50 protein-coding genes (1 of these 50 running past the window's edge) are annotated in these 57,671 nt (G+C 35.1%); 30 read left to right on the top strand and 20 right to left on the bottom strand.

The window, feature by feature from the left end; all coding sequences use genetic code 11:
• Both FHP04_RS09110 and purT read left to right on the top strand, forming a co-directional pair.
• Positions 1-2,380, top strand: the 3' portion of a protein-coding gene (locus FHP04_RS09110) for a GEVED domain-containing protein (RefSeq protein ID WP_139855792.1). The gene continues 542 nt to the left of window position 1, outside the view; the window shows 2,380 of its 2,922 coding nt (coding positions 543-2,922); the start codon falls outside the window, past its left edge; it ends in the stop codon at positions 2,378-2,380.
• 95 nt (positions 2,381-2,475) lie between these two features.
• Complete coding sequence (gene purT, locus FHP04_RS09105; protein ID WP_139855791.1) at positions 2,476-3,636, top strand: formate-dependent phosphoribosylglycinamide formyltransferase; 1,161 nt, start codon at positions 2,476-2,478, stop codon at positions 3,634-3,636.
• Positions 3,637-3,827: 191 nt separating this feature from the next.
• Here purT and FHP04_RS09100 read toward each other — a convergent pair whose 3' ends face one another.
• Positions 3,828-5,333, bottom strand: a complete 1,506-nt coding sequence (locus FHP04_RS09100) for a TrkH family potassium uptake protein (protein ID WP_139855790.1) — start codon at positions 5,331-5,333, stop codon at positions 3,828-3,830.
• Positions 5,333-6,682 carry a Trk system potassium transporter TrkA gene (gene trkA, locus FHP04_RS09095; RefSeq protein WP_139855789.1) on the bottom strand — a complete coding sequence of 450 codons (1,350 nt, stop codon included), beginning with the start codon at positions 6,680-6,682 and terminating at the stop codon, positions 5,333-5,335. Before trkA ends, FHP04_RS09100 begins: the two co-directional genes overlap by 1 nt.
• A gap of 163 nt (positions 6,683-6,845) precedes the next feature.
• Here trkA and ubiE point away from each other — a divergent pair, with 163 nt between their 5' ends.
• Together ubiE and porT are read left to right on the top strand one after the other, a co-directional pair.
• Entirely contained in the window at positions 6,846-7,577 is a 732-nt protein-coding gene (gene ubiE, locus FHP04_RS09090) for a bifunctional demethylmenaquinone methyltransferase/2-methoxy-6-polyprenyl-1,4-benzoquinol methylase UbiE (protein ID WP_139855788.1), read from the top strand.
• Positions 7,578-7,579: 2 nt separating this feature from the next.
• Complete coding sequence (porT, locus tag FHP04_RS09085) at positions 7,580-8,290, top strand: type IX secretion/gliding motility protein PorT/SprT (RefSeq protein ID WP_139855787.1); 711 nt, start codon at positions 7,580-7,582, stop codon at positions 8,288-8,290.
• Here porT and FHP04_RS09080 read toward each other — a convergent pair.
• Complete coding sequence (locus FHP04_RS09080) at positions 8,277-9,005, bottom strand: RNA methyltransferase (protein ID WP_139855786.1); 729 nt, start codon at positions 9,003-9,005, stop codon at positions 8,277-8,279. The two genes, porT and FHP04_RS09080, sit on opposite strands and share 14 nt — an antisense overlap.
• 36 nt (positions 9,006-9,041) lie before the next feature.
• Between FHP04_RS09080 and tamL the strand changes: the two genes are divergently transcribed.
• The 8 genes from tamL (at position 9,042) to FHP04_RS09040 (ending at position 19,711) form a co-directional block, all read left to right on the top strand.
• Positions 9,042-11,639 carry a translocation and assembly module lipoprotein TamL gene (gene tamL / locus FHP04_RS09075; RefSeq protein ID WP_139855785.1) on the top strand — a complete coding sequence of 866 codons (2,598 nt, stop codon included), beginning with the start codon at positions 9,042-9,044 and terminating at the stop codon, positions 11,637-11,639.
• Between the two features lie 94 nt (positions 11,640-11,733).
• Positions 11,734-12,801 (top strand): class II fructose-bisphosphate aldolase, encoded by a 1,068-nt coding sequence (gene fbaA / locus FHP04_RS09070; protein WP_139855784.1) that lies wholly within the window; start codon positions 11,734-11,736, stop codon positions 12,799-12,801.
• Positions 12,802-12,914: 113 nt separating this feature from the next.
• Complete coding sequence (accD, locus tag FHP04_RS09065) at positions 12,915-13,781, top strand: acetyl-CoA carboxylase, carboxyltransferase subunit beta (protein ID WP_139855783.1); 867 nt, start codon at positions 12,915-12,917, stop codon at positions 13,779-13,781.
• A 121-nt stretch (positions 13,782-13,902) separates the two neighbouring features.
• Positions 13,903-14,172, top strand: a complete 270-nt coding sequence (gene rpsO, locus FHP04_RS09060) for a 30S ribosomal protein S15 (RefSeq protein ID WP_139855782.1) — start codon at positions 13,903-13,905, stop codon at positions 14,170-14,172.
• Positions 14,173-14,378: 206 nt separating this feature from the next.
• Positions 14,379-16,622, top strand: coding sequence for a polyribonucleotide nucleotidyltransferase (locus FHP04_RS09055; RefSeq protein WP_139855781.1), 2,244 nt, complete (start codon positions 14,379-14,381; stop codon positions 16,620-16,622).
• A 282-nt stretch (positions 16,623-16,904) separates the two neighbouring features.
• Positions 16,905-17,705: a pyrroline-5-carboxylate reductase gene (gene proC, locus FHP04_RS09050; protein WP_139855780.1), complete on the top strand. Its 801-nt coding sequence runs from the start codon at positions 16,905-16,907 to the stop codon at positions 17,703-17,705.
• A gap of 15 nt (positions 17,706-17,720) precedes the next feature.
• Positions 17,721-18,491, top strand: a complete 771-nt coding sequence (proB, locus tag FHP04_RS09045) for a glutamate 5-kinase (protein WP_139855779.1) — start codon at positions 17,721-17,723, stop codon at positions 18,489-18,491.
• A 20-nt stretch (positions 18,492-18,511) separates the two neighbouring features.
• Complete coding sequence (locus FHP04_RS09040; protein ID WP_139855778.1) at positions 18,512-19,711, top strand: glutamate-5-semialdehyde dehydrogenase; 1,200 nt, start codon at positions 18,512-18,514, stop codon at positions 19,709-19,711.
• A gap of 66 nt (positions 19,712-19,777) precedes the next feature.
• Here FHP04_RS09040 and FHP04_RS09035 read toward each other — a convergent pair whose 3' ends face one another.
• A complete protein-coding gene (locus FHP04_RS09035; RefSeq protein ID WP_139855777.1) occupies positions 19,778-20,332 on the bottom strand; it encodes a hypothetical protein in 555 nt (184 codons plus the stop codon).
• Positions 20,333-20,410: 78 nt separating this feature from the next.
• Entirely contained in the window at positions 20,411-20,971 is a 561-nt protein-coding gene (locus tag FHP04_RS09030; protein ID WP_139855776.1) for a DUF3575 domain-containing protein, read from the bottom strand.
• 131 nt (positions 20,972-21,102) lie between these two features.
• Here FHP04_RS09030 and FHP04_RS09025 point away from each other — a divergent pair, with 131 nt between their 5' ends.
• The 7 genes from FHP04_RS09025 (at position 21,103) to FHP04_RS08995 (ending at position 26,605) form a co-directional block, all read left to right on the top strand.
• Entirely contained in the window at positions 21,103-22,140 is a 1,038-nt protein-coding gene (locus tag FHP04_RS09025) for a hypothetical protein (RefSeq protein WP_139855775.1), read from the top strand.
• 14 nt (positions 22,141-22,154) lie between these two features.
• Positions 22,155-22,706 (top strand): RNA polymerase sigma factor, encoded by a 552-nt coding sequence (locus FHP04_RS09020; protein WP_139855774.1) that lies wholly within the window; start codon positions 22,155-22,157, stop codon positions 22,704-22,706.
• A 1-nt stretch (position 22,707) separates the two neighbouring features.
• Entirely contained in the window at positions 22,708-23,340 is a 633-nt protein-coding gene (locus FHP04_RS09015; protein ID WP_139855773.1) for a hypothetical protein, read from the top strand.
• A gap of 127 nt (positions 23,341-23,467) precedes the next feature.
• The gene (locus tag FHP04_RS09010; protein ID WP_139855772.1) at positions 23,468-24,331 is read left to right on the top strand and encodes a sigma-70 family RNA polymerase sigma factor; all 864 of its coding nucleotides are present in this window, start codon (positions 23,468-23,470) and stop codon (positions 24,329-24,331) included.
• Positions 24,332-24,550: 219 nt separating this feature from the next.
• Positions 24,551-24,949 carry a BLUF domain-containing protein gene (locus FHP04_RS09005; protein ID WP_139855771.1) on the top strand — a complete coding sequence of 133 codons (399 nt, stop codon included), beginning with the start codon at positions 24,551-24,553 and terminating at the stop codon, positions 24,947-24,949.
• A 6-nt stretch (positions 24,950-24,955) separates the two neighbouring features.
• Positions 24,956-25,615: a ribulose-phosphate 3-epimerase gene (rpe, locus tag FHP04_RS09000; RefSeq protein WP_139855770.1), complete on the top strand. Its 660-nt coding sequence runs from the start codon at positions 24,956-24,958 to the stop codon at positions 25,613-25,615.
• Positions 25,616-25,624: 9 nt separating this feature from the next.
• Positions 25,625-26,605, top strand: coding sequence for a YpdA family putative bacillithiol disulfide reductase (locus FHP04_RS08995; RefSeq protein ID WP_139855769.1), 981 nt, complete (start codon positions 25,625-25,627; stop codon positions 26,603-26,605).
• Between the two features lie 415 nt (positions 26,606-27,020).
• Here FHP04_RS08995 and FHP04_RS08990 read toward each other — a convergent pair whose 3' ends face one another.
• From FHP04_RS08990 to xrtF, 11 genes are all read right to left on the bottom strand, one after another.
• Positions 27,021-28,478 (bottom strand): SusD/RagB family nutrient-binding outer membrane lipoprotein, encoded by a 1,458-nt coding sequence (locus tag FHP04_RS08990; protein ID WP_139855768.1) that lies wholly within the window; start codon positions 28,476-28,478, stop codon positions 27,021-27,023.
• An 11-nt stretch (positions 28,479-28,489) separates the two neighbouring features.
• Positions 28,490-31,699: a SusC/RagA family TonB-linked outer membrane protein gene (locus tag FHP04_RS08985; RefSeq protein WP_139855767.1), complete on the bottom strand. Its 3,210-nt coding sequence runs from the start codon at positions 31,697-31,699 to the stop codon at positions 28,490-28,492.
• Positions 31,700-32,092: 393 nt separating this feature from the next.
• On the bottom strand, positions 32,093-32,626 hold the full coding sequence (locus FHP04_RS08980) for a hypothetical protein (RefSeq protein ID WP_139855766.1): 534 nt from the start codon (positions 32,624-32,626) through the stop codon (positions 32,093-32,095).
• Positions 32,627-32,974: 348 nt separating this feature from the next.
• Positions 32,975-33,301 carry a four-helix bundle copper-binding protein gene (locus FHP04_RS08975; protein WP_139855878.1) on the bottom strand — a complete coding sequence of 109 codons (327 nt, stop codon included), beginning with the start codon at positions 33,299-33,301 and terminating at the stop codon, positions 32,975-32,977.
• 93 nt (positions 33,302-33,394) lie between these two features.
• Positions 33,395-33,748, bottom strand: a complete 354-nt coding sequence (locus FHP04_RS08970) for a heavy-metal-associated domain-containing protein (protein ID WP_139855765.1) — start codon at positions 33,746-33,748, stop codon at positions 33,395-33,397.
• Positions 33,749-33,844: 96 nt separating this feature from the next.
• Positions 33,845-36,085, bottom strand: coding sequence for a TonB-dependent receptor (locus FHP04_RS08965; protein WP_139855764.1), 2,241 nt, complete (start codon positions 36,083-36,085; stop codon positions 33,845-33,847).
• Positions 36,086-36,176: 91 nt separating this feature from the next.
• Positions 36,177-38,987 carry a heavy metal translocating P-type ATPase gene (locus FHP04_RS08960; RefSeq protein WP_139855763.1) on the bottom strand — a complete coding sequence of 937 codons (2,811 nt, stop codon included), beginning with the start codon at positions 38,985-38,987 and terminating at the stop codon, positions 36,177-36,179.
• Positions 38,988-39,097: 110 nt separating this feature from the next.
• On the bottom strand, positions 39,098-39,517 hold the full coding sequence (locus FHP04_RS08955; protein ID WP_158319131.1) for an HYC_CC_PP family protein: 420 nt from the start codon (positions 39,515-39,517) through the stop codon (positions 39,098-39,100).
• A gap of 56 nt (positions 39,518-39,573) precedes the next feature.
• Positions 39,574-40,125, bottom strand: a complete 552-nt coding sequence (locus FHP04_RS08950; protein WP_139855761.1) for a DUF3347 domain-containing protein — start codon at positions 40,123-40,125, stop codon at positions 39,574-39,576.
• Between the two features lie 36 nt (positions 40,126-40,161).
• The gene (locus FHP04_RS08945) at positions 40,162-40,596 is read right to left on the bottom strand and encodes an exosortase F system-associated membrane protein (RefSeq protein ID WP_246051409.1); all 435 of its coding nucleotides are present in this window, start codon (positions 40,594-40,596) and stop codon (positions 40,162-40,164) included.
• A complete protein-coding gene (gene xrtF, locus FHP04_RS08940; protein ID WP_139855759.1) occupies positions 40,593-41,150 on the bottom strand; it encodes an exosortase family protein XrtF in 558 nt (185 codons plus the stop codon). The genes FHP04_RS08945 and xrtF overlap by 4 nt, the downstream gene beginning before the upstream one ends.
• 135 nt (positions 41,151-41,285) lie before the next feature.
• Between xrtF and FHP04_RS08935 the strand changes: the two genes are divergently transcribed.
• On the top strand, positions 41,286-41,741 hold the full coding sequence (locus tag FHP04_RS08935; protein ID WP_139855758.1) for a GAF domain-containing protein: 456 nt from the start codon (positions 41,286-41,288) through the stop codon (positions 41,739-41,741).
• A 119-nt stretch (positions 41,742-41,860) separates the two neighbouring features.
• Here the strand turns inward: FHP04_RS08935 and FHP04_RS08930 are convergent, their stop codons facing one another.
• Positions 41,861-43,117 (bottom strand): ABC transporter permease, encoded by a 1,257-nt coding sequence (locus tag FHP04_RS08930; protein ID WP_139855757.1) that lies wholly within the window; start codon positions 43,115-43,117, stop codon positions 41,861-41,863.
• A gap of 135 nt (positions 43,118-43,252) precedes the next feature.
• On the opposite strand from FHP04_RS08930, the gene purH reads away from it, so the two are divergent.
• The 6 genes from purH to rodA all read left to right on the top strand — a co-directional run bounded on the left by purH (position 43,253) and on the right by rodA (position 50,416).
• The gene (purH, locus tag FHP04_RS08925) at positions 43,253-44,785 is read left to right on the top strand and encodes a bifunctional phosphoribosylaminoimidazolecarboxamide formyltransferase/IMP cyclohydrolase (protein ID WP_139855756.1); all 1,533 of its coding nucleotides are present in this window, start codon (positions 43,253-43,255) and stop codon (positions 44,783-44,785) included.
• 65 nt (positions 44,786-44,850) lie between these two features.
• Positions 44,851-45,879, top strand: coding sequence for a rod shape-determining protein (locus FHP04_RS08920; protein WP_139855755.1), 1,029 nt, complete (start codon positions 44,851-44,853; stop codon positions 45,877-45,879).
• 89 nt (positions 45,880-45,968) lie between these two features.
• A complete protein-coding gene (gene mreC / locus FHP04_RS08915) occupies positions 45,969-46,796 on the top strand; it encodes a rod shape-determining protein MreC (RefSeq protein WP_139855754.1) in 828 nt (275 codons plus the stop codon).
• Positions 46,786-47,295: a rod shape-determining protein MreD gene (gene mreD, locus FHP04_RS08910; RefSeq protein WP_139855753.1), complete on the top strand. Its 510-nt coding sequence runs from the start codon at positions 46,786-46,788 to the stop codon at positions 47,293-47,295. Before mreC ends, mreD begins: the two co-directional genes overlap by 11 nt.
• Positions 47,292-49,160 (top strand): penicillin-binding protein 2, encoded by a 1,869-nt coding sequence (gene mrdA / locus FHP04_RS08905; protein WP_139855752.1) that lies wholly within the window; start codon positions 47,292-47,294, stop codon positions 49,158-49,160. Before mreD ends, mrdA begins: the two co-directional genes overlap by 4 nt.
• Positions 49,160-50,416, top strand: a complete 1,257-nt coding sequence (rodA, locus tag FHP04_RS08900) for a rod shape-determining protein RodA (RefSeq protein ID WP_139855751.1) — start codon at positions 49,160-49,162, stop codon at positions 50,414-50,416. The genes mrdA and rodA overlap by 1 nt, the downstream gene beginning before the upstream one ends.
• Before the next feature lie 47 nt (positions 50,417-50,463).
• Here rodA and FHP04_RS08895 read toward each other — a convergent pair whose 3' ends face one another.
• The 3 genes from FHP04_RS08895 to FHP04_RS08885 form a co-directional block, all read right to left on the bottom strand.
• Complete coding sequence (locus FHP04_RS08895) at positions 50,464-51,279, bottom strand: DNA/RNA non-specific endonuclease (protein ID WP_139855750.1); 816 nt, start codon at positions 51,277-51,279, stop codon at positions 50,464-50,466.
• A gap of 80 nt (positions 51,280-51,359) precedes the next feature.
• Positions 51,360-52,463: an ABC transporter permease gene (locus FHP04_RS08890; protein ID WP_139855749.1), complete on the bottom strand. Its 1,104-nt coding sequence runs from the start codon at positions 52,461-52,463 to the stop codon at positions 51,360-51,362.
• A gap of 105 nt (positions 52,464-52,568) precedes the next feature.
• Entirely contained in the window at positions 52,569-54,779 is a 2,211-nt protein-coding gene (locus FHP04_RS08885; protein WP_139855748.1) for a carboxy terminal-processing peptidase, read from the bottom strand.
• A gap of 170 nt (positions 54,780-54,949) precedes the next feature.
• Between FHP04_RS08885 and surE the strand changes: the two genes are divergently transcribed.
• The 4 genes from surE to FHP04_RS08865 all read left to right on the top strand — a co-directional run bounded on the left by surE (position 54,950) and on the right by FHP04_RS08865 (position 57,586).
• The gene (surE, locus tag FHP04_RS08880) at positions 54,950-55,729 is read left to right on the top strand and encodes a 5'/3'-nucleotidase SurE (protein ID WP_139855747.1); all 780 of its coding nucleotides are present in this window, start codon (positions 54,950-54,952) and stop codon (positions 55,727-55,729) included.
• 68 nt (positions 55,730-55,797) lie between these two features.
• Complete coding sequence (locus FHP04_RS08875) at positions 55,798-56,085, top strand: hypothetical protein (RefSeq protein WP_139855746.1); 288 nt, start codon at positions 55,798-55,800, stop codon at positions 56,083-56,085.
• A 69-nt stretch (positions 56,086-56,154) separates the two neighbouring features.
• Entirely contained in the window at positions 56,155-56,610 is a 456-nt protein-coding gene (coaD, locus tag FHP04_RS08870) for a pantetheine-phosphate adenylyltransferase (protein ID WP_139855745.1), read from the top strand.
• 82 nt (positions 56,611-56,692) lie between these two features.
• Positions 56,693-57,586, top strand: coding sequence for a hypothetical protein (locus FHP04_RS08865; protein WP_139855744.1), 894 nt, complete (start codon positions 56,693-56,695; stop codon positions 57,584-57,586).
• The last annotated feature ends 85 nt before the right edge of the window (positions 57,587-57,671 follow it).

The following is a 57,671-nucleotide window of genomic DNA, read 5'->3' as shown; positions in this document are numbered from 1 at the left end:
TCAAATAGCAGTATCGGATGGGCCAGACCCAGTAAATGACGGATGGTATGTTTATAATATTGCTCAAATTAACGACTATCAAAAACTTTCAATCTGGAGTGACGGATATTATATGACGGATAACACTAGTGCAACCAATAAGGTATATGCTATGGAGCGTTCAAAAATGCTTAATGGAGATGCCTCAGCTAAAATTATTGGATTTCCACTTCCTGGAATTGTAAGAAATGGCTTTTACAGTCCGCAAGCCTTAAATGTTACTAACAATAACCTTCCTGCTCCTGGGGCGGCTCCTATTGTTTATCTTCAAGACGATGCTTGGTCTGGTGTTTCACAAGATCATGTAAAATTATGGACTATTGATGTTGATTGGGCAACTCCTGCCAATTCCACAATTACATCGCCAATTGAACTAATCACGACTCCATTTATATCAGTTTTTGACGGCGGAAGTTTTTCTAATCTATCTCAACCTGGTGGTGGCGCTGCAATTGATGCACTTCAGGCAACTATTATGAATCAGGCCCAATTCAGGAAATTTAACACTCACAACTCTGCGGTATTTAATTTTGTTGTTGATACGGATGCAACTGGTGGTGAACTTGCGGGAATCCGTTGGTTCGAACTGCGTCAAGATGGCGATGGACAACCATGGAGTATTTACCAAGAGGGCACACATACTTCCCCTGATGGAAAACACGCTTGGCATGGAAGTATGATGATGGATTTACAAGGTAATATTGCTATGGGATATACTGCAATGGCTGGTCCGAATACGCCAGACCCTACTTCGAAAAGAGTAAGTTCATATTATACAGGGCGTTTTGCAAATGATCCGCTAAACACCATGACTATCAGTGAAGAATTAATTGCAGCTGGAAATCAAAATATTCCTGGATTGCGATATGGAGACTACAGTAAAATTGATATCGACCCTGTAAACGATAAGGAGTTTTGGTATATAAACGAATATATGAACAACGGTAGAAAAGACGTTGTAGGTGTTTTTCAAATTGCTCCTAACTTCAATAAAGATGTTGGGGTAGTAAGCATAGACAGTCCTGAATCTGGAACACTTTCAAATAGTGAAACTGTTAAGATTACTATTTTCAACTATGGAGAAGACAGCGCTTCCAACTTCCCAGTAACTTTTCAGGTTGACGGTGGCACGGTAGTTACTGAAACATTTTCAGAAACAATTCCTTCTGCAACAACAGCTGAATACACGTTTACAGCGACTGCAAATTTAGGAACAGTTGGCACAACCTACTCTATTACAGCTGCAACAAATATGGCTGGTGATGAAAATACAGACAACGATTCGCTTACAAAATCTGTCACCTTCTTAGAGCCGAATGACATTGGGGTGAGTGACATCTCCTCGCCTACCTCTGGTACACAACTAAGTGACTCAGAAGAAATAACTGTTACAATTACAAATTTTGGAGGTGAAACACAATCAAATTTTGATGTTTCATTTAATCTAGAAGGATCAATTGTTACTGAAACTGTTGCAGGACCGTTAGAAGGGAATTCAGAGATCACATATACCTTTACCCAAACAGGCGATTTTTCATCTTTTGGAAGTTACGATTTAAGCGCATACACATCGCTACCTAATGATAGTGATACTTCTAATGATGCGATAGCCGTAGTAATTACTAATCAGAATTGTACTCCAACAATGAACTGTAATTCAGGAGATGGTTTACGATTGTTTAATTTAACTACCATTGACAACCCATCAGAATGTGAAGGATATGCTGACTTTACCGATCAAATTGCGGTTATGGATCCGGATACTACTTACGACCTTACCTTAAAAACCAACTATGGTAATCAGTATGTTCGTGTATGGGTTGATTTTAACGACGATTTTGTGTTTTCACAAGATGAAATTGTTGTAAATAATGTAATTATTGGCCAAGGCCAAACAACGGGTACTTTTACATTAACAACTCCATTTGTAGTTCCTGCAGATGCTGCTATAGGACAACATTTAATGCGTGCTAAAACGAACTGGAATGCTCCTGTTCCTAATGATGCCTGTGAAGAAACAACCTTTGGAGAAACAGAAGATTACAGCGTTCAAATAGGAGAATTAGGAGTTGGAGATTCAATATTTAATGAGAGCGGACTTACTGTTTTATCTTTAGATAACAATGTGTTCGATATTAAAGTGGAAACTCAAGATTACTCAAAAGATCTTCAATTGTCTGTTTATAATATTTTAGGGCAAAGACTACTATTTAGAAAACTTGAAAATGAAGGAGGGACCTATAGTTATACACTAGATATGGGTTATGTAGCAAAAGGAGTTTACCTAATCCGTGTTGGTAATCGAGATACCGGAAGAGTACAACGTATAATTGTGAAATAATTATTTTTTACAATTAACATTAAAGCCCAAAGCATAAAATTTGCTTTGGGTTTTTTTATGAAATGTATTGCTGTATTTTTACCAAAAATCGATAAATGGCCAAAATTTTATTATTAGGAAGCGGAGAATTAGGCAAAGAATTCACCATTGCCGCCAAGAGAATCGGACAAACAGTTATAGCTGTTGATAGTTATAAAGATGCACCTGCAGCCCAACTCGCAGATTTTGCCGAAGTTATAAATATGCTAGACGGTAAGGCCCTTGATGCTTTAGTTGAAAAATACAAACCAGATTATATAGTTCCTGAAATTGAAGCCATCCGTACGGAGCGTTTTTATGAATATGAAAAGCAAGGTTATACAGTTATTCCTTCAGCGAAGGCAGCTAATTTCACTATGAATCGCAAAGCCATTCGTGATTTAGCTGCAAAAGAATTAGGATTAAAAACCGCAGCTTATCGATACGCAACCTCAGCCGAAAGTCTTAAAAAAGCAGTTTCGGAAATTGGGATGCCATGCGTGGTAAAACCATTAATGTCTTCTAGCGGAAAAGGTCAAAGCACCATTAAAACCGAAGCAGATATTGAAAACGCTTGGACCTTTTCACAAGAGGGTTCACGTGGTGATGTGGCTGAAGTTATAGTTGAAGCTTTTATAGATTTTAATTATGAAATTACATTACTTACCGTAACACAACGCAACGGAGAAACACTTTTCTGCCCACCCATAGGCCACCGACAAGAACGTGGCGATTATATGGAAAGTTGGCAACCCGCCCCAATGAAAAGTGATGTTTTAAAGGAAGCACAACAAATGGCTGAAAAAGTTACTACTGCCCTAACCGGTTGTGGCATTTGGGGAGTAGAATTCTTTGTGGCTGATGACGGCGTTTATTTTTCTGAACTTTCTCCAAGACCACACGATACCGGCATGGTAACCCTTGCAAAAACACAAAATTTCAACGAATTTGAATTACACTTAAGAGCCGTACTTGGACTTCCAATTCCAGAAATAACTCAAGAACGCATTGGCTGTAGTGCAGTAGTTTTAGCTTCAGAAAATTCAGATAATCCAATTTACAGCGGACTTGAAAAAGTAGCTGCATCACCTAAAACAGATTTTAGAATTTTTGGAAAACCAACTTCCCGCCCGTATCGAAGAATGGGCGTTGTTTTAACCTACGAAAAGGTAGACGGAAACATATCAGAAGTAACTGAAAAAGCTAAAAATTTGGCAAAACAAGTAAAAGTGAAATAAAAATAAACCTAAAGCTTCCATAGTAAATTCCAAAATCAACTATCGATTAAAGCTTCATTTTTTATAAAAACTGAAGAGGAGAGTTAGACCTACAAGGTTATAAAAACCCTCAGAATAATGAAGTGGGTATAATTAATTATTATCCTCAAATCCTGAATCCTGGATTTGGAATTTGGAATTTCAAATTCCAATTATCGATTTCTCCAGAAAAATGGAGTTAATAAGATAAGTACTGTAAACAGCTCCAATCTTCCTATTAACATCAAGAAGCTAGACCACCATTTTGCAGCATCGGGCAAATGCCCATAGTTGTCAACTGGACCTAGACTACCAAGTGCGGGTCCTATATTTCCAAGTGTTGAAGCAGCTGCACCTATGGCTGTTTTAAAATCTAAGCCCACCCATGAGAAGACTAATGTTCCAACTATAAATGAAAGCATATAGAGTATAAAAAAACCCAATATATTAAATACAATAGGTTGCTGTACAGCTTTTTGGTTGTATCTCACAGGCAAAATTGCATGTGGATGAAGTGTTCTTTTAAATTCTAACACACCGTTTTTTATCATTATTAGATGGCGCATAATTTTTATTCCTCCTGAAGTAGAACCTGCACATCCTCCTAAAAACATCATTCCAAAGAAAAATATAGTTAAAAATGGTGTCCATGCGGTGTAGTCTGCACTTATAAAGCCTGTAGTTGTTATTACCGTAAGCACCTGGAACAATGCGTGGCGAACTGCGCTTTCAAATGGTCCCCAAACCATTGGATGAACAACACTAGAAAGTGACATATCTGCTTCAAAATAAATCAATAAAGCTGCTAGTAACGTAAACCCTAATACAATCGCGGCGTACATTTTAAACTCTTCATCTTGAAATATTTTCTGAAACTTTCTCTTGAAAGCAAAATAGCTTAGAACGAAGTTACTACCGGCCAAGAACATAAAAAATATAATAATGTATTGCACCAAAGGGTTGTCGTTCCAGTAAGCAACACTATTGTTTTTGGTAGAAAACCCACCCGTACTCAATGTCGATAACGAATGGTTTATAGCATCGAAAAAACTCATCCCAGCCAACTTAAGAAGAATTGTTTCTGCTATGGTATATCCCACATAAATAAGCCAAAGTCGTTTTGCAGTATCGGTAATTCGAGGGTGAAGTTTATCACCTCCAGGTCCCGGAGCTTCAGCCGCAAAAAGCTGCATCCCCCCTATTCCTAATAAAGGGAGAATAGCTATTGCCAAAACGATTATTCCCATACCTCCTATCCAATGTGTAATACTTCGCCAAAAAAGCACACCCTTAGGTACCGCTTCAATATCAGATAAAATAGATGCTCCCGTAGTTGTAAAACCACTCATAGTTTCAAAAAAAGCATCGGTAAAATTTGGGATTGCTGCCGTAAAAAGATAAGGTAGTGTTCCTATAAGCGCCATAAAAACCCAACCAAAGGTTACAATAATATACCCTTCTCGCTTTTGAATTTCTTTTCTATGATTTTTAGTTAAAACCATAACCACCCCTCCAAGCCCAAGCGCTACAGACCCAGAATAAATCATTTGGGCTAAAACACCATCACTATAATACCAACTAACTATTGCAGATAGAAGCATAAATCCGCCATTCACGACGAACAACAGACCCATTAAATGCGCTATAATCTTAAAGTTTAGCTTGGTGAGGGAGTTCATTACACAAATAGTTTTTCAACCTTACTTATAGATTGTGGAAGACAACATACTACCACTCTGTCTCCTTGTTTAATTTGGAAATCTCCTAAGGCAATAATCCCTACTCCGTCTCTAACTACACCCCCAATAATTGCAGAATCAGGAAAATGAAGATCTTTTATTTTTTTGTTACATACTTTAGAATGCGACGACACCATAAACTCTAACAACTCTGCATTCATATTATTCAACTTAGTCATAGCCACAACTTCTCCTTTTCTTACATAACGGAAAATATTATTGGCAGCCAATAGCTTCTTGTTAATAAGGGTATCTATTCCTATGGAATGCGATAATTGAAAATAGTCCATGTTTTCTACAAGCGCTATCGTTTTCTTAACTCCTTTCGATTTCGCTACTAAACAAGACATAATATTGGTTTCACTGTTCCCTGTTACAGCAATGAAAGCATCCATGTCTTCAAGAGATTCTTCTAAAAGCAAATCTACATTTCTACCATCTCCATTTATAACCAAACAACTAGGTATTTCATCTGCAATTTCGAAAGCTTTCTCTCTACTGCTTTCAATTAATTTCACTTTAAACTTTGCCTTGCATAAATCTTTGGCTGTTTTGTAACCAATTTTACTACCACCAAGAATCATCACATTTTTAATGTCTTGTTTACTCTTACCAGAAAGTTTAAAGATTTGTTCATTTCCTTTTTTTACAGTGGTGAAATAAACTTGATCACCTTGTTTAAACTGAGTATCACCCCTAGGTATAATTGTATATTGTGTCCCAAATCGTTGAAGCGCAATAGGCACATATTTTAAATCTGGATAAATTTTAGCGACTTCTTTAACTGTTTTCCCAACGAATGCAGAAGCTCCTGATAGGCTTAAACCAATCATGGTTAGTTCGCCTTCTTCAAATTCGTAACTTTCATTAAATGCACTTTGATTTAAAAGAAGTTCAATTTCATCGGAAGCTAGCGATTCTGGAGAAATAAGCTCATCAATTCCAAACTTAGAAAAACCTACGTCGTCCTTTTTCTCAATAAATTCGGTGTTAGAAATACGGGCAATAGTTCGTTTGGCACCTAATTCTTTAGCTAAAACACAAAGTGTAATATTGGTAGTTTCACTTGAAGTAACCCCAATAACTAAATCTGTTTCGGCTACTCTACTATCTTGTAATACTGATATTGAGGTTGCGTCTCCTCTTACTACACGTATATCCAAATGTGTATCAGCATTTGCTAATGATTCGCGATCGGTATCTATTAAGGTTATATCTTGCGATTCAAACGAAAGAAGTTTAGCAAGATGAAACCCTACCTCTCCCGCACCAGCGATAATAATTTTCATGAAAATTTTGTTTTAGCGAATGAAATAAGTGGATGCAAAGATATGTATTTATGATATTGATATTGAATATTAGCGCATTAAAGTATATATTTTTACTTCCTGAAACTTTAACAAAGGTAGTATCATCTGTCCAAAAAATATGTAGTTTTGTAGGCGTACAATTATGAAGAAAAAAATAACTCCCTACAAAGATTCGCAAGACGGTAAAAAGAAACAAGTTGAACAGATGTTCGACAACATTTCTGAGAATTATGACGGTTTAAACCGTGTAATTTCACTTGGCTCTGATATTAAGTGGCGAAAAAAGGTTATTAAAATGGTTGGTGACACAAAGCCAAACTCCATTTTAGATATTGCTACTGGAACAGGAGATCTTGCAATTCAGTTTGCTGAAAGCACAAATGCTGAAAAAATTGTCGGTTTAGACCTTTCAGAAGGAATGCTTTCAATTGCAAAGAAAAAAGTTTCTGGAAAACCAATTTCTCAAAAAATTGAATTTATTCAAGGTGATTCTGAAGCGCTACCTTTTGAAGACAACACCTTTGACGCAATTACAGTTTCTTTTGGTATTAGAAATTTTGAAAATCTTGAAGTAGGGCTTTCAGAAATACTTCGTGTGCTAAAAAGCAATGGTATTTTTGTAGTTTTAGAAACTTCTGTACCCTCAAAATTCCCTTTTAAACAAGGTTACAACTTATATTCTAAAAACATTTTACCGCTTATCGGAAAGGTGTTTTCTAAAGATAAAGTTGCCTATAAATATTTAAGTGAAAGCGCTTCCACATTTCCACATGGTGAAAAGCTCAACAATATTTTAGGAGAAATCGGGTTTAAGAATGTGGAAAACCATCCCCAAACTTTTGGTGTAGCTACCATTTATAAAGCAACAAAATAAGTATGAAAAAAATATTTTTTGTAATTGCCATTTTATTTTGTGTAACCAGCAGCTCTGCACAAGGAGGCCTTTTTAGTAAGGAACGCTTAGAAAATTTACAAAATTTTGATAAAAGATTTCTTACTTACGGTTATTTTTTAGGCTTTAATAGCTACGACTTTAAATTTGATTATAAACAACATCTTGGCAACGACACAGATGTATTGGTACAACGCTCCGCAGGTTTTAATGTTGGTCTTGTAGGGGATATGAAAATTATTGAAAATATTCACCTGCGTTTAGAACCTGGATTATATTTTACACAACGCGATTTAGAGTTTCGAAGTATAACAGGGGCTCAAGACTCTCTGCGTGAAGTTAAATCTACTTATATACACGTGCCGCTTTTAGTAAAGTTTTCTACCAATAAATTAAATAATTTTAGACCTTTTGTGGTTGGTGGAGTTTCGGCTTCCTTAAACCTTTCTAGCAATCAGGACAATCCCGAAGATAATGAACAAGGGAAATTCAGAATGATGAAAGGAACTTATTATTATGAGTTAGGCTTTGGTATAGACTTCTATTTGTATTACTTTAAATTCACGCCTTCAATTCGAGGAGTATTTGCGTTAAATGATGAATTAGTAAGAGATGACGACCCAAATAGCCCATGGACTGGAAATATTGATAAATTATCCTCAAGGGCAATATTTATTAACTTTACTTTTCAGTAGCGCTTCTAAATTCACTTAAAAAAATAGCCGTCGCTGTGGCAACATTTAAGCTTTCCGCTCTTTGGGTTTCTCCAAAACGTGGAATAGTTAACTTTTGATTCAGCATATTCATTATCTCTTCTGATATTCCATTTGCTTCATTACCCATTACAATCACAGCATCTTTGGGCAACTTTTCAGAATAAATATTGTTTCCATCCATACAAGCACCGTAAGTTTTCTGTGTTGTATTATTCAAGAATTCTGGAAGTGATGTATAATGCACAGCTACCCTAGCCAAGGACCCCATTGTAGCTTGTACTACTTTAGGATTATAACAATCTACAGTATCTTTAGAACACACCAATTGTTGAACCCCAAACCAATCGCACAAACGTATAATTGTCCCAAGATTCCCAGGGTCACGAACAGCGTCTAAGACTACCGTTAATCCTGTATTTTTGATAGATTCATTTTTTGGAATTTTAAAAACTGCAACAGAAGTATTCGCTGTTTTTAAAAAACTTAATTTCTTCAGCGCTTTTTCATCTACAAGCAAGTGATTTTTGTCAACAATTTCTGATTGGTCTACGGTAAATAACCATTGAAGCTCTACGCCTTCATTAATTAATTCTGCAATAACTTTAGGCCCTTCTGCCACAAAAAAATTAGTTTGATCTCTATACTTTTTCTGTTGAAGACTTGTTATTAATTTTGTTTGACTTTTGCTAACCAAAATATAGTATTTTTGAAGTTGACTAAACGAGCACTTTTGACGCACTATCTTGCAAAAATATCATTATTTATAGTATTTATAAGCTTATTATATTCTTGTAATGCTGTAAAACAAGTACCAGATGGAGAATTTCTACTAACAGAGAACACTATATTGGTAGATAGCACTAAAATTAAAGACGCTGGGGTTTATAGCCAATTAGCGCAAAAGCCCAATCCTACCATTCCCTTAATAGGTGTTCCTTTAGGTTTACACATCTACAACTTAGCAGATCCACAGCCAGATTCTACATATTTAAAGTGGCTTCATAAAAATCCAAAAAGAGAAGAAAGGCTTATCCGATTTTTATCAAAAAAACAAGTTGACCAGATAGACAGTAGCTATGTTAGCTTCAACAAATGGCTTCAGAAATTAGGCGATGCACCAGTAATTATTAGAGAAAATAAAACTGAAAAATCTTTAGAGCGATTAGAACGATGGTATGCAAGTCTTGGTTACTTCAACAATGAGGTAAATTTTAAAATCGAGCCTGACAAAAAAAGAGCAAAAAGAGCTTCATTAGTTTTCAATATTAATAGACAGAAACCCTATATTATTGGAGACACAATTATTGAAAAAATAAGTTCTCCAGTAGTAGATTCCCTTTTTCAAAGGACAAAAAATAATTCATTTATTAAGGCAGGAAGACAATACTCTGCTGCCGATTTTGTGAATGAAAGAGATAGACTTACAGTGCTTCTAAGGAACTCTGGTCTTTATCATTTTGAACAAGATTACGTAAGGTTTGAAGCCGACACTGTAAATACAGATCACAAAGCTAACATCACTTATTTAATTGCCGATAGAAAAATAACCGATGCCGATAGTTCCAGAACGGTTCCATTTAAAGTTCATAAAATTAATGAAGTTCACATTGTTACAGACTACAGTTATGCCAATCGGAACAAAATCTATAGTGATTCTATAAGTTATAATGGATATAAGCTATACAGTTATGGTAAAATGCGTTACAGACCGAAAGCAATCACAGATGCTGTTTCTATTACACCAGGTAAGATATTTAAAGATATAGACAGGTCGCTTACCTACAATCAGCTTAGCGATTTAAAGGTTTTCAAATACCCCAACATAAACTATACCCCTGTTCCGAATGACACTACAGGCACCTTGCTAAACACCTCTATTTTGTTAAGCCCTCGTGACAATAAAACCTTGGGAGTAGATTTTGATGCCTTTTTATCTACTATTCAACAATACGGGATTGGATTTAGTGGAAATATGACATTTAGAAATATTTTTAGAGGAGCAGAAATACTTCAAATTTCAGGTAAAGGAAGTTTAGGATCTTCGAAAGATGCTGCGGATAATTCAAGTAGCTTTTTTAATATTTCAGAATTTGGTGGGGATGCAAAACTGACTTTCCCGCGTATTATTTTACCATTTAACACCCAAAAGCTAATTCCAAAATATATGCTTCCAACTACAACTTTAAGTTTTGGTGCAAGTGCACAAAACAATATTGGTTTGGATCGACAGTCTTTTAACAGCTTTTACAATTACAGTTGGAAGCCTTCAAAAATCCTCAACTATCAAGTTGACGTACTTAATGTTCAATATGTGAAAAACCTCAATATTGGAAATTACTTCAATGTATACAAAAACAGTTTTGAACAACTCAATGACATAGCACAACAAACAGAATTTGCTTACCCAGGAATTATCAACCCCGAATATTATTCAATCAACAACAATAACGAACTAATACTTGAAATTCCAAGTGGTGCAAATGGCTTTATTAGAGATGTATTAAATGGAGACATCACTCCTGTTTCAGACCAAGGAGAAGCATATCAGTTAGTTGATAATATTGATGAAAGAAAAGCAAGGCTTACCGAGAACAACTTGATTTTCGCTTCCAATATTACCCGTACAAGAGACACACGTGAAAACATTCAAGACAATAGTTTTTCACGTACAAGATTTAAACTTGAAAGTGCTGGGAATATTCTTTCTAGTGTTGCGAGCTTAATTGGCGCAAAAAAGAACGATCGAGGAAACTACGAAGTCCTTAACGTGCAATATTCTCAATACATTAAAGGTGAAGCTGAGTATATTAAACACTGGGAGCTAGACGACAATAATATTCTAGCTGTAAGAGCATTTGGCGGAATTGCTATTCCGTATGGTAATAGTAATAGTATTCCATTTACGCGAAGCTATTTTGCAGGTGGTGCAAATGACAATCGCGGATGGCGAGCATATGACTTAGGTCCGGGAAGCAGCGGCAGTAAAGATGAGTTTAACGAGGCTAACTTTAAAATAGCTTTAAACGCTGAATATAGGTTTACAATTATCGGTGCCGTAAAAGGCGCATTATTTGTGGATTCTGGAAATATTTGGAATGTTTACGACAACATACAAGATGAAGAAGCAAAATTTAACGGGTTTAAAGATTTAAAAGAGCTTGCTGTTGCTTCAGGAATAGGGCTTAGATACGATTTTGGATTCTTCGTTATCAGATTGGATGTAGGCTTTAAAACCCATAACCCTGCACGTCCTGTAGGCGAGCGTTGGTTTAAAGATTACAACTTCTCAAAAGCTGTTTACAACATAGGTATTAACTACCCCTTCTAAACCATATAAATTTGTTATTTTTGTCTGCTAATTGAGTTATCAGTTTATAGTTTCAAATAGAAGAATTTTCGATTAACATATTATCTCAAAAATTATGAGTCACGGAATTAAGCCAGGTGTTGCCACCGGAAAAGAAGTTCAAAAAATACATAAATACGCAAAAGAAAAAGGTTTTGCTATGCCTGCGGTAAACGTTGTAGGTTCAGATAGCGTTAATGCTGTAATGGAAACCGCTGCTGGATTAAATTCTCCTGTAATTATTCAATTTTCAAACGGGGGAGCTCAATTCAATGCAGGAAAAGGGCTTTCTAATGAAAATGAAAAAGCAGCAATTGCTGGTGCTATAGCTGGAGCAAAACACGTTCACGAACTTGCAGAGCTTTATGGCGCAACAGTGATTCTTCATACAGACCACTGTGCTAAAAAATTACTTCCATGGATAGATGGACTACTAGATGCTGGTGAAAAGTTTTACAAAGAAACTGGTAAACCACTATACAGCTCACATATGATCGATCTTTCTGAAGAACCTATCGAGGAGAACATCGAGATTTGTAAGCGCTATTTAGAGCGTATGAGCAAAATAGGAATGACCTTAGAAATTGAATTAGGTATTACAGGTGGTGAAGAAGATGGGGTAGATAATACAGATGTAGATTCTTCAAAACTTTACACACAACCAGACGAAGTAGCATATGCTTACGAAGAGCTTTCAAAAATAAGCGATCAATTCACAATTGCTGCAGCTTTTGGTAATGTTCACGGTGTATACAAGCCAGGAAATGTTAAGCTAACACCTATCATCCTGAAAAATTCTCAAGAGTACGTTCAGAAAAAATTCAATACAGGTTACAACCCTATCGATTTTGTTTTTCATGGCGGAAGTGGATCTTCATTAGAAGAAATTCGCGAAGCAATAAGCTATGGAGTTGTAAAAATGAATATCGATACTGATATGCAATTCGCATTTACTGAAGGTGTGAGAGAGTATTTTGTAAAAAACCTAGATTATTTAAAAACACAAATAGGAAACCCAGAAGGTGATGACCTTCCAAATAAGAAATATTACGATCCAAGAAAATGGCTTCGCGAAGGCGAATTAACATTTAAGAAAAGATTAGAACAAGCTTTTGAAGATTTAAATAACGTAAACACGTTATAATATAATTCTCGTAATAATAGATTACAATATGCACTAAGCCATATTATCCAAATCTATTATTACTGAATTTAAAATCAACATAGTGAAACTTCAACCAATAACAACAGATGAAAATGCCTTGGTTTAAAAGAACGAAAAAAGGGATACAAACCCCAACTGAAGAGAAAAAAGACGTCCCTAAAGGGCTGTGGTACAAATCGCCTACAGGTAAAATTGTGGATAGCGAAGAGCTTGAAAGAAACTTTTATGTAAGTCCTGAAGACGGTTACCACGTACGAATAGGAAGTAAAGAGTATTTTCAAATTTTATTTGACGATAATAAGTTTAAAGAATTAGACAAAAACCTTACTTCTAAAGACCCTCTTAAGTTTGAGGATAAAAAGAAATACACAGACAGGCTAAAAGAAGCAGAAGAAAAAACAGGATTAAAAGATGCTGTTCGTTGCGCTGTTGGGAAATCGATGGGCGAAGATTTAGTTGTTGCTTGTATGGATTTTAGCTTTATTGGAGGCTCTATGGGTAGCGTTGTTGGTGAAAAAATTGCACGTGCTGCAGATTATTCTCTAAAGAAAAAAATACCACTAATGATTATTTCAAAAAGTGGTGGAGCTAGAATGATGGAAGCTGCGCTTTCGTTGATGCAACTTGCTAAAACAAGTGTAAAGCTTGCACAATTAAGTGATGCTGGTATTCCTTACATTTCTTTAGCTACAGACCCAACTACAGGAGGAACAACAGCTTCTTTTGCAATGTTGGGTGACATCAACATTAGTGAACCAGGTGCATTAATTGGTTTTGCTGGACCACGTGTTGTGAGAGATACTACAGGTAAAGAACTACCTGAAGGGTTCCAAACATCTGAATTTGTATTAGAGCACGGGTTTTTAGATTTTATCACACATCGTAAAGATTTAAAGCGAAAAGTTAACCTTTACCTAGACTTGGTTTCAAACAGACCAGTACGTAAAGAAACTGCATAAGTTTTAATAAGTAGTTATTATTCTAAAAAATAATATAGTAACTCAATAAGTTTTACTATTTTTGCAGCCTTGATTATCAAAATGGTAGTCAATACATAAAAATCATTTTAACAATATTGGCATGTATTTATCACAAGAAGCTAAAGAAAAAATTTTTGAAAAACACGGTAAATCAAAGAAAGATACTGGTTCTGCAGAGGGACAGATCGCTTTGTTTACTTACCGTATCGAGCATTTAACAAAACACCTTAAAAACAACCAAAAGGACTTCAACACTGAGCGTTCATTGGTAATGTTAGTAGGAAAAAGAAGATCTCTTTTAGATTATTTAATGAAAAAAGACATTCTTCGTTACCGTGCTATTATTAAAGAATTAGGATTACGTAAGTAATTATAAGAGGGGCGTTTTACGCCCCTTTATTTTTTATTCCAAATTTGATTTGGGGTTTTATTAGAGAAATCGATAATTTATAAAGAAGGCTACCCCCTTAGTTTTTCATTGGTCAAACCACAACAACACAACAACACTTAGCTTGAAAAACAAGCTCAGACCAAAAATTAACTGCACATATCTTTATGTGCAAAAATGAAAAACAAATGATACCTAAAGTATTTAAAGAGGTCATTGACCTTGGTGATGGAAGACAAATCACCCTTGAAACTGGAAAGTTAGCTAAACAAGCTCACGGTTCTGTAGTTGTACAATCTGGAAAATGTATGTTATTATGTACAGTAGTTTCTAACTACGACTACAAAGACTTAGATTTCCTACCACTTACAGTAGATTACCGCGAAAAGTATGCTGCTTCTGGTCGTTACCCAGGAGGTTTCTTTAAAAGAGAAGCAAGACCAAGTGATGGAGAAGTGTTAACAATGCGTCTAGTAGACCGAGTTTTACGTCCACTTTTCCCAAAAGATTACCACGCTGAAACACAAGTAATGATTCAGTTAATGAGTCACGACGACGATGTTATGCCAGATGCAATGGCAGGATTAGCAGCTTCTGCTGCAATTCAGCTATCTGATTTTCCTTTCGAATGCCCTATTTCAGAAGCACGTGTAGGAAGAATCAACGGTGAATTTATCATCAACCCAACAAGAGCACAATTACTAGAGTCTGACATCGATATGATGATTGGAGCTTCTGCTGATAGTGTAATGATGGTTGAAGGTGAAATGGACGAGATTTCTGAAGAAGAAATGACTGAAGCAATTAAGTTTGCACACGAACACATTAAAGTTCAATGTGCTGCACAAGTGAGACTTGCTGAAGCTTTTGGAAAGAAGGAAACACGTGAATACCCTGCAGAAAGAGAAGACGCAGACCTTGAAAAGAAGGTTTACGATATGGCATACGATAAAGTTTATGCTATTGCACAAGCTGGTTCTGCTAAACACGAAAGAACAACTGCTTTTGCTGAAATAAAAGAATCTATTAAAGCTACTTTTACTGAAGAAGAGTTAGAAGACTTTGGAGATCTTGTTTCAAGATATTATTATAAAGCTGAAAAAGCTGCAGTTAGAGATTTAACACTAAACGAAGGTTTACGTTTAGATGGGCGTAAAACAAACGAAATTCGCCCTATTTGGTGTGAAGTTGATTACCTGCCATCTGTACACGGTTCTTCTATTTTTACTCGTGGAGAAACTCAAGCACTGGCAACAGTGACTTTAGGAACTTCAAGAGAAGCAAACCAAATAGACATGCCTTCATTTGAAGGTGAAGAAAAATTCTACCTACATTACAACTTCCCTCCTTTTAGTACTGGAGAAGCTAGACCAATTCGTGGTACATCTCGTCGTGAGATTGGACATGGTAACCTAGCGCAACGTGCACTTAAAGGAATGGTGCCTAGCGATTGTCCTTACACTGTACGTGTAGTTTCAGAAGTATTAGAATCTAATGGTTCGTCTTCTATGGCAACTGTTTGTGCTGGAACAATGGCAATGATGGATGCAGGAATCCAAATGATAAAACCAGTATCTGGTATTGCAATGGGATTAATCTCTGATGGTGATAGTGGTAAATACGCTGTACTTTCTGATATTCTAGGCGATGAAGATCACTTAGGTGATATGGACTTTAAAGTTACTGGAACGGCAGACGGTATTACTGCTTGCCAAATGGACATTAAAGTAAAAGGGCTAAGCTATGAGATTCTTGTAAATGCTTTAAAACAAGCAAGAGAAGGAAGACTTCATATTCTTGAAAAATTGACTGAGACTATTGCAGAGCCACGTGAAGATGTTAAGTCTTACGCTCCTAAAATGGTAACTGTTAGAATTCCTAATGAGTACATTGGTGCTTTAATTGGACCTGGAGGAAAAGTTATTCAAGAACTTCAAAAAGAAACAGGTTGTACAATTGTTATTAATGAAGATCCAGAAACTGAAGAAGGAATTGTAGAAATTCTAGGAACAGGTCAGGAAGGTATTGATGCTGTTTTAGCTAAAATAAAGTCTATAACATTTAAACCTGAAATGAATAGTGTTTACGAAGTTAAAGTAATTAAAATGCTTGACTTTGGTGCTGTTGTAGAATATTTAGAAGCTCCAGGAAATGAATCTTTATTACACGTTAGTGAACTAGCTTGGGAACGCACAGAAAACGTATCCGATGTTGTAAACATGGGAGATGTATTTGATGTAAAATACTTAGGTTTCGACCCAAGAACTAAAAAAGACAAAATTTCTAGAAAAGCTTTATTACCAAAACCAGAAGGCTACAAAGAGCGTGCTCCACGTGAAGACAGCCGAAATGGTGGACGTGACAATCGCGGACGCGATAACCGCGGACGTGATAATCGCGATAACCGTGATAGAGATAGAAAGAGAGATTAAATTTTAGTTGTGAGATTATTTTAACTCATAACCATAAACTTAAAAAAACGCCTTCAGAAATGAAGGCGTTTTTTGTTTTTATGCCATAATTTCATAAAAAGCTAAAAGTGTGCAATCCTGTCACCTTAAGATATTCAGGTTTTTAAATAAGCTTAAAAGCACTTAAACCACCTTGTATAGTACGCTAACAGCGATTTTAATTTTAAACTTCAGAATTAAAAATTTTTATTGGCCCTCTCGCATAGTACTTGCAGCCTTATAGGCCTAACAATAAAACAAATTATGAAAGTACTAGTAATTGGCGCAGGAAATATGGGGTTGACATATGCCGAAGGCATGGCTGATTCTCCTTTATTAAATCGTAGAAAATTAATGATTTACGATGTTTCAGATGAAAAAATTTCATCTCTCGAAAAGGTTGATAAATTTGATGTTTATAGAAATTTAGGAGACTGCCTTCCCAAAGCAGATATCGTTTTTGTAGCTGTAAAACCATACCACAGTGATGAGTTATTCCAGAGAATGAAAAGCATGATCAACGGTGATCAGGTTTTTATATCATTAATGGCTGGAGTTACTATCGAAACCATCCAAAATAGCCTAGATATTAAAAAAGTGGTTAGAGCCATGCCAAATCTCCCAGCAAAGGTTGGAATGGGAATGACATCATTTACAGCAGCCAAAGATGTTAGTCGCGTCGAACTTTTAATGGTGCGAAACCTATTAGATACAACTGGAGAAGCTATTCACGTAGAAAACGAAAATTTTATTAATGCTTCTACCGGTATTTCAGGAAGTGGCCCAGCTTACGTTTTCTACTTTATGCAATCTATGTTGGAAGCAGCATTAAAAATGGGCTTCTCACAGAATGATTCCAAAATATTGGTCACCCAAACATTTGAGGGTGCTGTAAGACTTTTCACAGAATCTGATCTTTCACCAAATAGTTGGATGAAGATGGTAGCATCCAAAGGAGGAACGACTCAAGCAGCATTAGATTCTATGGAGGATAATAATGTAAAGGAATTGATTAAAGAGGCTGCTTATGCAGCTTTTAACAGAGCTACAGAATTAGGAAAATAAAAAAAAGGAAATTATATGAAGGAAAAACGAGTGGTTATAAAAGTAGGAACCAACGTTATGACAAATAAAGACAATCGTATTGTAGGACCAATTCTCAATGAACTGGTAAGACAAATCGCTACCTTATACGAAGATGGGTACTCACCTGTTTTGGTTTCTTCAGGATCAGCAATAGCTGGTATGGAGGTTTTAGGTGAATGCAAGGCAAAGGATGACGCTACAAGAAGGCAAATATATTCTTCTGTAGGGCAACCTCGAATGATGCGACATTACTATAGCCTATTCCATGATTACGGAATGCGATGTGCTCAAATTTTAGCAACTAAACGCGATTTCACTCCAGGAAAACATCGTGAAAATATGATTAATTGCTATGAAGGTCTTTTAGCAGAAGGAATTGTTCCCATTGCAAATGAAGATGACGCAGTTTCATTAACAATGTCTATGTTCAGTGATAATGATGAGCTCGCTAGCTTAGTGGCTGAGCTTATTGAAGCAGACGCTTTAGTGATTTTAACAGATACTGATGGCTTATATACTGGTCATCCAGATGATGAAGATTCTGAAAAACTGAGCAAAGTTCACCCAGACCAGGCTGTGGAACAATACGTTCAAGCGTCAAGTAAAGGCGAAGGTGAAGGTCGTGGCGGAATGAAGTCTAAACTTAAAATTGCCAAGCAAACGGCCAAGAAAAACATACCTACTTATATTGCTAATGGAAAACGTAAAAATGTAATTGTTGACATTTTAAACGGCCATGATTTAGGTACAAAATTTTACGCATAATTTAAAAAACAGAAGAGAATATGAAGTTGATAGAGGAAAAATTAAAAAATCAGGTTTTAAATTCGATGATAAATATTATCGATAAAAACCGTGAAGAATTATTACAAGCAAATAAAAAGGATCTACAAGCCTTTAAAAAGGATGACCAAGCACTATATGACAGACTGGTGGTAGATAACTCCAAGATTGATGGTATGATTAAAGCTATTTCTGAGGTTAAAGATCAAGAAGATCCAGTAAACCGGGAGATAAGCAGTAGGGAGCTAGAAAGTGGTCTTAAGATAATTAATAAAACTGCTCCATTTGGCACTATTATGATTATATACGAATCAAGACCAGATGTTACTATCGAAGCTGCAGTACTTGCTTTTAAAGCCAATAACAAAATTCTATTAAAAGGCGGTAAAGAAGCCTATAATAGCAATAAAATTTTGGTGAAATTCTGGCATGATGCGTTACAAGAAAACGGTCTAGAGAAAGATTGGATTACGATGCTAGAGCTAAACCGAGAAGAAACACAAGCCTTCTTAAAAAATCCTGATGAAACAATAGATTTAATCGTACCACGTGGTGGCGAACGATTAATTCAATTTGTAAAGGAAAATGCCAATTGTGCCGTTTTAGTTAGTGGTCGTGGAAACAACTTTTTGTATGTAGCTGAAGATGCCGATTGGAAAAAAACCCTTGAGGTGATCATCAATGCAAAAACCGATAAAATTTCAGGTTGCAACGCATTAGATAAAGTTTTAGTAGATAAGAACATCCCTAATTACGCAACAAAACTTCAAGAATTAAAAGAAGTACTCGAAACTTCAAAAGTGGAAATTATTGTAGATTCTGAAGTTAAACAAACACTTTCTTCTTCAAAATTAATCGACGATGAAAATACTTGGTATGAAGAGTTTTTAGCAATGAAAATTGCAATTGGCGAAGTTGAAAACATGGACCAAGCTATTTCAAAAATAAATAAATACAGTGGTGGGCATTCAAGTGCTATTCTAACCGAAGACAATAGCAAAGCAGCTAATTTTATGGAAAACATAGACAGTGCTGCTGTTTACCATAACGCCTCTACTCGCTTCACAGATGGCGGACAAATGGGCGTTGGCGCCGAACTTGCTATTAGCACAGATAAACTACATCATCGCGGACCCTTAGGTTTAAAGCAATTGGTGACTAATAAATACTACGTTTACGGAAATGGCCATATTCGAGCGTAGAATTTAACATGTTAAACTTTAAAAAGCCTTCTTCAATACTTTGAATGAAGGCTTTTTATTTAATACTTATTCTCGAAATCGATTCCATTGAAGTGATAAACCCAAAGCACCAATTGATTCAACAGAATTAATATTAGCAGCAAGTTTAAGCCCCATAGAGTATCGCGGACCTAGACTAAATTGCAATTTAGCGCCAATTGGAAAACCAATAGTATTTTCTGTTATATCTCCTCTTCTTCCAGTATTTGAATCTACTACTCCATAGGTATTGAAATGAAAATATCCAGCTCCCACAAAAATGTCGGTAAAAATTTTTTCACTTAATGGAAAACTCCGACCGTATAGAAAATTTACTTCGGTAAATTCATCATTACTACCAATAAAACTTCCTTCAGTACCAGCTCCAATTTCCAACCCAAAAATATTTTTCCCATAATTAAAGTTTACATCTCCACTTACGGCAACACCCGAATTCCCTCCTACAAAAACCCCTAATGGACTAATAGAAAAAGAACGATAGGCAAACTTATTAGAGTTGGCTTCAGTTTGCGCTATAGTAGTTAATGATATTAAAAAGTATAGGAAACTTGAAATTACAAATTTGATTTTTAGATGTTTCATAATTAATAAATTAGAGGTTAATATTTTACAATTACTATACTTTGTTTATAATGCAATTTGTTATTAATTAGAATCTTCCTATAAATCCCACTGCAATGACACTCCACTTGAATAAATGGGGAATTCGGAATTGATATTAGTTTGTAGGAGTAAACCCACCGAAAACTTTTTACCCGTCATAAATCGTAATTTCGCCATTATTGGGAACCCCATAGTAGATCGGAAATTTCGTTGGTAATACGTTTGAAAAAACGAGTTGTGTTGAGGGTCTTCTAGGTACAAGTACCCCACGCCAGCGTGAGTTTCTAAAAACCATCGGTTTGAAAGTCTAAATTCTCTTCCGTAAAGTATATTAAGTTGAACGTATTTACTACTCCCCAATACCTCAAAGCCCGCAGAAGGAGCAAACGATAATAAGTTTCTTTTATAATTAAATGTAACATCAACAATTACCGCATAACCTGCAAAATAAGAATTTGTATTTCTATCAGGACGGCTCCAAAAAATATTTGTTGGAGTGATAGAGAATGATTTAATCGGGAATTTATTAGAAAGAGATTCTTCCTGAGCACATAATTTATTACTCATTAAAAAAACCAAAAGGCCAATTACGATAATCGCATACTTTGTAGCATTCATAATTTTCCTTTTAGTAAATAAGAAAAATCTAAGTTAATAGATTAATACTAAGGTAATGAATAAATCAATCCATTTAACGCAACCTTTTTAATATTATCAGACTATAGGGAAACAACTTAATCAAGCTTCTTATGAAAATATTTAAATTAGTTGCATTTATTTTCCTGATGGTCTTTTTTGGTTCTTGCGAAAATGAACCGCTCGGTAAAATCGATCCATCACAGGTTATACAAGTAAACTCTGAACTTTACAATTTGATTGAAAAGGCTGCTAACAGTGATTTTACTAATGAAATTACTTGTATAGACTTCAATTATGGATTCACTTTGATTATTTACGATGAAGACTTTGAAATTTTCGGCTATCAGGTTATAAATAGTGATAGTGAATTTAGTGACTTTTTAGACACACTCGAAGAAGGGAAGTCAATTAGCTTAAGCTATCCTATTACAAGTACTTTAAACAGTGGTGAGCCCTACACTATTAATAATAATGACGAGTTGAAAGAGGCTATAGAGAAATGTTTAGTTTCAGACGAAATTACCACATGCAACAATATTCTAACCGAAACTTCCTGTATTTGGAAAATCAGCCACATAGTAGGACCAAATAGTGAATATGATAGTTCTTATTTTGAAGTAAGCAACACTGGTAATGTAGGATTGTATTCCGATGAAAACTCATTTGCGGGGACTTGGATTATCTATTTTATAGAAGACGAACTTCATCTCAATATTTTTTTAATAGGTAATGAAGATGTAAAAGAAGCGTGGAACTACGATTGGAAAGTAATTAGCTATGACGAATCTCAGATGACCATAGAGAATGGTACCGACCGTTTTCAGTTATTAAAAGAATGTACAGAACCTTGTAAAAAATTTCTATTTGAAGAATGTGAAATTCGCCCTGGTTCAGAAAAAGCTATTTTCAATTTAGATAGTTATTTTGAGTGTTTCTTTCCTTTTACAAGAATAGACGATCCGGAAACAATTAGAACTACTTATTACGAAAACTACGAAGATATGCTTTCGAGTGTAAACCCAATAGTAAACTTACTGTATGAAAACACTATAAATCCTCAAATAATTTATGTTAGATTTGATGACATAATCACAGGAGAACTGGTAACATCTATGCCACTAGTTTTAAAAGTAATTGAATGTTCTTAAATGGATAGTTACAATTGAAAGAAGACGAATTAATAAGGAGATGTTGTAAAAACAACCGAGCAGCTCAAAGCGAACTATTCAGGAAGTATAAGGATAGCCTTTTCTTTATTTCGCTGAAATATTGCCGAAACGAGGCAGATGCAGAGGATAACTTGCACGATGCTTTTATTACAATTTTTCAAAAAATAAGAACTTTTTCAAGGAAAGGATCTTTTGAAGGGTGGATGAAACGAATAACCATCTATAAGGCCATCGATAAATACAAAGAACAAAGACCTTTTTCTATTGAATTTAAAAACGATATTCTAAAAGATTCAGTAGAAATTGAATTGGAAAATGAAGACAGTCTATCTTTAAATCAGCTTTTAAAATTAATTCAAGATCTTCCAGATCAATACAGACTGGTGTTTAACTTATACCAATTAGACGATTTTTCACATAAGGAAATCGCTTCGCTTTTGAATATTTCAGAAGGAACATCAAAATCAAATTATTATCGTGCAAAATTAATTTTACGCGATAAAATAAAAGAGGCACAGAAAATTCTCAGTTCAAAAGCACTTTAGAATGGAAAATAAAAAAGATATAGGAAAGCTTTTTGAAGACAAGCTCCAATTCGGAAAGAAAGAACCTAACACAAAGGTTTGGGAAAGACTAAACATCTCTTTAGATGCTGAAAAACGTAAAAGAGAGAAAATTATGTATTACTGGTTTACAGCAATTGGTGTTGTTCTTTTACTTGGGGTTATCTTAATCATAAACATAGACAGTAAAGAAGAAAATAATAAGTTAACTGATCAGAAAAAAGATAATGCTTCGGAATCAACTTTAAAAAAAGAAGTGGTAAACACAGCAAACAACCTTAAAACTTCGATAATAGACACTTTAAATAACTCTAATAAAAAAGTTGAAAGTACTTCCAATTCGAATGTTTCTGTTGAAAACTCTGAAGGTGATAAAATAGAGAATGCTAAAGAAAATATATTGAAATCTAATCAAGTTAATGATAAAAATGAAAAAGCTACATCTAGATTTAATGAAAAAGAATTTAAGGTGTCAAAAAATTATCATTATTACAACAGCAACACAAATCAGCAGTATATAACGTCTAATAAGAAAGAAATTGACAGTTTAATTTCTGAAAATAACAAATCGGCAGATTCACTAATACTTGATAAAGCAAATTATATAGAAGACTAACCATCGCATTTAGAGAGTCTAAAAAATTAATTCTGATTTTTTATTAAGTTTTTGTAACCTTTACAGGAATTCTTACGTATAACCCAATACAAAAGTTTTAAAACTTAATCTACAGGACACACCTTAAATGAGACAACTTAAAATTACAAAGCAGGTTACCAACAGGGAAACCGCTTCATTGGACAAGTACCTTCAAGAAATTGGAAAAGTTGACTTAATTACCGCAGAAGATGAAGTAGAATTGGCACAGCGAATAAAAGCGGGTGACCACGTTGCATTGGAGAAATTAACCAAAGCTAATCTACGTTTCGTTGTTTCGGTAGCAAAGCAATACCAAAATCAAGGTCTTACCCTACCCGACCTTATAAACGAAGGAAATCTTGGTTTAATTAAAGCCGCGCAACGTTTTGACGAAACCCGTGGTTTTAAATTTATATCGTATGCAGTTTGGTGGATTCGTCAATCTATCTTACAAGCTTTAGCAGAACAGTCTCGTATTGTTCGTTTACCGCTTAACAAAATTGGAAGCATCAATAAAATAAATAAGATGTATGCTTCTTTAGAGCAAGCAAACGAACGTCCACCTTCGGCTGAGGAAATTGCAAAAGAGTTGGATATGACGATTAGTGATGTAAAAGAGTCGATGAAAAACTCTGGCCGTCACGTATCTATGGACGCTCCGCTTATTGAAGGAGAAGACAGTAACCTTTACGACGTTTTACGCAGTGGTGAAAGTCCAAATCCAGACCGTGCATTACTACACGAATCTTTAAGAACAGAAATTGAGCGTGCTTTAGAAACACTTACTCCTCGTGAGGCAGATGTTATCCGTTTATACTTCGGTCTTGGCGATCAACAACCAATGACATTAGAAGAAATAGGCGAAACTTTCGATCTTACTCGTGAGCGCGTACGCCAGATAAAAGAAAAAGCTATTAGAAGATTAAAGCATACCTCAAGAAGTAAGATTTTAATGACATATTTAGGATAAACTTAAAGGTTTACCTTTAGCTAAGTCTATACAAGACAAAAACTTTTAACGATAACCAACAGTATAATCCTAATCTAGTATTAGGGTAACAACTGTTCGTTTTTTGATTGATGAATAACCTCCGGCTGATTACCGGAGGTTTTTTCATTTAAACTATAATCCTATCTGCGGAGTCTAAAATCGCACAAACTGCAAACTAATTTGTAACTTTGCCAACCCATGAAACATACCATCTGTTATTTAAGCAAGGATCACCAACCGATGAAAAATTCGGAATTAGAGGACTTGTTCAGCCAGGTTTTAGAGTTTAATAATTCCTCAAATATTTCGGGGATATTGCTTCATAACAACCACTTTTTTCTTCAAGTTCTAGAAGGAAAAAAAGAAACAATTCAGGAGCTTTACGCCAATATACGAAAGGATAAAAGGCATAAAGACATATTAAATGTTTTGGATCAAAAAATTGAAAGCCGAATTTTCAATAATTATGACGCTAGGTTTAGTATCCTAAAAAACAAAGATGATATCGAAAAACTAAATATTTATCTGTCAAGATATAGTTTAAACAATAATTACTCAACAAACGTTAAAAGACTTTTAGAACCTTTCTTATTATAAGCTATCATGAAAAACACACTTATTGCTCCCTCCATACTTGCCGCAGATTTCGCCAACCTTCAAAGAGATATTGAAATGGTTAATGCTAGTGAAGCAGATTGGTTTCACCTCGATGTAATGGATGGTGTTTTTGTGCCGAACATCTCGTTTGGTATGCCAGTTATTAAAAGCATAGCCAAACACGCTAAAAAGCCTTTAGACGTGCATTTAATGATTATCGACCCAGACCGCTACATTAAAACATTCGCCGATTTAGGGACAGATGTATTAACAGTTCACTACGAAGCTTGTACACATTTACACCGAACACTTCAAGCTATCAAAGCCGAAGGAATGCAAGCAGGGGTTGCCATAAATCCACATACTAATGTAGCTTTATTGGAAGACACAATAAAGGATATTGATTTAGTGTGCATTATGAGTGTAAATCCAGGTTTTGGCGGACAGAGCTTTATTGAAAATACTTATAAAAAAGTAAAACAACTTCGTGAAATTATAGAAGCAAATGGCGCTACTACGAAAATTGAAATAGATGGTGGTGTAACCAATAGAAACGCTAAACAACTAGTAGAAGCAGGTTCTGATGTTTTGGTTGCAGGTAGCTATGTGTTTGGCGCGAGTAACCCTACTGAAACTATTGCAGACTTAAAGAAAATTGTACTCTAGTGTTTTATTATGTCTAAAACTTCTTCAATTGAAAATATATTTGATGTATTAATTATAGGCGCAGGTCCTATTGGGATAGCTTGCGCCTTAGAATCAAAAAAAAATGGCTTAAGTTATATTGTAGTTGAAAAAGGAGCACTTACCAATTCGCTTTACAACTACCCGCTAAATATGACATTCTTCTCTACTTCAGAGAAGCTAGAAATTGATGAGATTCCATTTATAAGCAATAACCCTAAGCCAACACGTAATGAGGCTTTAGAATACTATCGCCGAGTAGCTACATCAAATAATCTCAATATTAATTTATATGAAAAGATTGTTTCTGTTGAAAAGGATGACAACAGCTTTAATGTTGAATCAGATAAAAATAATTACAAGGCTAAAAACATAATCGTAAGTACTGGGTTCTACGATATCCCAAACACTCTTAATATTCCTGGGGAAAACCTTCCCAAAGTGATGCATTATTACAAAGAAGCTCATCCTTTTGTAATGCAAAATGTTATTGTTGTGGGCGCTAGTAACTCCTCTGTAGATGCGGCATTAGAAATTTGGCGTAAAGGCGGAGATGTAACTATGGTAGTTCGCGGACCAGAAATTGGCGAGCGCGTAAAATACTGGGTAAAACCAGATATCGAAAACAGAATAAAAGAAGGAAGCATTAAAGCTTATTTCAATTCTGAAATAGAAGAAATTACAGAAAGCGAAGTTTTAATTAACTCGCCACAAGGTAAAATAACCCTACCGAATGATTATGTAGTAGCGCTTACAGGTTACAAACCTGATTTTAATTTTCTACAAACATTAGGTGTAGAACTTTCAAATGATAAGAAAAGGCTTCCTCAATACAATTCCGACACTATGGAAACCAATGTGGAGGGGCTATATCTTGCAGGAGTAATTTGCGGTGGCATGGAAACTCACAAATGGTTTATCGAAAACTCGAGAATACACGCCAAGATAATTATACAGGATATTCTAAAATAGTTGGTGTTTTGTAATTAGTAGTTGGAAATAAAAATCCAAGGCTTAGCCTCAAAAAAGAATTAATTAAATATCTTTTTCACATTCACAGCATTCTAAATAGTATTTCTTTTCCTGACATCTATGTGATGTGCAGGAATATTTAAAAGTCTTTTATTTACTTAAAGATTTCACTCAAGGACTTGAAGCCTTAAATTCATTTAATTTTCACTACTAATCTTCTCATTAACCCTCTTAAAAGGCTAATACAGCCTTTCTGTATGACTATTTTATGTTGCAGCGGGAATTGATTTACATTGATGATAAATACAGCATATTGAATTAAATGAGAGTGTTTAAAAATGTATCCCATTAAATACTTCCAAAAAAAATCCCCGACATTGCTGTCGGGGATTTTAGATTTATAATTATCGATTTATTAGAAATCGAAAGTATAGAATTTATCCCAGAATAATCTAGTTTCAGCAGCATCACCACCAATAGCACTTGAAGCAGCGCTCCAGTTAGCCTCGTTCAAGGTTTGTTCTCCAACTGGGTAAAGGTAACGCGTTGGGAAACCAGATTCAGCGGCAGTAGGCTCAACTAATATAGGGTAATCCAAACGACGAATTGAGTTGTAACTAGCAAATGTTCTGTTGTAAAGACCTAGATACGCTTGCGTACCAATTACTTGTTTCCAAGCTGGGCTTGAAGAACTGTTTGCAATTGCAGTATCATAATCTACAGCAGGTGAAGCTAAGTAGTCAGATAAGCCTTCAGCACCCCAGTATTCGAAAGATGCAGTAATAGCAGCTTCGTAATGAGTTGCAGCATCGCCACCAACAGCATAACCTCTAGCAGCAGCTTCAGCTAACAAAAATCTAACTTCAGCATAAGATAAAAGTACACCTGGTTCAGCTGGATCTACCAAACGGTCAGCTACATGAGAGTGCTCTGCGTAAGCAGAAATCTCACCAATAACACCACCAATATACTCTCCATCAACAGTAGTAAAGTAAACTTCTCTTCTTGGGTCTTCCAAATCGTTCATCAAGTCGATGATTGTTTTAGCAGCAACATAGTCATTACGTCCACTAAGAACTAAATTATCGTTCATAGGGTTGTTGTTTGGAGCTGCAGGGCGATACATATAACTTCCGTTATCAGCATTACTTGTGAATACACCACTTGTGTAAGCAGACTCAACAGTAGATTGAGAAAGTGCTGGATTAACATCTGCAAGCATGATACCCATTCTTAACTTTAATGAGTTAGCAAATTTTTTCCAGTTTTCAACATTTCCTGAGTACATCATGTCTTCTGTATCACTAAAACTTCCAACACTAGTATTCATACTACCAATAGCAGCATCTAAACGAGTAAGTAAGTCTTTGTAGATAGTAGCTGCATCGTCATAAGCAGGCAAAAGATTATCAATGTCTAATGCTTCGCTATAAGGAACGTCTCCGTAAGTTTCTACTAAGTTACTGTAAGCAAAAACAGTCATTACCTCTATAATGGCAAGCTTATTAGGCTTAAGAGCATTTGTTAAATCATTATCGGTAGCTGCAATAACTCTATCAGCTTCGTCCAAATCCTTTAACACATCACGATATAATTCTCTCCAGTGGTTGTCAGGAATTGCACGCGTGATTTGATCGTATTGACTTTCGTCTAAATATGTAGTTTCCTGTAATTGTTGTGTCCATAACCTTAAGTTGTTAAGGTTTACGTTTGGCGTTACAAATTGATCTGCTAATTGTTTTTGAGCAGAAGCAAACAAACTCTCACCACTTACGTTAGTAGGATCTTTTATATTCTGATTCAGATCTTCTAAATTATCTGAACACGACACGGCCATAACTGCCGCGGTTAATATTAAAATTAGTTTCTTCATCTTTTTTTTTATTAAAATTGAGCTTTAATGTTAAACCCGTAATCTTGGGTAGTTGGTAATGAACCAGTAACATATCCTTGAAGGTTACCTGAACTCAAACCTGCTTCTGGATCAGCATAAGGAATATTCTTGTCGATAATCCATAGGTTTGATCCTGACACGCTAAACTGTAATCCAGTCATAAATGTGTTTTCAAGGAATCTAGATGGCATAGTATAAGTAAGCGATACTTGACGTAACTTAATATAACTAGCATCGTAAACAAATGCAGCAGCTGGTAATGCATCATATCCAAATGCACTAAAGTTGTTTGCATCAGTTCTAGTTGTGTTTGGAGAACCATCAGGGTTAACACCTGGGTTGATAAATCCACCACCATTTTCAAGTGAATTTCTCACTGGGTTTCCTAAATCGTTTGTAAATGCTGTATTTGCGTAAAGACCAGTCGCTTCACCATAGTATTGGTCAAGAGAGAAAAGGCTTCCACCTTCTTGGATATCAATTAAGAAACTAAAAGAGAAATCTTTGTAAGTAATTGTATTTGTAATACCTGCTAACCAGTCTGGGTTAGTATCTCCAAGAATGTTATTAGAGTTTGCAGACTTAAGGTATCTACCAGACTCTGGATCTACAACTTTTTCACCGTTTAAGTAAACAAAATCTTGTCCGTAAATTACACCATAAGGCTGTCCTAATTCAGCGTTGATAGAAACACCACCTTGGAATCTTCCTAATTGTAGGTTTTTAATCCCATCAGGTAAAGCAACTACTTCACTCTTGTTTTGAGTCCAGTTTGCATTAATTGCCCAAGTAAAGTTATCATTCTTAACTGGCATAGCGTTTAATGATATTTCAACCCCCTTGTTTTCAATTTCACCTGCGTTAAGCAATTTACCAGTATAACCAGTAGAAGCAGAAATTGGAACAGTTACAATTTGGTCGATAGAGTTTGATTTGTAGTAAGATACATCAAATCCTAATCTATTATCAGCAAATCTCATTTCTAAACCTGCCTCGTAACTCTTAGTAGTTTCTGGCTTAAGGTTTGCGTTGTTAGCTGTGTTAGGAATAGAGTTTCCTATATCACCATTAATTGTATAAGTATCAACTAATCTATCAAATGGAGCTCCGTTACCTACTTGAGCGTAGTTTACACGAAGTTTACCAAAGCTAATTGCATTTACATCTAATATTTTGCTAAACACAAAACTAGTAGATACAGATGGGTAGTAGAATGAACTATTTTCTTCTGGTAGTGTAGAGAAATGGTCTCTTCTAATAGTACCATCTAAGTAAACTACATTTGCAAAACCGAAAGATGCACTTGCGTAAACACCATCTACACCAACTTTCTCAGCCTGTTCAACTGGATTTGGATTTGGAGAGGCACCATTCTGTAATGAATAAAGTCCTGGAACAACCAATCCACCAGCAGTAGAAGATGTTAACGAGTTAAATTCACTTCTTCTAATGTTAGTACCTAAAATACCAGCAAAGCTTAAGTTATCAGTAATATCTGTATTGAAGTTGAACATTAAATCGTAGTTTGTTTCAACAGCAGTAATATCTCTTCTTAAGTAACCTGAATTAACATTTCCACGAGAAACACCAAAGTTAACAGCTCCAGAACCTACAGCTCTACGCTCTTCTTGTTGCTCATTGTAAGTGTCAGTAGAAACTCTACCAGTTACATTTACCCAGTCAGCCAATTCGTAGTTTAACTCAAAGTTACCAATAAAACGGCTTCTACCATCATTTTGGTAGTTTTCGTAACGTGTCCAATATGGGTTATCCCAGTAAAGTGGAGCTGCACCTGGAGTTGTACTGTTTGGATTCCAAGTTACGTTTCTTTTTGTAGCAAAATAAATATCTCTTTGAGCATTCAAGTCTGTACTGTTAGACCACCACTGCTTCATCATACCAACAACGTTGTCTGTATAACCAGTAGAGTTACGTCCAAGTGCATCAGACTTAATATAGTTAGCAAAACCGCTAGCAGTTAATTTTTCACTAACATCGTAAGTTCCACTAAAAATAAAGTTATGTCTATCAATCTGGCTATTTGGCATAAGACCTGATTGATCTAATTTAGTATAAGACATACGGTACGAACCACCTTCTAATCCATTAGAAATAGAGATAGAGTTTGTAAGTGTTACTGGAGTTTCAAAGAAAGCTATAGGGCCATTCTTTGCTGCAGTATAAGCAGTTTTCTTTAAATAGTTTGGTGAAGCTGGATCAAACGAATCCCACTTATAGATAAATAAGTTTGGATCGTAAGCTGGACCATAAGATGCATCATCTCCATAGTTCTCAATTTGATCATCAATACCATCACCATCAACATCACCAAAAGTGAAGTAGTCACCATATCCAGGACCATACTGTGTTTGGTATTCAGCAAAAGTACTTTTGTCGATAAAACCAACAGTTGCATTACTATTAAGAGTAACACCTAAACCTTTTGCAGACTTACCTTTTTTAGTAGTAATAATAATTACACCGTTTGCAGCACGTGAACCGTAAAGTGCAGATGCAGCAGCACCTTTAAGCACGTTAATACTTTCGATGTCGTCTGGGTTAATATCTGCAGCAGCATTACCGTAGTCATAATAGTTACCAGATGCTTGAGTTTGTCCAGCAGAGTTGGTATTTCTGTTACTAATTGGCACACCATCAACAACGAATAAAGCTTGGTTATCTCCAGTTAAAGAAGTGTTACCTCTAATAACTACGTTAGTAGATCCACCAAAGTTGTTGTTTCTTCTAATCTGAAGACCAGAAACTTTACCAGAAAGGGCATTTGTAAAGTTATTCCCTTTTACAGTAGCAACATCGTCACCACCTACTTCCTGCGTAGAGTATCCAAGAGATTGTTTCTCACGAGATACACCAAGTGCAGTTACTACTACTTCCTCCAGAGCAGATCCGGCTTGCATAGTAATGTTCATTTTATTTGAAGCCCCAACAGCTACCTCCTGGGTTTCAAAACCTACATAACTATAAACGAGTGTTTGACCAACTGCAGCCTCAATGGAGTAATTACCATCAAAATCAGACTGTGTTCCGGTACTAGTACCCTTTATAATAATGTTAACTCCTGGAAGCGGGAGACCTGTGTCATCAGTCACCGTTCCGGAAATCGATTTTTCTTGTGCAACTGCGAGCTGCACAACTAACGCTAGTAAAAGCGTTAAAATTCCACTAAACTTTGTTTTCATTTTTTTGTTTGTTTGAATTAGCACCTCAAAAGTGCCAATAAAATCTTACAATTCCAACTTTTAATGGATGTAGATTCACAATTATTTAACTGAAAAGAATTTTTTATCAAAGAAAAAATCATAATCAAAAACCCGTTTTTTTTCACAATCATCTGATTTTGTTACGCTTCGAAGCTTGCGCGAACACTAATATAAGCTTTAATACGGAAATTATGCGGGTCAAATTATTTTCACACACATTATTAACAATTTCGTTAAAACGACGATAAATTTGATTTTTTCTGCATTTTAACATAATAACGACCTTTTTCAGAAATTAAATATTACACGAATAAAAAAACCTCAATTACTTAATGCAATAATTGAGGTTTCTAAATTTATAGGATATACAAATTATTTTGAAGCTCCTTCTCCTTTGAAATTTTGGGAGTTACTCTTAAAAAGAACATTAAAGGTTGTTAAACTTCCATAACAACGAGTGATATATTGCTGTAGGTCAATTTTTAAACTTTCATCTAATTCTTTACTAGAATTTATCTTTTGCTCCATCACTCTAAGCCTATCTCGCAACATCACTATTTTATGAAAAAAAGTGTCTATTGGAATTTCCTTAGAACTTAAATTACTATCTGCCGGTTGCAAAACCATTGTACCGCCTTTCCACTTATCGGCAATAGGAACTATTTCACTTATACCATTCCATTTTTTAAGAATTTCACGAAGACTTCTCTCTACTTCGTAAAAGCTTACAGAATCTACTTCGTCCTCTGCCGCTTCAATAATTTCAAAATCTTCGTCAATATCAATTGTTTCTAGGCCATTTTCAATAAAAGTTACCCAATACATTCGTGCAGTAACATTTGTAATAACTCCTTTTCCGTAAGTGGAGTGATTTATCCTAGAGCCTATTCCTAAAATTTGTTTCATTTATTTGTAATTAATATGTTTTATTCAACTCGTAAAATTAAAAAATTAGATCGAAATCTTTTTTATAAATAACCCGCTTAAAATTAAAATCCACTTCGTTTTCTGGAAGTGGATTTTAAAGTAATTACACCTTAATATATATAACACCTATTAAATTTTATTCTTATTAATATTTGCGATAATTAAAGTGCATTAATGTTTTCTAATTTCAAGTAATACCCACACGTAATCACCACACAATAAGCGCCTTAAAGTTAATTTTACTCTTAAGGTCCGAAACAAAAATATCTTCAATTAAAATAAAACCTCCCTTAATAGATATAATATTAATAACCAACAATTTGAACTTTAATTCTGCGCTAAATAAGCTCTACATTCTTCTGCACATTTTCTACAAGCTTCTGCACATTCCTTGCAATGTTGCGTGTCATGTTTCGAACATTCTTCTGCACACATATCACAAATTTTTGCACAGTATTTTACCAAGTCGTTTACATCAGTAAAATTCATTGCTAATAATTGATTCAGTGTACTACAAACTTCAGCGCAAACTCTATCCAAACGAATACAGTTTACCATCATTTTTACATTTTCTTCATCTAAACAGGCGTCAGCACAATAGTTACAATGATTGATACAATTGCCTAGGGCGTGGATTAGCTTTTCGTTTTTCATGGTAATTGCTTTTATAATGAAATACAATTTACTAATTCATTCAGCTCTAGTGTATTAAAGAAATAATAAAATAAGGTGAAAGTTCAAAAAGAACTATTGATGATCTTCGACAACTTTCGGGTCGCGGTACTTACAGCAACCCATTAAATTTTCATAAGCTTCATCCGTAGCTGTTATTTCTTGGGTATCGTGACCACTATCGGCAATACTTTGTTGAATGGTGTTTAAATCTGTTTTCTTTTCGTTGTAAATTAAACTCAACTGATGTGTATCTACATCCCAAGTTGCCATTTTAACACCTTTAGCTTGAATTGAAGCTTTTTCAATACGCTCTTTACACATGCCACAAACTCCATCTACTTCAATAGTTGCTTTTGCGTTTTTGTTTTGAGCAAAACCTGTTGCTCCTATAAACATAACTCCTAGGATTAAAAGTACTTTTTGCATAATATTCGATTTTTAATAATTACTAAATTGTTTGTTTTTTTTACTCTAAACTTTTTTTAAATAATCACTTCCTTATAAAATAATTATAGACAGAAATTAGTTAAGTCTATATCTCAAACCCGCGTAATACGAACTCCCAAAAATTGGTCCATAAACATAGGTTGTATCAAAACCCGCTCCAAATGGATTGTCACTTCCTATAATTGGATTTTCTTGTTTAACATTAGTCAAGTTTTCACCCCCTACATACAATTCAAAGCTGTTTGAAAAAACCTTAGTTATCTGTGCATTCACTGTTGAAAGACTTGAAGAAAATTCTGAAAGACCAATAGTGTTTAGATAGGTTGCAGACGAAGCAAAACGCTGTTCTCCTATATAGTTGTAAGTTGCATCAAACTTCCAGTTTCCTCCTTTTGTATTTAGTTTAGTTTCATACGAAGCATTTGCGAAAAACCTGTGATTTGGCGTTAACGGATTCTGTTTCTTCCCACTTAAGTAAGTAGTTTCTACATCGTAATACTTATAGGCTAAACGCATATCAAAGCGTTCGAACATATTATAATTAAACTCTGCTTGAAAGTTGTTGGAATAACTCTCACCATCTAAATTATAGAAATTAATTTCTGTAGGGTTTTCCCAATCGACCACTATTTGATTTTCAAAATCTGTTCTATAAAAATCAACTGTTATATCTCCTCTTCTATTGAACAAATTAAACCCTTGCATATACGAGATTCCATAATTCCAAGCAATTTCAGGGTCTAGTCCATATATTTTACCAGAATTACCTAAGACATTTAAACTACGTGAGGTAGCGAATAGACTTTGGTTTTCTGTGAAAATATTAGCACTACGTTTTCCTCTTCCCGCAGAAACACGAATAGCAGACTTATCCCAAGGTGTGTAGCGCAAGTGGAAACGAGGCGTAAGAAAAGCGCCAAGTCTGTTATGAACATCTCCTCTAATCCCAAGGCTATAACTCAAGTTGCTAGAATTATCAAAGTTGTATTCAAAAAATGCACCTACTGAATTTTCAATTCGGCTGTAGTTTTCTGTTAAAACCAACTCTTCGTAACTATCATAAGTTCCGCTAAGTCCAGTTTTAATTTTATGCCTAGAATCACTTATTATTGAGTTATACGTTAATTGCGAATACAAACTGTTATGTTGAATATTGTAATCGTTTAATCCGAAATAAGATTCTTGGTCGTGATGGCTATATGCTATTTGTATCCCACCTGTACGCCAAGGTATATCGGGGTTAACAAATCCAAATTTTCCTGAAACATCAAATCGCTGTGTCTTAATTTCGCTTCCCCAAGCATTTGTTGTTCCACGGTCTATTTTTGGATCAAAATTCACCTGACCAGTTTGCTTCTCATCATTCAAATACCTTACGTTAAAAAAGCCAACATAGCCATTTTCCTGATCGGTATATTGCCAGCGATTCATAACGTTTACTTGCTGCATTAATGGAGCATCTATAAAGGAATCATTGTTTTTATCAAATTCATAATCACGCATATTACCGTGAATATATAATCCCGTACTCCATCTATTAGTTACTTGTGTATTTAAATGAGTATTCAACTCAAACCTTCCATTTCCAGAGCCATAAGCATTTACAAAAAGCTTATCATCTGTTAACGGTTTTTGAAGTTCAGCATTAATTTGTCCTGCAATACTTTCATAACCATTTACTACGCTTCCCGAACCTTTAGTTATTTGTATACTTTCCACCCAAGTCCCAGGGATGAAACTCAATCCATAAGCTTGAGACGCTCCACGAATACTTGGTACGTTTTCGGTTGTAATTAAAATATACGGACTTGTGAGCCCTAACATTTTAATCTGTTTTGTTCCCGAAATAGCATCTGCAAAATTCACATCTATAGAAGGGTTTGTTTCAAAACTTTCCGCAAGATTGCAACAAGCTGCTTTTAATAATTCAGCACTGCTCACATTAATCACGTTTTGAGATTGTAAAAAAGATCGTGAGCTCGCCTTTTTACGGGCTGTAACCGTTACTTCATCTAAATTTGCTTTAGAAGTAAGTGTATGTTTTATTCTTTTTGAAGAATTAACCGTAATTGTATCAGTTTTATACCCTACAAAACTCACTACCATTTTTTTGTATTCTGGCTTGTATTCGATTTCAAAATTTCCATCAAAATCTGTAACCGCACCCACCGAAGTATTTAACCAGTATACATTCGCTCCAGCCACTGGAACCTCATCATTATTGATGTTTTCGGTGATTATTCCTTTTAATTTTTCCTGTGAAAAAATTGAGAGCGGAAGTAAAAGGGCTATTAATATTAATTTATAGCTTTTCATATAATTTTATAAGTGTTTGTTTTAAACCTAAAACATAAGCCTACTTCTCCGTTTGATATTCGTCCTATGCTTTAATTTTTTTTTATTTTATTTAATCAATTTTAGCAGCACGCAATCTTAGCGCATTTGTTATAACTGAAACCGAGCTAAAACTCATTGCTAAAGCCGCAATCATAGGAGATAACAAGATTCCAAAAACAGGGAACAGCACCCCTGCAGCAACTGGAACACCTAGCGTGTTGTAAATCATTGCAAAAAACAGATTCTGCTTAATGTTTCTCATCACCTTTTCACTTAGTTGAAACGCTTTTACAATTCCGTGTAAATCACCTTTAACCAAAGTAACTCCGGCGCTTTCTATAGCTACATCAGTTCCCGTTCCCATCGCAATTCCCACATCGCTTTGAGCCAAAGCAGGAGCATCGTTAATTCCGTCACCTGCCATTGCAACCTTTTTACCTTTAGCTTGTAGTTCTTCTACTGCTTTAAGCTTGTCTTGAGGAAGCATTTCTGCCTTAAAATCTTTTAGATTTAATTCTGTGGCAACCGCCTGCGCCGTATCGTGATTATCGCCAGTAAGCATAACAACCACAATTCCTTTTTCTTGAAGATTAGCAATAGCTTTTTTACTCGTTGCCTTTATTTTATCAGAAATAATAACATAACCAACTACATTACCTTCAACGGAAAGCATTGGAACAGTTTTTCCTTTTTTCTGTTCTTTTGAAATATTAGCTTGCAGAGAATTAGAAATTTTCGCACCAGCCTCTTCCATCATCTTTTCATTTCCAAGCGCTACCTTTTTACCATTGATAATCCCTGTAACACCTTTTCCTGTAACTGAATTAAAGCTTTTAGTTTTAAAACCACTTGCTACTGTGTTTACTTTTTTCTCTTTTCCATATTTTACAGTGGCATCAGCAAGAGGGTGCTCACTATTTTGATTGAGTGAAACTATATATTGAAGCACCTCATCTTCAGAATAACCTTCTGACGAACCCACTTTTTCTACCGAAGGCTTTCCTTCTGTAATTGTCCCTGTTTTATCTATGATTAACACATCAATTTTATTAAGCGCTTCAAGAGATTCGGCATTTTTAATTAGCACTCCATTTTGAGCTCCTTTCCCTACACCTACCATAACAGACATTGGCGTAGCAAGTCCTAATGCACACGGACATGCGATAATTAAAACCGCAATAGCATTTACTAACGCATACACATAAGAAGGCTCTGGACCGATTAATGCCCAAACCACAAAAGTGATTATGGCAATTAAAACAACTATTGGCACAAACCAACCCGATATTTTATCTGCTAATTTTTGAATTGGAGCACGACTCATACTGGCTTTATTAACCATATCGATAATCTGAGATAGCAAAGTATCGCTACCAATTTTTTCTGCTTTCATAACAAAGGTCTGCTTCCCATTTATAGTTCCCGAGCTTACTTGGTCACCAACTGATTTAGTTACAGGCACAGGTTCTCCGGTTATCATCGATTCGTCTATCGAGCTTTCACCTTCAATTATACTACCGTCTACAGGAATTTTCTCACCAGGTTTTACACGAAGTTTATCCCCTAGTTGAATATCATCTATCGCAATTGTTTCTTCTACACCATCTACAACTCTTACAGCCTTATTAGGCGCGAGTTTCAATAATTCCTTTACTGCAGAATTTGTGCGGTTATGAGCTCGAGCTTCTAGCACCTGCCCCATTAACACCAAAGTAAGAATTACAGCAGCCGATTCGAAATAAACGTGAACACTTCCCGATTCAGTTTTAAATTGAGAAGGGAAAAAATCTGGAAACAACATTCCGAAAATACTGAAAATCCAAGCGACACCTGCACCAATACCGATTAAGGTAAACATATTTAAGTTCCAGGTTTTTATGGATCTATAGGCGCGTTCAAAAAACATCCAAGTAGCATAGAACACAACAGGAATAGACAAGACGAATTGAACCCAATTCCAATTTTTCATCGGCATCCATTCATACAACGGATTGTCAGGAATCATTTCAGACATTGCGATAATAAATATTGGAATTGTAAAAGCAACTGCTATCCAGAATTTTTTCAGCAGTAGTTTATAGCCACTGTCATCTGCCGCTTCATCTGCAGAATTACTTGCCATAGGCACTAAATCCATTCCACAAACGGGGCAATCGCCAGGCTTATCATAGGTTTTGTCACCTTCGCAGTGCATCGGGCAATAAAAAGTTCCTGATTTGCTTTGACTTTCTCTTCTTTCTTCCTTTCGCTTTTGGTGTCTAGCAGCGGCCTCTGTATCGCCTTTTACAGCAATATTATAACTTCCACCATCATCCTCGAAAGCCTTTTCAAAAACTTCTAAAGGAATCTGACTTTTCATTTCGATTACAACTTCTCCTTTTTCTAAGTTTACCGACGCCTTCTCGACTCCTTTAATTTTGTTTAAAGTCTGTTCTACGTGACTTCTACAACCATCGCAAGTCATCCCGTGAATTTGATAACTCTCTTTAACAGTAGCTATTTTACTTGGCTGAGCTACTAAATGCATACCACAAACAGGGCAATCACCCGGCTTATCATATGTTTTATCGCCTTCGCAGTGCATGGGGCAATAATAAACACTAGAACTGCTTTCACTGTGTTTTTGTTCCTTATCATTTTCCTTAAGCGAAGCTTCTTTCACAGTATCATCAGGTGAAGAAATTTTGTATCTACCCCCGTCTGATTCCAATGCACTCTCAAAAACTTTAAGCGGGATATGCTGCTCCATTTCAATCACTGCTTCACCTTTTTCAAGGTTTACAGATGCATTAGAAACACCTTCAACATTATTAAGTATCTTTTCCACGTGACTTCTACAACCATTACAGGTCATTCCGTCTATAGTATATTTATGTGTCATTTTTATTTGATTTTAAATCTATAGTTAATCGAATTACTGTTCTAAAAGTTTTATACAGCAAAACCTACGCTCCAAATTAATGAAATATAAGCACAAATAGATTTAAGAAATCAAATTAAGAAGGTCTCGTAAAGAATATTTAAATCCCGTTCTAGAGGTGGCGGATTGTATTCCGCATAGAAGATTTTTTGAAAAGAAGTTATATCAACTTCCTGCAGTACAAATACCGAAACAAATGTAGCGAAAAAGGTTTTGTTGAACTTAACATCAAAAGATGCCTTTGTAAAATTTTCGTCGGTTTGTATTTTAGTTATATGGTCATCACAACAATCTGGGGCTTCAGAAGCTAAGTTTTCCATTTCGCAATTAGCGTCGAAAGGTTCTGCATCCATTCCGCAGGAAAGCTGTTTTTCGACTAATGTAACCTCAGAAGTGATTTCCATACCCCCACAAAAATGTTGGGCATAAGCTATCCCTGAACTGCTAACGAGCATCAGTATGGACAAGAATATGGATATCACTTTTTTCATTATAAAGCAAAAATACAAAAAAAAGCCTTCCGAAATATTGGAAGGCTTTTTTGTAATTAGTTAATTTCTGAATCAACCCTACCACATTTCAGCATCTTATCACCGAAATAAGGGTTTAGAATATTTTTACCACTGCTAATCCAAGCAGCACCTTTATTATTAAAAGCCATTGGGCAATATTGTTTGTAAAGTGTACCAGACGCTAATGCTCCTTCTAGCATACCTTCAATCCCTGCAGTAAGAGTTTCAAAATGCTCACGTTGTACATTAACATCCTCTGTTGCAGCCATAGCAGCAACTGCTGTTTGAGTAGCTTCATTTACTTCTACTTCTTTAATAAGAACTTCAAGCTTAGAAGATTCTGAAGCTGTTTTTTCAGCATCAGTGTTCACTAAAGCCTCTTGAACTTCAATATATTGGTCAAAAATAGCTTCTATCTTTGGGTCGTTGAATTCAGCTTCTCTTTCTGAAATTTCATAAACTTCTTTTTCAGAAGCAGTATTATCAACAGTAACTACTTCAGGCTCTTCCACCTTTTTCTCATTGTCCTTACAAGACGTAAATGCTATAGCTGTAAACGCTAAAACAACAAAAGATAACTTTTTCATAATGAATTTTAAATTTAAGTTGCAAATATATTGATTTCAGTTTGATTTGTACTTATGAAAATAAAAGGCTGGAGGTAATATCAAAAGGAACAACGGTTGAATTAAAAAACGACGTACATAGAAAAGTACAAAATGACTCGATGTTCCTTCTGAAGTGTAAATTAACAAACTAAATACAATCATTAGTACCACGAAAAGTATTGCATAAAGAAACAATGAAATTTTAATCACTTCCTTATTTCCAAATAGTAACGATAAAATTCCTAGTGAAATAACAGAATTTAGAACAAATCGAAATGCTGTATTCACATGCAACAAATACACGTCCATTTCAGGAAGTGGCGCAGTTTTATAATCGGATTTAAAAAAATTTAATAGAGGGTCGTAAAAAAGAGTGTCTTCAAAAGCGCGAACTAGCACTAATAAGGAAGTGAGAATTACAACTACTAATATTCTTATAGATTTACTCACTTTACAAGATTTGATTTCGGATTCACATTTAACATTCGCACCCATACCATCCACAGTATAAATACAAAACCATAAATCATTCCTGGAAAAACTACGGCGTGAAGCACGTTTTCATATTCAGGGAATTTATAAAGTGCTACAGTTAAAATGGCTATTCGAATAATGTTTATTATGTAAATTAACACTGCGCCTGCAAAGATGTAAAGAATAGTTTTCTTAAATTTTTCTGCAAATGCAATAATAAAGGCTACAAAAAGAATAACTACACTCACCGAGTTACAACCTTCTACAATATTTACGGTGTATCTCCCGTCTAGTGTCAACAACATCCCCTCTACGGTTTGTGCTGGATTTAAATATGCAGCATAGCCAAAGGTGTTCAACACAGCCTTGCTCTGCTTCGCAACAAGGTTTGTGATATAATCAGGATAAAAAGAACCGTTTTTAGATAAATTTAAATAAACTGAATACAGAATACCCAGCAACAAATACGTCCCAATAAAAAGACCTACAAAGCGCACCACTGATTTGTATTTCAACAAGAGTTCTTTCACCGATTAGTTTTTAGATATTTGAAAAGTTACAGTTTATTTTTTTGTTCAATTTTAACAAAAATACATTATTTGTTTTTGGTGCTTAATGAGCGTTTTAAAATACTTTTGCCTAAACATTTTAGATACCATAAAACTATGCCTTTTTCAGAGTTAAAACCAAAAATAAATACGATTCTAGCCAATGATGCTGTGAGTACAAATGAGCGCCTAAATCAAGTTTGTGAATTACTGCAAACAACTGTAAGCTATTACGATTGGGTTGGGTTTTATTTTGCAAATGATGTAGAAAAAACACTTCACTTAAAAGCATATGCAGGCGAGCCAACAGATCATACCGTTATTCCTTTCGGGAAAGGGATTTGCGGACAAGTAGCTGTTAGCAACCAAAACTTTGTAGTACCTGATGTAAAAGCACAAGACAATTATATAGCTTGTAGCATTACTGTTAAAGCTGAAATTGTAATTCCACTTTTTAAAGATGGTAAAAACATTGGTCAGATAGATATCGACTCTAATACTGCAGATCCATTTACTGAAGCAGACGAGAAATTTTTAGAATGGGTGAACGAAAAGGTTGCGGAGATACTTTAGTGGTAACCACTGCGAAAATTCTAAAACTGAACCTTCTAAGGACTAACAAATTCCTAAGGCATAATAAAATGCTTTTGGAATTTTGTTTTTAATGTGATGTTTCTGCAAATTGCAATGCTTTACATTCCAGTTCTAATTGCTTCAACTGGATCTAATCTCGACGCTGAAATTGCAGGAAGTATTCCAGATATTAAACCTATAGCTGCACTTATAGCAGTGCCGATAAGCATATTCCACGGCGAAAGCACAAATTCAAAATCGCCCGTAAATTGCGATGCTAAGATTGAAACTATAAATACTAAGAACAACCCTATCAAACCGCCTATTACAGCTAAGATTACAGCTTCAAATAAAAACTGGAATAAGATAAATTTATTTTTAGCTCCTAGTGATTTTTGAATTCCAATTAAATTGGTTCGTTCTTTTACACTTACAAACATAATATTTGCAATTCCAAAGCCTCCAACCAATAATGAAAAACCACTAATTATCAATCCAATGAGGTTCATACTTCCTGTAATATTGTCTATTAAATCGGCAAAGCCTTGAAGTTGATTAATAAAAAAAGTACTAACCTCATCTGGTTTTAAACCTCGTTTTAATCGGAGTTGTTGGGTTAGCATTGCGATAAACTCGGCATTGTCAACTCCTTTTTCAGGTTTTACTACAATTTGAGGGAAAGTATTTTTGTTATTATCTCCAAATATTCGTCTAACAATATTTACTGGAATCCAAACAGAAGTATCTTTTGAATTACCGAATAAACCAGCGCCTTCTTTTTCTAAAACCCCAATTACATTAAATCTTCGTCCGTAAATTCTCACTTCTTTTCCAATGGCATTAGCAGCATCTCCAAAAAGTTGATTCGCAATTTCGTCTCCAACAACCACAACCATTGAGCCGCTATTAGATTCTGCAGCATTAAAAAATCTTCCTTGGCCAAGCTTAAGCGCTTCAATATCGTAATAGCTTTCTGTAACTGCACCAATAGGCACATTATCCACTTGATTGCTTTCCGATTTTATACTTTCGTTTGGCACGCCTAATGTGAAAGATGCAGCTTCTAAATTTGGAGTATTTCGTTCGATGTATTGAAATTCGTCATAAGTAACATCTGGAAACTGTTGCCATTTCCAACGGGGGATTTCGGTAGGTCCAAAACTAAAACGCATTATGATGATTGTACTATTATCTAGTCCACTCATACTCCCCTCTATCTCCCGTTTTAAAGAATCTACTGCTGCAAGTACAGCTATAATCGAAAAAATTCCAATAGTTACTCCAACTAAAGACAAAAAAGTCCGCAATTTATTGTTCCGAAGTGCATTTAATGCGAAGTTGAAACTTTCCTTTAAAACGCGAAGATATATAAGCATTAAGATTTTAAATTAGCGATTGACGATTTCGTTTTCGACCTGGTTGATAAATTTATTAAATGTAAGACGTTTTCTCATTGTATATGTTACAAATTTACTATTCAATTATGTACTTTTGCACCTTAATTTTTAGCAATGAACAATTCCAAGAAAATCAAGTCAGCTTTAATCTCTGTTTTTAGCAAAGAAGGACTAGCTCCTATCGTAAAAAAATTGCATGAACAAAATGTAAAAATTTACTCAACAGGAGGCACCGAAAAATTCATAAACGATTTAGGCATCGATGTAATTGCCGTTGAAAACATTACCGATTATCCATCAATTCTAGGTGGTCGTGTAAAAACATTACACCCAAAAGTTTTTGGAGGAATTTTAAACCGACAAGATAACGAGAGTGACGTTGCGGAAATGGAAAAATTCAACATTCCACAGTTGGATGCTGTAATTGTCGATTTATACCCTTTTGAAAAAACTGTTGCTTCTGGAGCGTCAGAGGAAGATATTATTGAAAAAATTGACATAGGTGGTATTTCGTTAATTCGTGCCGCAGCTAAAAACTTTAAAGACACTATTTGTGTTTCTTCAGTTGATGATTACGCTGAGTTTTTAGAATTAATTTCAGCAAACGACGGAGAAATTTCACTTAAAGATCGCAAGCGTTTTGCTGCAAAATCATTTAATGTTTCTTCTAATTACGACACTGCTATTTTTAATTACTTCAATTCAGAAGAAAACTTACCAGCGTTTAAGATAAGTGAAACTAAAGGTCAGGAGTTACGTTACGGCGAAAACCCACACCAAAAAGGATTCTTCTTCGGAGATTTTGACGAAATGTTTACTAAACTTCACGGTAAGGAATTGAGCTACAACAACCTTCTGGATGTTGATGCCGCAGTAAACCTAATGAACGAATTTAAAGGCGAAGCACCAACTTTTGCTATTCTTAAACATAACAACGCTTGTGGAATTGCACAACGTGACACTGTAAAAGAAGCTTATTTAGATGCATTGGCAGGTGATCCTGTTTCAGCTTTCGGAGGAATTTTAATCAGTAATGTTGAAATTGACGAAGCTACAGCTAATGAAATTCACAGTCTTTTTTGTGAAGTAGTAATTGCTCCTTCTTACTCAAAACAGGCTCAAGAAATTTTAGAAGGAAAAAAGAATAGAATTCTATTAATTCAAAAAGAAATTGAACTACCTTCAAAAACTGTAAGAACTTGTTTGAACGGAGTTTTAGTTCAAGATAAAGATAATATTACCGATACTGCTGATATTTTAACACATTCAACTAACAATAAACCTAGTTCATCTGAGTTAGAAGACTTGTTGTTTGCTTCTAAAATATGCAAGCACACTAAGAGTAATACAATTGTCTTGGCAAAAGGAAAACAACTTTGCGCTAGTGGAACCGGACAAACAAGCCGCGTAGATGCACTTAGACAGGCAATTGACAAAGCAAAGTCGTTTAACTTTGAACTTGAAGGAGCTGTAATGGCAAGTGACGCATTTTTCCCTTTCCCTGATTGTGTGGAGATTGCAGACAATGCAGGTATTACTGCAGTAATTCAGCCTGGAGGTTCTATTAAAGATCAACTAAGTATTGATTATTGCAACGAGCATATTATGGCAATGGTATTTACCGGAACACGTCATTTTAAGCATTAAAAAATCATTACTTTTGTTAATATAAATTACAACAGCTTAATATTCAACACCGCTAATTAAAAACTATGGGATTTTTTGACTTCCTAACTGAAGAAATAGCCATTGACCTTGGTACCGCGAACACACTGATAATTCATAATGACAAAGTAGTTGTGGATGCGCCATCTATAGTAGCCCGCGATCGTACTACTGGAAAAATAATTGCGGTAGGTCGTGAAGCCGCTATGATGCAGGGGAAAACTCACGAAAACATCAAGACTATTCGTCCGTTAAAAGATGGTGTAATTGCAGATTTTGACGCGAGTGAAAAGATGATAAACATGTTTATCAGTGATATTCCTGCTCTAAAAAAGAGATGGATTAAACCTTCATTGCGTATGGTTGTCTGTATTCCAAGTGGTATTACTGAAGTGGAAATGCGTGCGGTAAAAGAAAGTGCCGAAAGAGTAAACGGAAAAGAAGTTTACTTGATCCACGAACCTATGGCTGCCGCAATTGGTATTGGTGTTGATATTATGCAACCAAAAGGAAACATGGTTGTGGATATAGGAGGTGGTACAACAGAAATTGCAGTTATTGCCCTTGGTGGTATTGTTTGCGACAAGTCTGTTAAAATTGCAGGTGACGTATTTACAAACGATATCGTTTATTATATGCGAACTCAGCATAACCTTTATGTAGGTGAACGCACTGCTGAAAAGATAAAAATTCAAATTGGTGCTGCAACTGAAGATCTTGAGCTTCCACCAGACGAAATGGACGTTCAAGGACGTGATTTGTTAACTGGAAAACCAAAACAAGTACAAACTTCATATAGAGAAATTGCAAAAGCATTAGACAAGTCTATTCTACGTATAGAAGACGCTGTAATGGAGACATTATCACAAACTCCTCCAGAACTTGCTGCCGACATTTACAACACCGGTATTTACCTTGCAGGTGGTGGTTCAATGCTACGCGGATTAGATAAAAGACTTTCACAAAAAACTGATTTACCAGTTTATATCGCTGAAGATCCTTTACGCGCAGTAGTTCGTGGCACAGGAATATGCTTGAAGAATCTTAGTAAATACAAAAGCGTACTTATAAAATAATTTCCTAAAAGCGATTAATCAAAAACAATAGCATACTGTTTATGGCGTTGCTACCATTAGAAAGCAGAATATTTTAACCCTATTAAGCAATGCAGCAAATAATATTTTTCTTTATACGGAATAAAAACTTCCTGTTATTTGCTGTATTGTTTATTATTGCTCTTGCTTTAACGATTCAATCTCACAATTACCACAACAACAAATTTATAAGTTCCGCAAACGTTGTAACTGGTGGTGTCTATACTGTGAGAAATAATATTACAGATTACTTTACGCTAGCTAAGGAAAACGAAGATTTATTACAAGAGAATTTAATGCTCCGTAAAAAACTAAGTCAATACAATGAATTGAACTTAGCTCCTACTTTAGATAGCGGTAATATCATCAACAAATTTGAGTATTATTCTGCTCGAGTAATCAACAATAACTATTCGAAAACTAAAAACCAACTTACCTTAGATAAAGGTAGAAGAGATAGCATTAAAAGAGATTATGGCGTTATTTCTTCAAAAGGGATTGTTGGGATTGTAAGCGATGTATCAAACAACTATTCTACTGTTCAATCTATATTAAACACCAAAAGTAGAATTAACGCTAAATTGAAAAAATCTAGCCATTTTGGATCACTTATCTGGAATACAAAAGACCCAAACATAGCCCAGTTGATTGATATCCCAAGAATTGCAGATATTGAAAAGGGAGATACAATCATCACAGGTGGGCGATCAACTATTTTTCCCGAAGGTGTACTAATTGGAACCGTGAAGGATTTTCACCTAGACAATGACGATAATTATTATTACGTAAACATCGATTTATTTAATGATATGACTAGTCTTGAGCACGTATTTTTAATCAAAAATAATGATGCAATAGAGATCAATGAGCTAGAAAAAAGAGTGGAAGATGCAGAGTAACGATATATTAATTAATATAGTACGGTTTATAGTGCTTGTTTTTATACAAGTGCTACTGCTTAATAATATTAATTTAGGCGGTTACATCAATCCATTTCTTTATATCTATTTTATACTACTATTCCCTCTTGATGGTAATAAAAGCCTACTAATTTTTTTAAGCTTCCTTTTAGGCCTTTCTATCGATATTTTTGAAGATTCAGGTGGTGTTCACGCGGCTGCATCGGCGTTTATCGCATACATTCGTCCGTTTGTTTTAAAGTATTCATTTGGGGTAAGCTACGAATACAAATCTGTAAAAATTAAAAAAGCAGATACAACAGAAAAAATTACTTATATCACTTCATTAGTATTAATGCATCATTTTGTTATGTTTTCACTAGAAATATTTAGTTTTAAACATATACCATTGTTATTAAAATCTACGTTATTTTCAGGAATATTCACAATAGTCTTGACAATGTGTACAATGATTTTGTTCAATAGAAAATCGAAATGAGAAAAGTTGTACTTATAGCATTAGTTATATTAAGTGGTGTACTTTTCACGGCTAGGCTTTTTTATCTGCAAGTGTTAGATTCTTCTCCAGAATCTCTTGAGCAAAATAGCGCTATTAAAGTGATGTATGACTATCCGCAACGCGGGTATATATTTGATCGTAATGAAAACCTCTTAGTTTCCAATCAACCTTCGTATGATGTCATGGTTATCCCTAGAGATGTGAAGCCATTAGACACTTTGGAGTTTTGTAAACTTTTAAAAATTTCTAAAGAAGATTTTAAAGAAGTGTTACGTAAGGCTGAAATTTACTCTCCGAGGTTACCTTCAGTAGTGGTCCCACAACTAAACAAAGCCGACTATGCTTCACTTTCAGAAAAAATGTACAAGTATGAAGGCTTTTACATTCAGCGTCGTTCCCTTCGCGACTATCAAGTAAAACACTCTGCTAACGTTCTAGGATATATTGCTGAAGTAAACAACGCAATTATTAAAAAGAATCCCTATTACCAAATGGGGGAACTAATTGGAACCGCTGGTGTTGAAAAAGAATACGAGGAAGTTTTACGCGGCGTAAAAGGAGTAAAATACATACAAAGAGATCGCTTTAACAGAGATATTGGGCCTTATAAAGACGGAGTATTCGACACAATTCCAGAAAGAGGTAAGGATATACAACTTACTATAGATGCAGTACTTCAGGAGTATGGAGAAAAGTTAATGGTTAACAAAAGAGGTGGTATAGTTGCTATCGAACCAAGTACTGGTGAAATCCTTGCCCTTGTTACAGCGCCAAGTTACGATCCATCGCTATTGGTAGGAAGGGACAGATCGAAAAACTTTACAAAACTGTGGTATGATACCATTGCAAAGCCTTTATACGATAGAGGTTTAATGGGTGAATACCCACCAGGATCTCCCTTTAAAGCATTAACCGCACTTATTGCACTTCAAGAAAATGTAACCACAGAAGACGACCGAATAAACTGTCCTGGAGGGTACTATTACAATGGAAGACGTTTGATGAAATGTCACGGGGCTCACGGCGCCACAAGTATGGTTTATGGTATTGCAAAATCTTGTAACACTTACTTTGCAACGCTATACCGCAGATCTGTTGATAATTACTCTACCATTCAAGAAGGTACCGATAAATGGAAAGAACATTTAGCGAGTTTCGGACTTGGTAACTTCTTAGGATACGACCTACCAAGTGGAAAGAGAGGACTTATTCCAGATTCTAAATTTTATAATCGCTTTTATAATTTCCCAAAATACAGATGGTTTTCAACTGCTACCATTTCAAACTCTATTGGTCAAGGTGAAATTAACTTAACACCAATTCAAATGGCAAACTTTACAGCTGCCATTGCAAACCGAGGATGGTATTATACTCCCCACGTAATTAAAAACATAATTGGAACTGATACCATTCCACAAAAATTCAAAGAAAAACACCATACAACCATCGACCCTAAGCATTTTGAACCTGTGGTTGAAGGAATGTATCAAGTTTACGAATCGGGAACTGCATCTTATCTTAGAATACCAGGAATTGAAATATGCGGTAAAACAGGTACAGCCGAAAACTTTACCAGAATCGATGGAAAACGCGTACAACTTACCGACCACTCCATTTTTGTGGCCTTTGCACCAAAAGATAATCCTAAAATAGCTTTAGCAGTATTTGTAGAAAACGGATATTGGGGTTCTCGTTGGGCAGGTAGAATCGCTGGTTTAATGATTGAAAAATACATTAAAGGTGAAATAACTAGAAAGGATATGGAGAAATTTATCCTAGAAGGTAGTCTAGAAGATGAATATGCTAAGCCACATAGCGGAAAACCTTTTACAATTAATAGATAATGTCTGCAGCTAAATCATATATGAAATTTGACTGGTTGATGATTTTTATTTTCATCGCCTTAGTTTCTATGGGCTGGATTAATATTTACTCCGCATCGCTCAGTGATTCTGCTCAGGGATATTTTGATTTTAAGCAGATTTACGGCAAACAAATGATTTGGATAGGATTAAGTTTTATACTTATCATTTTCATATTAGCAATAGAATCAAAATTTTACGAAAATTACGCAAGTATTATTTATTTAGTCTCCTTACTTTCCCTTGCAGGGCTCTTTGTGTTTGGCCGTACTATAGCTGGAACAACTGCTTGGTATGACTTTGGTGGTTTCAGCATTCAACCCAGTGAATTTGCCAAAGCAGCTACTGGTCTAGCACTTGCGAAATACGTAAGTGACATTCAAACCAATATGCAAGAGTTAAAGCACCAAATAAGTGCATTTATTATTCTAGCTCTTCCTGTTATACTCATTATACTACAACCAGACCCTGGAAGTGTATTGGTGTATGCTGCATTTGTATTTCCATTATACAGAGAAGGATTACACGGAGTTTATTTATTACTAGGACTTTTTGCCACCGTTATTTTTGTTTCTACACTTGCGTTTGGAGCAGTTTGGGCGGCAGTAGCGGTTTTACTTATTGCTGGAATAGTTTATTACAGAAATAGAAAAAAACGCCCCAATGTTTTAAAATATATAATGATTGTTGTTGCTTGTATTGGGTTTGCATTTTCAGTGAGCTATATCTTCAACAATGTATTTAAACAACACCATAGAGACCGTTTTAATATAGTTCTTGGTAAAGAAGTTGATTCACGAGGAATTGGCTACAATACAAACCAAAGTGAAATTGCAATTTCGAATGGTGGATGGTTAGGAAAAGGCTGGACACAAGGCACACAAACGAAAGGAAATTTTGTACCTGAACAGCATACCGACTACATTTTTAGTACGGTTGGTGAAGAGTGGGGATTTGTAGGAAGTATGATTGTAGTCCTCCTATTTATTGGCCTCATTCTCAGAATTATTTATAAAGCTGAAAAACAGAAAAATCAATTCGGGAGGGTTTATGGCTATAGTGTAGCAGCAATTATCTTTCTTCACTTTTTTGTGAATATAGGGATGGTTACTGGTATATTTCCAACCGTTGGTATTCCACTCCCCTTCTTTAGTTACGGAGGATCTGGACTATGGGGCTTTACTATCTTACTTTTTATATTTGTAAAGCTAGATGCAGCCAACTATTACTACACCTAACACAGAGCTGAAATTTAGTATTTTCTGCTAACCGAAAACTTTTTTAGCTACTTCTTTCCCCAAACTTTTAAGTCAATCATACTTTCCATTTTATCTTCGATTGAATCAGGCAAGGCAGGAAAAAAATCTATACCCGTTTTAGCTTCTATTTCGTCTATAGAAACTACATATTCATAAAAAGACTTACTACTAGGTTCGTTGGGAATCAAAAAAGCTATAGCTTTATGATTGCCATCTGTAACATCTACAACAATTTTAAAAAACTCATTAGGCACAGAAACATTTTCATACCCAATAGTTTCCATGTTTCCATTTAAAACACCTCCAGTTACCACATAAACTCCGTCGTATTTATTTGCCCAATACCTAACCTTTTGTTCTAAACGATTCCAAATTCCAGCATTAAATTCACGGTTTTGAGGACTAACATTACTGGTTAAAAAAGTTTCATTATAAGCTTCAAAAGATATTTTTCTATCACCAGCAGGTACTAAATGCCCGCGATCATAACCAGAGTTTTTGTAATTGCGCCAGTCTGCAGATTTTGTTGACACCTTATTGTCAATTTCAAAATAAGGTCTTTTAAATTCATTTCTAGATAAATCGCTTTTACTAAGTTCATAAGCAGCCCATTCTGCCTGTTCATGATCTTCAGAATAGGAAAGTGTGAAATAATTGTGTCTTACTATAGCTCCAGTAGTAGATTCTGGAAGAAATGAGTCATCAAATTCTTTTGAATTTCTAACAACTTGTGTTGATGTTTCTGAAATAATATTATTATTCCCATCAAAGATATCGTCTGAATAGTACAATACAACGGTAAGAATAATAATAACTAAAGGATAAATGTATTTTCGATTCATAGGGTCAAAAATACTATTAACTTATAATCTTTAAAAGTTTGAAGTGTTTATTCTATGAGTTTAAGATTTAATGAATAACATTAATTTCTCACATCCATAGCATCTCTTAAAGCATTCCCGATTAGCATAAAAGCCGTAACCAAACTCATAATTGCAAGGCCAGGAATTAAGGCTAAATAAGGTTTTCCTAAAATAATATATGCGTAGTGATCTTTTATGATTCCTCCCCAGCTTGGCATTGGCGGCTGAGCACCTATCCCTAAAAACGAAAGGCCACTTTCTATTAAGATTGCTCCCGCAAAATTGGCTGCCGAAATTATAATAACTGGCGCCATACTATTAGGCAAAATATGTTTTACTATAATTCTAAAGTCATTAAAACCAAGAGCTCGAGCAGCAGTTACGTATTGCATCTGTTTCACACCCATTACCTGCCCTCTAACCACTCTTGCAACTTCTACCCACATTGTGAGCCCTACAGCGATAAAAACCTGCCAAAAACCTTTACCAAGAGCTAAGGTGATAGCTATCACTAATAGTAACGTTGGAATAGACCAAGTAACGTTAATTACCCACATAATTGCTGCATCCACTTTCCCTCCAAAATACCCAGCAATTGCGCCCATTGTAATCCCAATTACCAAGGAAATAAAGACCGCTACAAACCCTATGGCAAGCGAGATTCGGATTCCAATTAACATTCGGCTTAACAGATCACGGCCATATTTATCTGTTCCGAGATAGAATTTCTTTTCTGACATGTATTTGTTAGGAATTTCCTTCACTGAAGAAACATCAGGAAAAAGCGATACTGAATATTCCTTTTGAAGTCCATCAGTGCCCTCAGGAGTATATTCGGTTATCTCGATAGTATTAGACTTTAATGAATAATTTGAAATAGGAATTTCAGTATTTGCATTCTTTTCACCAAAAAAGAAAACCGAGATTGGGTTTTGATCTTCTATGGCAACAGGAATTGTAAGCATTTGTACCGAAAACCCAGGGTTTTTAGAATGAATTGATAAGTGCATCTGATTTGCATTTTGTGAATTATCCGGCGCCAATGCGTAAGCGAATATGGCCACTAATACACAAACCATTAAAAACCCCAAACTGAAAACGCCCCAGAAGTTCTTTTTAAACTTCTGAAGCGCTATTTGTGTTAATGAGGTTGAGTTTTTCACGTTTCAAATTTACTGAAAATTTTAGGTGAATAGCCATAAAAAAACCTACAAGGTTTTTGAAATCTTGTAGGTTTTAAATCTGCCTTCTAGAAATACTCGAAAGTACTAGTTTTTAATATCCGCTACTTTTTTAGCTTTTATATTATTAAGTTTTAAGTCTTCTAACACGTGGATAGCTTCTTCAACATAAATATCTTTACTTAAGCTTTTATGCCATCTCTTACGTTTTTCTGAAAGCGTTGTATCTTGTTTCATCAATTCAACTTCATAAGGCAAAGATTTAAAAGTTAGCTTATTGTCATACTTATCAATTGCCTCAAAACGTTTACTTATTTCTTTACGTTTTTCAATTTCGGCAGTATAATCATTAAAGTTAAGGTTTACTTCCTTTTCATCTCTGCGCTCTTTAATCCACTTCGCATTTTCATCTATTAGTTGCAACTGCTCATTTTTAGCCATTCTAGCTTTACTGTTATCAATGGTTTCTTGAAAACCAATATAGCCATCCCAAATATCATACTTAGCTGCATCAATTTTATCATAAGGTAGTGGATTTGGGTAATCTCGCTCCCCTATATCGATATAACTGTAACGATCTGGCATTACAACATCACTATTTACACCTTCTAACTGTGTTGAACCACCATTAACTCGGTAGAATTTTTGTGATGTAATTTTAATAGCTCCTAAGTCTCCTATATCATTGTTTCTAACCCATTGGTTTAAATCTACAACATTTTGCACAGTACCTTTTCCGTATGTTTGTTTGCTACCAATTACAATAGCTCTTTTATAATCCTGCATAGCAGCAGCTAAAATTTCTGAGGCTGATGCAGAGAGTTCATTTACTAAAATTACTAAAGGTCCGTCCCAAACAATTTCGTTGCTTTCATCTTCTAAAACCTCTTTTTTACCTGCTGAAGAAACCTGAACAATTGGTCCTTTCTTAATAAATAACCCAGCAATATCCACAGCAGTTCTCAGTGATCCACCACCGTTATTTCGAAGGTCTAACACAAGCCCTTCCATTCCTTGTTCTTTTAAACGTAGAATTTCTTTTTTAACATCGGAGGCAGCATTGCGCTCTTTATAGTTCTCCATGTCGAAATAAAACTGAGGTAAATTTATAAGTCCGAATTTGCGACCGTTATTTTCTATATATGAAGATTTAGCATACGTTTCTTCAAGTTCAACTACATCGCGAGTAATAACTTTATCTGAAATAGTTCCATCAACATTCTTTACTGTAAGTGTAACTTTAGTTCCTTTTGGACCTTTAATTAGTTTTACAGCATCATCTATACGCATACCAACTATGCTTACCGATTCATTTTCTCCTTCTTGCTTTACTTTAAGGATAGCATCACCAACTTCAATTTGTTCACTTCTCCAAGCTGGTCCTCCACTTATTACCTCAATTACCGTTATATAATCGTTTTTCTTTTGAAGTCTAGCCCCAATTCCTTCTAGTTTTCCAGACATTTGAAGGTCGAAACGATCCTTATCTGGCGGTGCGAAATAGTTGCTATGTGGGTCAAACTCTTCAACAATAGTATTTAGATAAATTGCAAAATAATCTTTACGCACAAGATCTTTTGTGAAATCGAAATATTCATCTAATGATGTCTTGGCAGTTTCTCGAGCCTTTTGCTCTAGCTCAGTCATAGACTTTGGCTCAAATGGCTCTTCAGAAGTTTTACTCGACTTTTCTTCATTTTCGTCATCATTATCTTCCACTTCAGCATTATCATCGATATCGGTTTTATCTAAAGCTTTTTGTTTAGTTTTTTGCTCTTCAACATAGTCGTAATAGCTAGAAAGTGTTGTAAACTTTAATTGCTGTTCCCAACGAGCCTTTAAAGCTTTGGTTGACGTAGCATATTCGATATTATCGTAATCTACATTAATAGTTTCTTTTTCCTCAAAATTGAAGGGCTTGTCTAAAACTTCAGGGTAGATTTTCTTCACATCTTCCATTCGTTCTTGGAAGCGATTATATACTAAATTGAAAAAAGATAAATCTTTATTCTTTATTTGGTCGTCAATTTCAGTTTTGTACTTACTAAACTCTTCAATATCTGAAGCTAAAAAGTATCTTTTTAAAGGATCAAGGCCTTTAATGAAATTTTCAAAAACATCAGCCGAAAAAGCATCGTCGATAGCCTTTGGGTCATAGTGTCCTTTTTCAAGAACATAAGTTATAAGATCGAGTAATAATTTATCTTTATCCGGGTTTTCAAATTCTTTAGTTGTGAAACTGCAAGAAGCTACAGAAACAAAAACTGCCAAAAATAAAACTTTAAAATTCTTCTTCATTATCCGCATAGTAAGGGTGTTGATTTAAGAGTGTCTAAATTATACAAAAAACCGTGCCATTAAACTATTTTGCTACTAATATTTTGTTAAACAGCCATTATTGATTGAGAAACAAGGATTCTTATTTCAAATTTAATAAATGTACTTTTGTGTCTTCAAAATTTTAAAGAATGACAAACAAAAGACCACTTATTTTAGTAACCAATGACGACGGAATTAACGCTCCTGGCATAAGAGCATTAATTGAGGTTATGAACACATTAGGGGACGTTTGTGTGGTTGCACCAGATTCTCCACAAAGTGGAATGGGACACGCTATTACCATAAACGACGCTTTGTACTGTAATCGTATAAATATAAATAAAGACGAGCCACAAGAAGAGTATAGCTGTAGCGGTACTCCTGTAGACTGTGTAAAAATTGCAGTAAATGAAATTTTAGATCGAAAACCTGATTTATGCGTTAGTGGTATTAACCACGGAAGCAATTCGTCTATCAATGTTATATACAGTGGCACTATGAGCGCAGCGGTTGAAGCTGGAACTACCGGAATTCCGTCTATTGGTTTTTCTCTTTTAGATTATTCGTTAGAAGCTAATTTTGAAGCCTCAAAAAAAGTTGTAAAAGCCATTGCTGAACAAACGCTTAAAAACGGACTTCCTAATGGAGTGGTTTTAAATGTTAATATCCCAAAGCTTAATTCTTCTGAAATAAAAGGGATGAAAGTTTGCCGTCAAGCAAATGCCTATTGGCAAGAAAAATTCGACAAACGGACTAATCCCCTAGGGAGGGATTACTATTGGCTTTCTGGTGAATTTGTTAATCAAGATAAGGGCCAAGATACAGATGAATGGGCTTTAGAAAATGGGTATGTTTCAATTGTACCGGTTCAATACGATTTAACAGCCCACCATGCTATTAAGGTAATTAATTCTTGGGATTTACAGTAAGATTTATTGGATGTAAAACACTAGATAATTAGTGATAATACAATTGTTATAATATTTATACACAACGAATGAAACCACACGTAAAAGAAATTTTAATAGGACTAATAATAGGCTTACTGGCAAATGTTGCAGGAACCTATCTATATATCTTCTTTTTTTCTGATTTAGAAATTGAAGATACAATCAAAGCTGCATTAGCCAATGATTTTCTAGGTAGTTTAATAGCCTTAGGAGCCGTTTTAAATTTAATAGTTTTCTTTATTTACCTTAAGAAAAACCAAGTTTATAGAGCAAGAGGAGTTGTTATGGCAACAGTAATTGCCGCATTAGTAATCTTATATACAAAGTTTCTATAAAATTATAGCTAGTTTTTCTTTAACTCATTAACTTAGTAATTCAATAACCTAAAATTAAAATACAAAAGAATGAGACGTGCAGTATTTCCTGGAACTTTCGACCCTATTACACTTGGACACTTAGACATTATTAATCGTGCACTACCCCTATTTGATGAAATAATTATTGCTATTGGTGTTAATGCCGATAAAAAAACAATGTTTACTTTGGAAGAACGCTTGAAGTTTATTGAAGACATCTTTAAATATGAAGAAAAGGTAAGCGTTGAAAGTTACTCTGGTTTAACAGCTAAATACTGTATAGAGAAGGGTGCTCAATTTATTGTTCGTGGTTTGCGAAATACTACCGATTTAAATTACGAGCAGCCAATAGCTCAAACCAATTACCAAATGGCGAATGTTGAAACTATATTTTTAATCTGCTCTCCTGAGGTTTCTAATATCTCATCTACAATAGTAAGAGATATTATGCGAAATGATGGCGAATACCAACATTTAGTACCGAATTCAGTTAAAAAAAATTAATTGCTTAATTAGATAAGTTTAATCATTTTATTTTTGCATATACAACTTATTTTCAATACCTTATAGAATCAATTTAGCTAAAATGATTGGCTATCGAATTCTATATTATTCTTTAATAGCAATGCTAATATTATCCTGTAATAAGGATGATACAGGACTATCTTCTTCTACCTCCACCAATCAAAACCCTGTAGCATTTATAGAGCCTGAACTAAAACCCTTCGTAGAGAGTTTTTATATCGAAATGGAAGAACGTGGCATAGACTATAGGAATAGGCCGCTATCTGCAATTTTTGTAAATGAGCTTTCTGCTCCCAATAGCACTCAATTTTGTGCATATGGTTACCCAAATTTAAATGGGATAGCTACTGTAGAAGTAATTAAAAACAATGGATGCTGGTTATCAAAAAACCACACAGAGCACGAAAACTTGATCTACCATGAATTAGGTCATGCACTAATGAGCAAGGGCCATACCTACTCTTTATTCCCAAACGGCTCACCCACCTCAATTATGTGTTCTTCAGAAGTTGCCGATAATTACAGAGTTTATAACAAATATCAAAGTGATCAAAAAACATATTATTTAAACCAACTTGCTTCTGGTATTACGACGGAACCAGATTGGGCTGGTGAAAAATATTACAGTGAAACCTTGGAGATTGATACTTTTGATAATTCTATAGATGGATGGGAATCTGATACAGAGTATAGCACTAATAATTCATATACTTTTTTTATTGATGAAAATCATGCAACCTCTCCCCCTTATGCCCTTGGAATATCAAACACTGGAAGTAATAATCCTGATGCTGTAGGATATTGGTATAAGTATTATGATATAACCAACTTTAGCAATTGTTCAAATGTAGTAGTGAGTGCAGATATTATTGTGGATAATTTGACAGAGGGTTATGTCGGTTTAGTAATAGATTTTATAGAATATCCAAGGATCATTCTCAAAAGTTGTGTGTGAATTGAAATAGAATTCTGATTTTTGTTTTTTAAAACAAAGCTTTGGACAATTATCTAGACCTACTGAAACTTATCCTGCCTGAATT

The sequence above is a fragment of the Aequorivita sinensis genome, assembly GCF_006346335.1.
GTDB classification, from domain to species: domain Bacteria; phylum Bacteroidota; class Bacteroidia; order Flavobacteriales; family Flavobacteriaceae; genus Aequorivita; species Aequorivita sinensis.
This window is presented reverse-complemented; position numbering and strand designations above follow the sequence as displayed.

Bases quoted from the DNA above. Each gene is read 5' to 3' on its own strand.
- purT (WP_139855791.1), top strand. From the start codon at position 2,476: ATGGCCAAAATTTTATTATTAGGAAGCGGAGAATTAGGCAAAGAATTC.
- FHP04_RS09100 (WP_139855790.1), bottom strand. From the start codon at position 5,333: ATGAACTCCCTCACCAAGCTAAACTTTAAGATTATAGCGCATTTAATG.
- trkA (WP_139855789.1), bottom strand. From the start codon at position 6,682: ATGAAAATTATTATCGCTGGTGCGGGAGAGGTAGGGTTTCATCTTGCT.
- ubiE (WP_139855788.1), top strand. From the start codon at position 6,846: ATGAAGAAAAAAATAACTCCCTACAAAGATTCGCAAGACGGTAAAAAG.
- porT (WP_139855787.1), top strand. From the start codon at position 7,580: ATGAAAAAAATATTTTTTGTAATTGCCATTTTATTTTGTGTAACCAGC.
- fbaA (WP_139855784.1), top strand. From the start codon at position 11,734: ATGAGTCACGGAATTAAGCCAGGTGTTGCCACCGGAAAAGAAGTTCAA.
- accD (WP_139855783.1), top strand. From the start codon at position 12,915: ATGCCTTGGTTTAAAAGAACGAAAAAAGGGATACAAACCCCAACTGAA.
- rpsO (WP_139855782.1), top strand. From the start codon at position 13,903: ATGTATTTATCACAAGAAGCTAAAGAAAAAATTTTTGAAAAACACGGT.
- FHP04_RS09055 (WP_139855781.1), top strand. From the start codon at position 14,379: ATGATACCTAAAGTATTTAAAGAGGTCATTGACCTTGGTGATGGAAGA.
- proC (WP_139855780.1), top strand. From the start codon at position 16,905: ATGAAAGTACTAGTAATTGGCGCAGGAAATATGGGGTTGACATATGCC.
- proB (WP_139855779.1), top strand. From the start codon at position 17,721: ATGAAGGAAAAACGAGTGGTTATAAAAGTAGGAACCAACGTTATGACA.
- FHP04_RS09040 (WP_139855778.1), top strand. From the start codon at position 18,512: ATGAAGTTGATAGAGGAAAAATTAAAAAATCAGGTTTTAAATTCGATG.
- FHP04_RS09035 (WP_139855777.1), bottom strand. From the start codon at position 20,332: ATGAAACATCTAAAAATCAAATTTGTAATTTCAAGTTTCCTATACTTT.
- FHP04_RS09030 (WP_139855776.1), bottom strand. From the start codon at position 20,971: ATGAATGCTACAAAGTATGCGATTATCGTAATTGGCCTTTTGGTTTTT.
- FHP04_RS09025 (WP_139855775.1), top strand. From the start codon at position 21,103: ATGAAAATATTTAAATTAGTTGCATTTATTTTCCTGATGGTCTTTTTT.
- FHP04_RS09015 (WP_139855773.1), top strand. From the start codon at position 22,708: ATGGAAAATAAAAAAGATATAGGAAAGCTTTTTGAAGACAAGCTCCAA.
- FHP04_RS09010 (WP_139855772.1), top strand. From the start codon at position 23,468: ATGAGACAACTTAAAATTACAAAGCAGGTTACCAACAGGGAAACCGCT.
- FHP04_RS09005 (WP_139855771.1), top strand. From the start codon at position 24,551: ATGAAACATACCATCTGTTATTTAAGCAAGGATCACCAACCGATGAAA.
- rpe (WP_139855770.1), top strand. From the start codon at position 24,956: ATGAAAAACACACTTATTGCTCCCTCCATACTTGCCGCAGATTTCGCC.
- FHP04_RS08995 (WP_139855769.1), top strand. From the start codon at position 25,625: ATGTCTAAAACTTCTTCAATTGAAAATATATTTGATGTATTAATTATA.
- FHP04_RS08990 (WP_139855768.1), bottom strand. From the start codon at position 28,478: ATGAAGAAACTAATTTTAATATTAACCGCGGCAGTTATGGCCGTGTCG.
- FHP04_RS08985 (WP_139855767.1), bottom strand. From the start codon at position 31,699: ATGAAAACAAAGTTTAGTGGAATTTTAACGCTTTTACTAGCGTTAGTT.
- FHP04_RS08980 (WP_139855766.1), bottom strand. From the start codon at position 32,626: ATGAAACAAATTTTAGGAATAGGCTCTAGGATAAATCACTCCACTTAC.
- FHP04_RS08975 (WP_139855878.1), bottom strand. From the start codon at position 33,301: ATGAAAAACGAAAAGCTAATCCACGCCCTAGGCAATTGTATCAATCAT.
- FHP04_RS08970 (WP_139855765.1), bottom strand. From the start codon at position 33,748: ATGCAAAAAGTACTTTTAATCCTAGGAGTTATGTTTATAGGAGCAACA.
- FHP04_RS08965 (WP_139855764.1), bottom strand. From the start codon at position 36,085: ATGAAAAGCTATAAATTAATATTAATAGCCCTTTTACTTCCGCTCTCA.
- FHP04_RS08960 (WP_139855763.1), bottom strand. From the start codon at position 38,987: ATGACACATAAATATACTATAGACGGAATGACCTGTAATGGTTGTAGA.
- FHP04_RS08955 (WP_158319131.1), bottom strand. From the start codon at position 39,517: ATGAAAAAAGTGATATCCATATTCTTGTCCATACTGATGCTCGTTAGC.
- FHP04_RS08950 (WP_139855761.1), bottom strand. From the start codon at position 40,125: ATGAAAAAGTTATCTTTTGTTGTTTTAGCGTTTACAGCTATAGCATTT.
- FHP04_RS08935 (WP_139855758.1), top strand. From the start codon at position 41,286: ATGCCTTTTTCAGAGTTAAAACCAAAAATAAATACGATTCTAGCCAAT.
- FHP04_RS08930 (WP_139855757.1), bottom strand. From the start codon at position 43,117: ATGCTTATATATCTTCGCGTTTTAAAGGAAAGTTTCAACTTCGCATTA.
- purH (WP_139855756.1), top strand. From the start codon at position 43,253: ATGAACAATTCCAAGAAAATCAAGTCAGCTTTAATCTCTGTTTTTAGC.
- FHP04_RS08920 (WP_139855755.1), top strand. From the start codon at position 44,851: ATGGGATTTTTTGACTTCCTAACTGAAGAAATAGCCATTGACCTTGGT.
- mreC (WP_139855754.1), top strand. From the start codon at position 45,969: ATGCAGCAAATAATATTTTTCTTTATACGGAATAAAAACTTCCTGTTA.
- mreD (WP_139855753.1), top strand. From the start codon at position 46,786: ATGCAGAGTAACGATATATTAATTAATATAGTACGGTTTATAGTGCTT.
- mrdA (WP_139855752.1), top strand. From the start codon at position 47,292: ATGAGAAAAGTTGTACTTATAGCATTAGTTATATTAAGTGGTGTACTT.
- rodA (WP_139855751.1), top strand. From the start codon at position 49,160: ATGTCTGCAGCTAAATCATATATGAAATTTGACTGGTTGATGATTTTT.
- FHP04_RS08895 (WP_139855750.1), bottom strand. From the start codon at position 51,279: ATGAATCGAAAATACATTTATCCTTTAGTTATTATTATTCTTACCGTT.
- FHP04_RS08885 (WP_139855748.1), bottom strand. From the start codon at position 54,779: ATGAAGAAGAATTTTAAAGTTTTATTTTTGGCAGTTTTTGTTTCTGTA.
- surE (WP_139855747.1), top strand. From the start codon at position 54,950: ATGACAAACAAAAGACCACTTATTTTAGTAACCAATGACGACGGAATT.
- FHP04_RS08875 (WP_139855746.1), top strand. From the start codon at position 55,798: ATGAAACCACACGTAAAAGAAATTTTAATAGGACTAATAATAGGCTTA.
- coaD (WP_139855745.1), top strand. From the start codon at position 56,155: ATGAGACGTGCAGTATTTCCTGGAACTTTCGACCCTATTACACTTGGA.
- FHP04_RS08865 (WP_139855744.1), top strand. From the start codon at position 56,693: ATGATTGGCTATCGAATTCTATATTATTCTTTAATAGCAATGCTAATA.